Raw genomic sequence first — 56635 nt, 5'->3', positions numbered from 1 at the left:
TATTCCTGCCCCTTGAGTTTCTGTTCCTAGACAGTCAGAAACCTAGACAGGAAGCGGCGTGCGGCCGTTAAGGCGCTCCGAAACACCCACAGATGAAGCAGGAGAGCCAAAATCTCCGTCGAATTGGTTCAGGGTCGGGTTCAGGAGTCGCAGGCGGGCAGGCGGGCAGCGGGCAGCGGGCAGCGGGCAGCGGGCAGCGGGCAGCGGGCAGCGGGAGGCGGGTTCGGGGATGCAGTGAACGGATGCCGATTTGCACCGGCCTCCACCATCCCGTATCGTGGGCGAAAGCCAAAGACCGCCGGTTATTGTCGTGTAGAAATGCACTGGCAATCGAAGGTTCATTCACGTGAACGGCCCGCGCAGGATTCGAAGTCAGACTGCATTCTTCCGGAATGCGTTCCCAGCTCCGGCGCCTGCGCCGGAGCTTTTTTCATGTCTGCTCCCCGGGCTACCGGCACATGAAACCAAGAGGAGCGCCATGGCGAACAAGGAAGCAACGGTCGCCGAGCTTACGGAGAAATTCCAGAGCTCGACCGCCGTTCTGCTCACCGAGTACCGCGGTCTCACTGTTGCGCAGCTCAAGTCGCTGCGCGTTTCCATCAGTGCGGACGCCACGTACGCCGTGGTGAAGAACACGCTGACCAAGATTGCGGCGAACAACGCCGGCATCACGTCGTTTGACGACGAGCTTGTCGGTCCGTCCGCAATCGCATTCGTTCACGGAGACCCTGTCGCCGTTGCGAAGACCCTGCGTGCCTTCACCAAGGCAAACCCTCTCCTGGTAGTGAAGGGTGGTTACTTCGACGGTAACCCGCTCACCGCCGCAGAGGTAGGCAAGCTCGCCGACCTCGAGTCCCGCGAAGTGCTGCTGGCCAAGCTGGCCGGCGCATTCAAGGCCTCGCTGTTCGGAGCCGCATATCTGTTCAACGCACCGCTGTCGAAGGCTGTTCGCACCATCGACGCGCTGCGTGAGAAGCAGGAGTCCGCGAACTAGGCATCTGCCTGGCATCGCGGTGAGTAACTAAGAAACTATAGGGAGAAAAATCATGGCAAAGCTTTCCACCGAGGAATTGCTCGAACAGTTCAAGGGACTCACCCTCATCGAACTCTCCGAGTTCGTCAAGGCGTTCGAGGAGACCTTCGAGGTCACCGCCGCTGCACCGGTCGCCGCTGCCGGCGCTGCCGGTCCCGCCGCCCCCGTTGAAGAGGTCGAAGAGCAGTCCGCTTTCGACGTCATCCTCGAGGCTGTCGGCGACAAGAAGATCCAGGTCATCAAGGTTGTGCGCGAGCTCACCAGCCTGGGCCTCGGCGAGGCCAAGGCCGTCGTCGATGGCGCGCCGAAGGCCGTCCTCGAAGGCGTTTCCAAGGAAGCCGCTGAAAAGGGCAAGGCTGCTCTCGAAGCTGCCGGCGCCACCGCCGTCCTCAAGTAGTCGGGGCCCCGCGAGGGGTTCTCTGCTTCTCGTAGAGGCGTGACGGCGCAAGCCGTCCACACACAGAAGGCGTCGCATCCATCGGATGCGGCGCCTTCTGTCGTTATGCCCGTTCCGTCAGGCCCGACGCACGGTGTCAGCCCCCGTGGGTGAGCCGTGGGCCGCTGGTGCTCGAGCGGATGACCAGGTTCGTGGGCAGCCGGGTCAGGTGATCCTCGTCGCCGTGCTGAGTGGGGTTCTCCAATTCCGTCAGGAGGGCCTGCACCGCGAGCCGGCCCTGTGTGCGCGGGTGCTGCTCGAGGGTGGTCAGACGGAACATATCGGCATACGGATGTCCGTCGATCCCGATCACGGACAGGTCGGCCGGCACCTGGATGCCCAGTTCCCTGGCGGCGACGATCAAACCGATCGCGATCTCGTCGCTCGCGGCGAAGACCGCGGTGGGGCGGGTGCGCGGGTCGCCGAACACGGCGAGGCCCACCTCGTAGCCGCCCGGCATCGTGAACTCGCAGGCGTAGAACAGGCCCGAGCGTTCGGTGGGCAGGCCTGCGGCGCTCATGGCGGCGTAGAAACCGGTGAGCCGGTTGCTGTGCACCTGGAAGTCCATCTCGTCTTCTTTGCTGCCGCCGATGTGCACGATGTCCGTGTGCCCCAGGCTGAGCAGGTGCTCGGTGGCGAGCCGGGCCGCGGCAACGTCGTCGATGGCGATCGTGTCCACGCCGCGGATGGGTCCGCCGATTCCGACCAGCGGGCGGCCCAGACGGTGCAGCAGGGTGACCTCCTCATCGCTGAGCGCCACACCGACCGAGATCACTCCGTCGAAGCGTTTGCGCGCGAGGAAGTACTCGAAGACCCTCTCCCGTTCAGGTGAGGGTGCCGGCAGGTTGTAGAGGGTCATGTCGTACCCCTTGTCCAGCAGCGCCTGTTCCATGCTCTCCAGAACCTCGGAGAAAAACCAGCGGCTGATGAACGGGATGATCACGCCGATGCTCTTGGTTCGGCCGGTGACGAGGCTGGCCGCGTTGGGTGAAGCGACGTAACCAATCTCCCTGGCTGCAGCGATGACCTTGATCCGGGTCTGCTCCGACACATAGCCACGACCGCTCAGGGCACGGGAGGCTGTGGCCTTCGCGACGCCGGCGAGGCGTGCGACATCCGCTATTGCGCTCATTCCAGCCTCCGCCCTTGGACCCGTTTCCAACACTGTACAGCTCTGGCAGGCTCGCTGGAACCGGTTCCATTATATCCGCCGGAATGCGACACGTCCCGCGGGACGAACTTTCGAAGGTGTCGTGGCGGGAGTGCGATCTTTGCCATTCCGTGACAAATCTGGTCTTGCGATTCGGCCCGGCGTACCGTACCTTGTGGTGTGGAACCGGTTCCTTATCTGATCGTTTTCGGCACAGAAGCTGTTCCTGCAGCACCTGGGTGTTTGTCCGGGGATATCCCCGGCGCATCTTCATCAAACTCAACGAGGAGGAAAAATGCGGTCATTCCACCGCCGAATCACAGCACCCATCGCCATTGCGGCGATCGCCGGTCTGACCTTGGCCGGCTGTTCCGGTGGCCCCGGCAGCACGAACACCGACTCCGGAGCTGAAGGCGACGGCGTCGTCTCCGTCTACGGCACCATCGGTGACACCGAGGCCAAGCTCCTCGAGAAGTCCTGGGCTGCCTGGGAAGAAGAGAACAACATCGACATCCAGTACGAGGCGTCGAAGGAGTTCGAGGCTCAGATCGCCATCCGCGCCCAGGGTGGCAGTGCTCCCGACATCGCGATCTTCCCGCAGCCCGGACTGATGGCCGACCTTGCCAGCCGCGACTTCCTCAAGCCTGCCCCGAAAGCCGTCGAAGACAACGTCGACGAGTTCTGGTCCAAGGACTGGAAGGCCTACGGCACCGTCGGGGACACGTTCTACGGCGCGCCACTGATGGCCAGCGTCAAGGGCTTCATCTGGTACTCCCCGGCTAAGTTCACCGAGTGGGGTGTCGAAGTTCCCGAGACCTGGGACGAACTCCTCGCCGTGACGAAGACCATCCAGGAGAAGACCGGCAGCGCTCCGTGGTGCGCCGGATTCGGCTCGGGCGACGCCACCGGCTGGCCGGGCACGGACTGGGTCGAAGACCTCGTCCTGCGTCAGGCCGGAGCGGAGACCTACGACAAGTGGGTTGCCAACGAGATCCCGTTCACGGACCCCGCAATCAAGGCCGCCTTCGACTCCGTCGGAGAGATCCTGCTGAACCCTGCCAACGTCAACGCCACGTTCGGTGATGTTCGCTCGATCAACAGCACCCCGTTCGGTGACGTGGCCACGCCGCTCGCCGCAGGAACCTGCGCGCTGCACCACCAGGCATCCTTCTTCGACGGCTTCATCACGGATGCCGGCGGAGAGGTCGGTCCCGACGGTGACGTCTGGGCCTTCATCACCCCGGCCGAAGAGGCCGGCAGCCAGGCCGTGACCGGTGGTGGCGAGATCGTCGCCGCATTCGCGGATGACGCCGACACCCAGGCCGTTCAGACGTACCTCTCCAGCGACGACTGGGCTAATAGCCGGGTGAGCCTCGGTGGAGTCATCAGCGCCAACTCGGGTCTTGACCCGGCCAACGCGAAGAGCCCCATCCTGCAGGAAGCCATCAAGATCCTTCAGGACCCGGAGACCACCTTCCGCTTTGACGCCTCCGACCTGATGCCCGGCTCCGTGGGCGCCGGCACCTTCTGGAAGGGAATGGTCAACTGGATCAACGGAGCCCCGACCGACGAGGTTCTCACCAGCATCGAAGCCGGCTGGCCCTCCAGCTAGTTCAATTCGGAACCAGCTCATCTAACAGCACCACAACCGTGCGGGTCGTCCTCCTGAAAAGGGGCGACCCGCACTCCCCTGCTGGTGTACCGTGGCGGTAGTTTTCCGCCCCACCAGCAAACTGTGAGCCCGCAGTCGTACTCGAGAGGTTTCATATGTCGGCGTTCCTTGCCTGGCTGGCTGACTTGCCGCCCCTGGTCCAAGTCCCCATCATCATCCTCGCGTTCGTCGCCCTGGTGGCCGCGATCCTGTTCGTCGTCGAGATAGCCCCGCGCAAGGGCACCGGCTACACCGTCATCCGTCTCGCCGTCTGCGTCGCCGCCCCGCTGCTCATCCTGCTCGCCGCGGGATCATACTGGTGGGCCATCGCCGCGGCCGCCGTGCTCGGCGGAGTCTTCTTCATCGTCGACTACCGCTCACGCTCCGGCGCCGGCTACCTCTTCCAGCTCTTCGGCTTCCTCGCTCCGGCCATCCTGCTCCTCATCGTCGGACTCATCATCCCGACCATCCAGACCACGGTGCAGGCGTTCATGAACTCCCGCGGAACCGAGTTCATCGGCCTCGACAACTTCGTCTGGGTGTTCACCCAGCCGGAGGCCATCCGCACGGTGCTCAACACGATCGTCTGGGTGCTCATCACTCCGCTCGTGTCTACGATCGCCGGCCTGGCCTATGCGGTCTTCATCGACAAGAGCCGCGGCGAGAAGTACTTCAAGATCATGGTCTTCATGCCCATGGCCATCTCTTTCGTCGGGGCGTCCATCATCTGGCGCTTCGTCTACACGGCCCGGCCGGCCGACCAGAACCAGATCGGCCTGCTCAACCAGGTTGTGGTGTGGTTCGGCGGCCAGCCCGTCGACTTCCTCGCCAACGCACCCTGGAACACGGTCTTCCTGATCGTCGTGCTGATCTGGGTGCAGACCGGCTTCGCCATGGTCGTGCTCTCCGCCGCCATCAAGGGCGTGCCTGCCGAGCAGATGGAGGCCGCCGAACTCGACGGCACCAACGCCTGGCAGAAGTTCACCAACGTCACGGTGCCCGGCATCCGCGGCGCCCTCGTCGTCGTGTTGACGACGATCTCCATCGCCTCCCTCAAGGTCTTCGACATCGTCCGGACCATGACCGCAGGCGCCAACGACACCAGCGTCATCGCGAACGAGATGTACACGCAGTTCAAGAACTTCGAGCAGGGCCGGTCCGCCGCCTTCGCCGTGATCCTGTTCCTGCTCGTGCTCCCGATCGTCGTCTACAACGCCCGCCAGATTCAGAAGCAGAGGGAAATCCGATGAGCGCGATTCTTCCGGTTGAGCTCCCCGTCGACAAGAACACCAAGAGCCAAACTCGCCGAGGCGAGCGCCGTCAGGAGTTCGCGGCGGCCAAGCGCACCAAGAAGCGGTTGACCAGCCGAGGCGCCACGATCGCGGCGCTCGTGATCGCCGTGCTCTGGACCGTTCCGACCTTCGGGCTCTTCGTCTCCTCCTTCCGCCCGGCGCAGGAAGTACGCACCACCGGCTGGTGGACGCTCTTCTCGAACTGGGGTCTGACCATCGACAACTACAGCGATGTGCTCCAGGCCGGCAACAGTCAGCTGAATCTGGCCGGTGCGTTCATCAACTCGATCGCGATCACCCTGCCGGCCACACTGCTGCCGCTGATCATCGCCAGCCTCGCGGCCTACGCATTCGCCTGGATCGACTTCCGCGGCAAGAACGTGCTGTTCATCGCGGTTTTCGCGCTGCAGATCGTTCCGCTGCAGATGGCCCTCGTGCCGCTCTTGCAGTTCTTCTCGCGGGGTGAGGTCTTCGGCTTCCCGGTGGTCTCCTCGATCAGCGACGCCGGCGGCTACTCGCAGGTGTGGATCGCGCACACGATGTTCGCCCTGCCGCTCGCCATCTACCTGCTGCACAACTTCGTGTCGGAGATTCCCGCCGACGTCATCGAGGCGGCGCGGGTCGACGGCGCCGGTCACGGGCAGATCTTCTTCCGCATCGTGCTGCCGCTGACCATGCCGGCGATCGCATCCTTCGCCATCTTCCAGTTCCTCTGGGTCTGGAACGACCTGCTCGTGGCGCTGATCTTCGCCGACGGTGCGGTGGCGCCGATGACCAAGCTGCTGGCCGAGATCACCGGTACCCGCGGCCAGGACTGGCACCTGCTCACGGCCGGCGCGTTCATCTCGATCCTGGTTCCGCTGATCGTGTTCTTCTCCCTGCAGCGCTACTTCGTGCGCGGCCTGCTGGCCGGTTCGACGAAGGGCTAGCCGCATCAGCGACTGTGCCCGTTCCGCCGCTGGCGCCCACCCGGGCCGCCGGTGTTCGGAACGGGCACATTTGTGTGCCGCGCGGGAGTTTAGAGTGAATTCATGAGTGGAATGCACGGTGGCGGCGGCGGTCGACGGGGGCGGGTAAGCGGCGCGGATGTCGTGGCGCAGCGGGCCGAGAACGCCGAGGCCCCGCGCATCCCGAATTTGCTTCGCCGGATCATCGGCCTGTTCGCGCCGCACCGCGCGAAGCTCACGGTCACCGTGGTTCTCGTATTCATCAGCGCGGCGCTCTCCGTCGTGCCGCCCCTGCTCGTGCAGCGGGCCTTCGACGAGGGGCTCTTCCCGCCCGGCGGCAGCCCGGACGTGCAGCGTCTCGCCGTGCTCGTGGGGGTGATGATCGCCATCTATTTGGGGACGCAGTTGCTCGGCGTCTGGCAGGCCTGGCTCACCGCCACGGTCGGCAACTCGGTGATGGGTGCCCTGCGGGTGCGGCTGTTCACCCACTTGCAGGCGATGGAACTGAGCTTCTTCACGCGAACGAAGACGGGCGTCATCCAATCCAGGCTGCAGAACGATGTCGGCGGCGTCGCGAGCGTGCTCACCAACACCATCTCCAGTCTGCTCGGCAACGCCGTGACCGTGATCGCGGCGCTCGTCGCGATGCTCCTGCTGAGCTGGCAGCTGGCGATCGTCGCCATCATCCTGATGCCCGTACTCGTCTTTGCCCAGCGCCGGGTCGGCCAGGTGCGGGCCCGCATCGCGTCCAGGACGCAGGAGTCGCTCTCGGACATGACGGCGATCACGCAGGAGACGCTGAGCGTATCCGGCATCCTGCTCTCGAAAAGCTTCACCCGCCAGAAGACCGAGATCCATCGGTATGCCGACGAGAATGCCAACCAGGTCGAGTTGCAGATCAGCCAGCAGATGAGCGGCCAGTGGTTCTTCGCCACGGTGAGCATCTTCCTCTCCAGCATCCCGGCGATCGTCTACCTCGTGGCCGGTCTGCTGATGGGCAGTGGAACGACCGACATCACGGCGGGCACGATCGTAGCCTTCACGACCGTGCAGTCACGGCTGCTGTTCCCGCTGCTCGGCCTGATGCGCGTTGCCCTCGACCTGCAGACCTCAAGCGCCCTGTTCGCCCGCATCTTCCAGTACCTCGACCTCCGGCCCGCGATCCGCGACGCCCCCGACGCCGCCCCCGTGCCGGCCCGCGGCGAGGCCGTCGGCCGGGTCGCCTTCGACGGGGTCACCTTCGCCTACCCGGATGCCGGCGCGGAATCGCGCCCCACCCTGGACGACGTCTCCTTCACGATCGAGCCGGGCCAGTTCGCGGCCTTCGTCGGCCCGTCCGGGGCAGGCAAGACCACCGTGTCCTATCTCATCCCGCGCTTCTACGAGGCCTCGGCCGGGCGGGTACTCTTCTCCGGCGTCGAGGTGCAGGGCCTCCAGCAGCAGTCCCTCGTCTCCCACATCGGCATCGTCAGCCAGGAGACCTACCTCTTCCACGCGACCATCGCCGAGAACCTCCGCTACGCGAAACCGGAGGCGACGGATGCCGAGCTCGAGGCCGCGGCCCGGTCGGCGAGTATCCACGACACGATCGCATCCTTCCCCGCCGGCTACGACACCCTGGTGGGGGAGCGCGGCTACCGGCTCTCCGGCGGCGAGAAGCAGCGCATCGCCATCGCGCGGGTGCTGCTCAAGGACCCCGAGGTGCTGATCCTCGACGAGGCCACCAGCGCCCTGGACGCCATCTCCGAGCGCGTCGTTCAGGCGGCCCTGGACACCGCTTCCCGCGGGCGTACGACCATCGCCATCGCGCACCGGCTGTCGACCATCGTGTCCGCCGACGTCATCTTCGTCGTCGACGCCGGCCGGATCGTAGAGAGGGGCACCCACGCCGAACTGCTCAAAGACGATGGCGTCTACGCGCGGCTGTACTCGGAGCAGGTCACGTCGCCGACGCCCACGGCCCCCACTCCGCTCACGCCGATAGAGTTGACCCGGCTCGAATCCGTGACGAAGAACCCTCGATGAAGGACTCTCGATGAAAATTGCCGACACCGTTCTCGACCTCATCGGTGACACCCCCCTGGTCAGGCTGCACAAGGTGACGGCTGACGTCAGCGCCACCGTGCTGGTCAAGCTGGAGTACCTGAACCCGGGCGGCTCCGCGAAGGACCGCATCGCGGTGCGCATCATCGATGCCGCCGAACGGGACGGCCTCCTGCTTCCCGGCGGCACCATCGTCGAGCCGACCTCGGGCAACACGGGCGTCGGCCTCGCTCTCGTTGCCCAGCAACGCGGCTACAAGTGCGTGTTCGTGCTGCCGGACAAGGTGGGCGAGGACAAGCGCAACGTGCTCACGGCCTACGGCGCGGAGATTGTGGTGACCCCGACATCCGTCGCCCCCGACCACCCTGACTCCTATTACAGCGTGTCCGACCGGCTGGCCCGGGAGATCCCGGGGGCTTTCAAGCCCAACCAGTACTTCAACCCAAACGGCCCGCTCAGCCACTACGAGACGACCGGGCCCGAGATCTGGCGCGACACCGACGGCACGATCACCCACTTCGTCGCGGGCGTCGGCACCGGCGGCACCATCACCGGTACCGGACGGTACCTGCGCGAGGTCTCGGGAGAGAGCGTGCGCATCATCGGCGCCGATCCGGAGGGCTCGGTGTACTCCGGTGGCACCGGCCGGCCGTATCTGGTCGAGGGCGTGGGCGAGGACTTCTGGCCGGGCGCCTACGACCCGGAGGTCGTGCACGAGGTGATCGCCGTCTCCGACGCCGACTCCTTCGCGATGACCCGCCGGCTCGCCCTCGAAGAGGGCATTCTGGTCGGAGGTTCGAGCGGCATGGCCGTCGTCGCCGCCCTGCGCGCGGCGAAAACCCTCGGCGCCGACGACACCATCGTCGTGCTGCTGCCCGACGGCGGGCGCGGCTACCTGGGCAAGATCTTCAATGACGGCTGGATGCGCAGCTACGGTTTCAGCAACGCGCCCGCCGGGCACACGGTCGGCGACCTGCTCTCGTCCAAGACCGGCGCCCTGCCGCCGTTCGTCTACGTGCACCCCAGCGCCACGGTGCACGACGCCATCGGAGTCATGACCGAGGCCAGCGTCTCCCAGGTGCTGGTGCTCACCGAAAAGCCCCCGGTGGTGATGGGCGAGGTCGTCGGCGCGGTCGACGAACGCCGGCTGATGGAACTCGTCTTCTCCGGCGAAGCGAAACTGGCCGACCGCGTCGGCGAGTTCGTCGGCGACTCCCTCCCGCTGATCGGGGTGAACGAGCCCGTCGCGGCCGCGCGCGCCGCCTTCGCCGGCCACGATGCGCTCCTCGTCACCGACGGCGGCAAACCCCTCGGCGTCATCACCCGCCACGACCTGCTCACCTACCTGAGCGCCTGAACAGCATGACTAAGGACGAATCAATGGCTCGCACACCAAACTTCGACACCATCGCCATCCACGCGGGGCAGGAATTCGACCCGACGACCGGCGCCGTGATCCCGCCCATCTACCAGACGTCCACGTATGTGCAGGAGAGCATCGGCCACCTGCGCGGCGGCTACGAGTACAGCCGCGGCGGCAACCCGACCCGCACCGTGCTCGAGACCCTGCTGGCCGCGCTGGAGGGCGGAAAGCACGGCCTCTCCTTCGCCAGCGGGCTCGCCGCGGAGGACACCATCCTGCGCGCGCTGCTCGCACCGGGCGACCACATCGTGCTCGGCAACGATGTCTATGGCGGCACGCACCGGCTGATCAACCGGGTGCACGGTGCCTGGGGCATCCTCAACTCCACCGTGGAGATGAGCGACCTCGCCGCCGTCGAACAGGCCATCATCCCGGGCGAGACGAAGATCCTCTGGGTGGAGACGCCCAGCAATCCACTGATGAAGGTCTGCGACATCGCCGCTCTGGCCCGGATCGGCCACCGCTTCGGCGTGACCGTGATCGTGGACAATACGTTCGCCTCGCCCGCGCTGCAGCAGCCCCTGGCCTTGGGGGCCGACGTCGTCGTGCATTCCACCACGAAGTACCTCGGTGGCCACTCCGACGTGCTCGGCGGCGCCCTGATCATCAACGACGACGAGCTCGCCGAGAAGGCCCAGTTCCTGCAGTTCGCCGCCGGCCCCGTCTCGGCCCCGATGGATGCCTGGCTCACCGTGCGCGGAATCAAGACCCTCTCGGTGCGGATGGACCGCCACTGCAGCAACGCCCAGGCGATCGCCGAGCACCTGCAGGGCCACCCGGCGATCGACCGGGTCTACTACCCCGGCCTGCCGACGCACGCGGGCCACGAGCTGGCGAAGAAGCAGATGAGCGGCTTCGGTGGCATGCTGTCGATCTCCTTCGTGGGCGGCGCGGCCGCGGCGCGTTCCTTCGCCGAGGCCACGCAGCTGTTCCAGCTGGCCGAATCGCTCGGTGGCGTGGAATCGCTGGTCAACTACCCCTCCGAGATGACCCACGCGTCGGTTCGCGGCACGGAACTCGAAGTAGCGGACAACATCATCCGTCTGTCCGTGGGCATCGAAGGCGTCGCCGACCTCATCGACGACATCGATCGGGCGCTCGCGGTCGTCTAGGCGGATAAATCCGTACAGCCGCGGCGGCCCTGGCTGCCGTGGCTGATGCGGCTGATGCGGCATCGCCGCTCAGGGAGATTACCTCCGCTTCGAACGAATTCGACGGAGATTTTGCCAGGATCAGCAGGAAACACGCCCAGAAGACGGTTTTACACCACAATCTCCGTCGAATTGGTTCGGAACAGGACACCGCGCTCCGATTGGGACTCACTCCTCGAGCCTGACGGTTTTTGCACGGAGTGTGTCTTTTCTTTGCCATTTCCGCCGTACCCCCGGTGCGGCAGCACGGTCAGATGACCACTTCCTCTCAGGCTCTGTTCCTGCAACCGGCTGTTCCTGCAACCGGCTGTGCCGGCGACGGATGCCGCGCCGGCCCGAGCCGGCAGCCTCGGCCTGGTACAGGGCACGGCCCCGTATATCGCGGCGGTGCTCGGCACCGGCATTCTCGCACTGCCGGGCTTGGCCGGCACTGCGGCCGGGCCGGCGTCGCTGGTCGCGGTGTTCGTCTCTCTTCTGTCGATCCCGGTGGCCAGCACGTTCGCCGCCCCGGCGGCCCGCTATCCGGACCCCGGCGGCGTCGCCAGCTATGTGCGCCGGGCCCTCGGCCCGACCTGGGCGCGGACGACCGGGTACTCGTTCTTCTTCGGCGTCGGCACCGCGATCAGCCTGTTCGTGTGGGCCTTCGCGGGCTAGGAGGTCGGCACGCACATCGCGGCGGAGTTCACGAACCCCGGAGGGGTCACCCCCCTCGCCACGGCGGTCGCCCTCGTCCTGGTCGGCATCGCCTACCTGGCCCTGCAGTGCGTGACCGTCGCCGTTCTGGGCCGGGCCGCGGGGCGGGGGCAGGTTGCGCCGCTCGACCTGGTCGCAACGAACGCGCCCGGCGTCGGTCCGGTTTTCGTCGCCGTGATTGCCGCTGTCGCGGCCGTCGGAGTGCTCAACGTCTACCTCGGGGCGTTCATCCTGATCCACACGAGTTCGATGGTGGCCATCATGTGCTCGGCATGATCGCGGCCGTGCGTCTGCTCGACCGCCACACGCTGGGCTGGTGGCTGGCCGTCGTGTCGGTCGTGCTCACGGTCGGCCTCCTCATTCTCGCCGGTCTCAATCTGCTCGTTCCCGCGGTACTGGCCAGTGTGGCCGTGGCCGTGCGGCTAGTGAAGCGGTGGCAGCTGTCGCGCCGTGCTACCGGGAGTGGTGTACAACCCGGGTGAGCCCGGCGGGGACCAGTACGGTTCCGGTCACGACTGCATCAGTCAGGAGCTCGGTGCCGACGGCCGGGCATGGCCGGTCGGCATCCGTGTGGTTGATCAGAAATAGGAAATCGCCGGTGTCGTTCGACCGGGTGACCCTCTCGACGCCGTCGATGCCGGGGGCGGCATCGACACCTGCCGTGTCGAGCACGTCGAGCATTAGGGAATCGAGGTCGGCGCCGGTGAGCCGGGTCGAAATGTACCAGGCCGAGCCGGCCCCGAAAGCATTGCGGGTGATGGCCGGTCCGCCCTTGGCCGGGCCGTCCAGATACCGGGCCAGCACCTCGGCCGTGGAGACCGCGATGTCGTCGGCCCACAGGGTGCCGGTGCGGGAGTCGCTGAGGGTAACCGTTTCGTTCTCGTGCAGCGGCAGGAATTCGGGGATGCACAGGCCGAGCACCTCGCGCAGGGCGCCGGGAGCGGCGCCGAGGTAGACCGTGTCGTTATCGTCGACGATGCCGGAGAAGTACGACACGACCAGGTGGCCGCCTGCCCGAACGTACGCGGTGAGGTTGGCGGAGGCCGTCGGGCCAACCAGGTAAAGGCTTGGGGCGATCACGAGGTCGTAGCTGCCGAGGTCGGCGGTCGGGTGAGCGAAGTCCACCGTCACATTGCGGTCCCACAGCGCTGTATAGAAGGCCTCGACGCGCTCGCGGTGGCCCAGCTCGACGCTGGGGCGCCACTCCAAGTCCTGCGCCCAGAACGATTCGGTGTCCCAGAGCAACGCGACCCGAGCGCGCACGCGGGAGGTGCGCACGGGCTCCAACGCGCCGAGGGTCTGGCCCAACGCCAGGACCTCGCGCCACAGCCGGGTCTCGGCGCCGGCGTGCGGCAGCATGGCGGAGTGGAACTTCTCCACGCCAAAGCGTGAGGCCCGGAACTGGAAGAACAGAATGCCGTCCGCACCACGCGCGAGGTGGGAGAGCGAATTTCGGGCTAGTTCACCCGCCCGCTTGGCGATGTTGCGCGGCTGCCAGTTCACAGCCCCGGTTGAGTGTTCCATCAGGATCCACGGCGCTCCGCCAGCCAGCGACCGAGTGAGGTCGGCATCCATCGCCAGGAGCACGTGGTTGTCGGCGCGCTCGGCGACCAGATAGTGATCATTCGAGACGATGTCCACCTCCCTGCTCCACCGCCAATAGTCGGCAGAGAGGCAATTAGTTGCCATGAAGTTGGTGGTCACGGGAATGTCGGGCGTGAACCGGCGGATGACGTCGCGCTCGCCGATGTAGCACTCCAGCAGAGCGTCGGAGGTGAACCGGTGGAAGTCGAGGCGTTGGGCCTGGTTGCTCACCGAGGCCGACTGGCGCGGGGCGTCGATTTCGTCCCATTCGCCATAGACCTGTCCCCAGAACGTGGTGCCCCACAGCTCGTTGAGTACTTCGAGGGTGCCGTAGCGCTTCCGCAGCCACACCCGGAAGGCCGCGACGGAGTGGTCGTCATAGGAATCGCTGATCGGGGCGCCGTACTCGTTGTGCACGTGCCAGAGCACGAGCGCGGGGTGGTTCGCGTACCGGCGGGCGAGTTGTTCCGTGATCGCCGCCGCTGCCCGGCGGTAGTCGGGGCTCGACGGGCTGACCAGGCCACGCGAGCCGTTGCCCAGCGTGATTCCGTCGCGGGTGACGGGCCGGGAATCCGGGTATTTCTTCCAGAACCAGGCCGGTGGCGCGGCCGTGGGGGTGGCCAGGTCGACGTCGATTCCGGCCTCGTGCAGCAGCCCGATGATGTCGTCGAGCAGACCGAAGTCGTATTCCCCCTCCCGCGGTTCGAGCAGCCCCCAGGAGAAGATCCCGACGCTGACGAGGTTGATGCCGGCCTGCTGCATCAGCGCCACGTCCTCGAGCCAGGTCTCCCGCGGCCACTGCTCCGGGTTGTAATCGCCGCCGTAGCGCAGTCGGTTCGTGCCCTTCAGCCAGCGGTTCGTCGCTGACGGGAGCGTGGGTACTGCGGTCTCGATCGGCATTGGTCTGGATCTCCTTTTTACTGTGTGCGCTCCCAGTTTTAGCACAGGAACTTCTGGGATGCGTAAATTTATCTGCGTGTTGACAACGAATATGATTGTGTGCGTGACTAGTACCGCTCACAGTCAGAGTCGAGTTTTGACGCGATGATGCCGCGGGCGCCAACTCACAGCACCAGCTTTCTTCAAGGAGGACGAATGCGCACGTCGATACGAATCGGGACGGTGGCCCTGGCCACCGCCGCAACACTGCTCATGGCAGGTTGTTCAACGGATGCCGCGGGCGGTGACTCCGGGCCCGTCGAGCTCAACTACTGGGCCTGGGCCCCGAACCTCGACCAGGTCGTCGACACCTGGAACGCCGAGAATCCGGACATCCAGGTTACGGTTCAGAAGCAGGACGGCGGCGACCCGGCCATCACCAAACTTCTCACGGCCATCAAGGCCGGCAGCGGAGCTCCCGACCTGATCCAGGCGGAGTACCAGAAGATCCCGACCCTGGTCTCCTCCGACGCCCTCGCCGACATCTCCGAGCTGGGCGCCAATGACGTGGAGGACGAATTCGCCGTCGGCGTCTGGGACTCCGTCACGCTCGGCTCCGACGCCGTCTACGCCATCCCGCAGGACACCGGGCCGATGATGTTCTATTACCGCGCCGACATCCTCAAGCAGCTCGGCCTGGCCGTTCCCACCACGTGGGACGAATACGCCCAAGTGGCGCGCGCCGTGCACGCCTCCGACCCGGCCAAGTACCTGGGCACCTTCTCGTCGAATGACGCCGGCTGGTTCACCGGCATGGCGCAGCAGGCCGGTGCCTCCTGGTGGGGCATCGATGGCGAGTCCTGGAGCGTCAACATCGACGAGACCCCCACCAAGACGGTCGCCGGCTACTGGGGCGGCCTCGTGGAAGAGGGAGTCATCGACAACAAGCCGATGTACACGCCCGAGTGGAACGCCGGCCTCAACAGCGGCGAACAGGTCGGCTGGCTGAGCGCCATCTGGGCACCCGGCGTCCTGGCGGGCAACGCCGCGGACACCGCCGGTCTCTGGATGGCCGCACCCATGCCACAGTGGGACGCCTCGGCGCCCGCCACGGGCAACTGGGGTGGCTCCTCGACCGCGGTTACCACGCAGTCGAAACACCAGGAAGCCGCCACCGAGTTCGCCACCTGGCTGAACACCGACCCCGACGCAGTGCAGGCGCTCGTCACCGCGACGGGCATCTACCCCGCCAACGTCGATGCCGCCGCCTCCGCGCTCACGGCGCCGCCGGAGTTCTTCAATAACCAGCCCGACTTCTATGAGGTGGCCGCCGAGGTCGCCCAGACCGTGACCCCGTTCAGCTACGGACCAAACGTCAACGTCGCCTATAGCGCGTACAACGACGAATTCGCCAAGGCTGCCGACGCGAGGAAGAAGAGTGCATTCCTCGACGCCATCGCGGCAATGCAGACGATCACCACGGCCGACATGAAGAAGAGCGGCTTCACCGTCAAGTAACACCCAGCACCATCCGGGCCGCCCGCCGCGCGGGCGGCCCGTTCACACCGAACACCGTGACCGCGTCGATTGAGGACAATCCGTGACAGTGATAGAGGCCCCCGTGGCCACCAGGAGCAGCACACCGCCTCCGCAGCAGCGTAGGGAGAAGGGCAAGTTCCGCTCGAGGGTGCTCGTGCCCTACGCGATGCTGGCGCCGGGCATCATCCTGTTCGTGGTCTTCATGGCCGCACCCATCGTCTACACACTCTTTCTCAGTTTCCAGAAGACCAAGGTCTCCGGACTGGGTCTGGGCGCCGGCGCACGCTCGACCGTCTTCGCGGGCATCGACAACTACGCCGCCACCCTCACGAACGCCGAATTCGGTGCCAGTGTGGGGCGCGTCCTGCTCTACGGCCTCATCCTGATCCCCGTGATGCTGGGTCTGGCCCTGCTGTTCGCCCTGTTGCTCGACTCCCGGCGAACGCGGGCCACCGGGTTCTCCCGCACCGCGATCTTCCTGCCGTTCGCCGTGCCGGCCGTGATCAGCTCCCTCCTCTGGGGATTCCTGTACCTACCCGCCGTGAGCCCGTTCTACTTTCTCTTCGAACGGTTCGGCTGGGACGTCCCGTCGCTGCTCTCCTCGTCGGGCGTCATCTTCGCGATCGCCAACATCGCCCTGTGGGGCGGCGTCGGCTTCAACATGATCGTGATGTACACCTCGCTGAAGTCGGTGCCCACCGACATCTACGAGGCTGCGAAGCTCGACGGCTGCACCGAGGTGCAGATCGCACGGCGCATCAAGATCCCGATCATTGCCCCCGCCATCGTGATGACCGCCCTGTTCTCGATGGTGGCCACGCTGCAGGTCTTCGCCGAGCCGACCACCCTGCGACCACTCACGAACTCCCTGTCCACCAGCTGGTCACCGCTGATGCTGGTCTACCGGGACGCCTTCACCCGTGACGACATCTACTCGGCGGCCGCAACCTCGATCGTCATCGCCGTCGTGACCTTCGCCTTCTCATTCCTGTTCCTGCGCGTTGTGCAGAAACGCGCATTCGGTCAGGAGGACTGACCATGACCACCTCATCCACCGTGACCCGTCCAGGCCGCGCCCTGCTCAAGGCAGAGCGCGTCGCCGCCCGCACCTTCCGCCAGAAGGCCAGCCCGGTCTCTACGGGCATCCTTCTCGTCGGCGCCATCTACTGCCTCTTCCCCGTCTTCTGGGTGTTGATGGCCTCGAGCAAGGACGCCTCCGAGCTTTTCTCCACGTTCACGCTGATGCCGAGTTCGCACCTCTGGGACAACATCGTGGAGCTGAGCCGGTACCGCGACGGCCTCTACTGGCGCTGGGTGCTCAACACGGCGATCTACGCCGGCGTCGGCGCCCTCGCCTCCACCTGGGTCTCGGCGATCTCCGGCTACGTTCTGGCCAAGTTCGAGTTCCCCGGCAAGCGCGCGGTCTTCGCGGTGCTGCTGATGGGAGTGCTCGTGCCCGGCGTCATCCTCGCCATCCCGCAATACTTCCTGCTGGCCGAGGTCGGCCTGACCAACACGATCTGGTCCGTGCTGCTGCCGCAGATCATCAGCCCCTACGGCATCTATCTGGCGCGCATCTACGCGGCGGCGTCGGTGCCCACCGAGGTTGTCGAGGCATCCCGCACCGAGGGAGCCGGTGAGCTCTACATCTTCAATCGCATCGCCCTGCCGATGATGGGCCCCGGGCTCGTGACGATCTTCCTCTTCCAGTTTGTTGCGGTCTGGAACAACTTCATGCTGCCCTACATCATGCTCGGCAATGACAGGCTCTTCCCGGTCACGGTCGGCCTGAGCGGCCTGCTCAATCAGGGTGCGACCGCGCCGTCCATGTACACGCTCGTAATCACGGGTGCCTTACTGTCGATCATCCCTCTGGTAATACTGTTCCTTGTGCTGCAGCGCTACTGGAAGGTCGACCTTGCTGCGGGCGCGGTCAAAGCCTGAGGATGGATAGAATTCTGACGTGACCCCGCCCCCTTCGAAGCGCCGGCCGACCATCGATGATGTGTCCGCAGCCGCCGGCGTATCCCGGGGAACGGTTTCTCGGGTGCTGAACGGCGGTCACTGGGTGGGTCCGGATGCTCTGGCGGCAGTGAACGCGGCCATCAAGAAGACGGGCTACCGGGTCAACCCGCATGCACGCAGCCTCGCCACCAGCCGCGCCAACTCGGTGGCCTTCCTTCTCACCGAGTCCCACGAGCGGTTGTTCGAAGACCCGAACTTCGCTGTACTGATGAGCGGGGCGTCGCGGGCGCTCTCCGTGCACGACATCTCGTTGGTCTTGATCATGGCGGGCAATGAGGACGAACAGCGCCGGGCCACGGAGTTCGTCACGGCGGGCCACGTCGATGGTGTGTTGCTGGTTTCCTCGCATAGTGGTCGCCGCGGACTGTCCGAGATCATCGCGGCCGGCGTGCCGGCGATTGCCTGTGGGGTGCCGTTGGGCTTCGAAAACAAGATGGGGTATGTGGCCGCCGACGACTACGAAGGCGCTCGGGAAATGGTGCGCTACCTGACCAGCCTCGGCCGCACTCGCATCGCTACCATCACCGGGCCAGAAGATACCTCCGGAGGCATGCGTCGCTTCGAAGCGTATGTCGATGAACGCGCCGATGTATTCGACGAGACGTATGTGGCCCATGGCGACTACAGCCGGTCGAGCGGCGCGGCGGCAATGACGGCTCTCCTGACACGGCACCCCGATCTGGACGCGGTGTTCGCCGCCAACGACGTGATGGCAGCCGGGGCACTCGATGTGCTTCTTGCGTCGGGCCGCCGAGTGCCGGAAGACGTCGCAGTCGGGGGCTTTGATGACGGTCCCATCGCGGCCACGACGCACCCTCCGCTCACGACCATGCGGCAGCCGTTCGACCGCATCAGCGAAGAAATGGTGCGCTTGCTCCTGCAGGTTATCGGGGGCGAACGCCCCGCTGCCATGGTTCTGCCGACTGATCTGGTGGTGCGCGAGAGCGCCTGATCAACCGAGGCGCAATGTGCGCCAGGGGGCGTCACCGGAGTGCATACTTGATTTGCGTTCACAATTGTGACCGTGCACATGCCAACAAGGTCTTCCTGTGACTATCGATCTGCCCAAGGGGCGTGCCCCGAGCATCCGTGATGTGGCGCGCCTCGCGGGGGTCTCGCATCAGACCGTTTCGCGCGTGCTCAACGACCACCCCAGCATCCGTGATTCCACCAAGGCGAAGGTGTTGCAGGTCATGGAAGACCTGCAGTACCGGCCGAACCGGGCGGCCCGCGCACTGTCGCGCGGGCGTTCGCGCACCATCGGCCTGCTCTCGGCGGAGAGTGCCTACGGGCCGGCGAGCAGCATCGCCGCCATCCAGGACGCCGCCCAGGAAGCCGGCTATTACGTCAACACCGCGAACCTCACATCCGTCGACACGGAGTCGATCGAGGCGGCGCTGGAGCACCTGATGAACCAGTCCGTGGAGGGCATCGTCGTGATCGCGCCGCAGGTGCGGGTCTTCGACGCCCTGGAACAGCTGTCCATCGACGTGCCGTTCGTCACCCTGCAGTCCACCGGCCGCCTCGACAATTCCCTGTCCGTCGACCAGATGACCGGTGCCAGACAGGCCACGCGGCACCTGATCGACCTCGGCCATCGGAGTATCTACCACCTTGCCGGACCCCAGGACTGGATTGAGGCCGAGGCCCGAATGCGCGGCTTCCTCGACGAGATGTGGGAAATGGATGTGCCGACCATGGCGCCGATTCTGGGCGACTGGACCGCCGACTTCGGATACCGTGCCGGACGAGAACTGCTCCGGAGGCGGGACTTCACGGCCATCTTCGCGTCGAATGATCTGATGGCGCTCGGGTTCATGCACGCCTGCCGCGAGGCGGGCCTCGACCTGCCGCGCGACATGAGTATCGTCGGCTACGACGATATTCCCGAAGCGGCACACTTCTGGCCACCGCTCACGACAGTGCGCCAAGACTTTGCCGAACTCGGGCGGCGGTGCATCGCCCTTCTGCTCAGCAACCTCAGCGGCGGGGTACCGATCGAGCGGAGCGACCCGATCATTCCCGAGCTCATCGTGCGCGGCTCGACCGCACCGCCCGCGTTCTGAGTTCGGCACATGCGCGACCTCGCCTCGATCACCCGTGAAGGGTTCGCTCTCCCCCGCGACTCTCTCCGGAGTTCCTTGAGCGCATTGTCGAGCAGTTCCCTGTTTCCGCACAGCACTAAAGAAGTGGTAAGCCGCCCCGCCGGGACCGTCCGTGAGCCGGCTGGGCTCGGCGGAATGTCCTGACTTCAGACCCCGCTCAGGGGAGCAACAGCCTGTTACGCAAGCGTGACAAAACGAAACTTGACACCGGGACTATCACCGGGTCTATAGTGTCAATGTGATCGGTCACATGGACTCGATTTCCCGCACTTTTTTCCAAACGCATGACATTGAGGTCAAGCTTGTGAGCACACTTTTCCACCTGCCCGGCAGCTCCGCTGCCGCCCTGCTGAGCGGGAGCGGGATGATCTTTCGCGCGTCCATTCCGTTGTCGGTATGGGATACCTGTAGTGGCCCCCGGGCGTGAGGAGTCCAACGATGTCCACTGACCACGTAATCCTTGAGATGCGGTCCATCACCAAGGAGTTTCCCGGGGTCAAGGCCCTGTCGGACGTCTCCATCACGGTGAATCGCGGCGAGATCCACGCGATCTGCGGCGAGAACGGTGCCGGCAAGTCCACCCTGATGAAAGTGCTCTCCGGGGTCTACCCCTCCGGCACATACACGGGCGACATCATCTACCAGGGTCAGAACGTGCACTTCAAGGACATCCGCTCGAGCGAAGAAGCGGGCATCGTCATCATCCACCAGGAACTTGCGCTCATCCCGGAACTCTCCATCACCGAGAACATCTTCCTCGGCAACGAGCCGACCAAGTGGGGTGCAATCGACTGGATCACCGCCAAGAAGACGGCGCTCGAGTTGCTGGCGCGCGTCGGGCTGCGGGACGACCCCGACACCCTGATCAAGAACATCGGCGTCGGCAAGCAGCAGCTGGTCGAGATCGCCAAGGCCCTCAACAAGTCGGTCAAGGTGCTCATCCTCGATGAGCCGACCGCGGCCCTGAACGAGTCGGACTCCATGCATCTGCTGGACCTGATCCGCGGGCTGAAGGGCAGGGGAATCAGCTCGATCATGATCTCCCACAAGCTCAACGAGATCGAACAGGTCGCAGACTCGATCACGATCATCCGCGACGGCAAGACGATCGAAACCCTGAATGTCGTGGCCGACGGAGTCAACGAAGACCGGATCATCCGGGGCATGGTCGGGCGCAGCCTGGAGAGCCGTTTCCCGGACCGCACACCGCACATCGGCGAGGTCTTCTTCGAGGTGCGTGACTGGACCGTGCAGCACCCGCAGGTCGCCGAGCGCATGGTCGTGAAGGGTTCCAGCCTGAACGTGCGCAAGGGTGAGATCGTGGGCATCGCCGGCCTGATGGGCGCCGGGCGCACCGAACTGGCGATGAGCATCTTCGGGCGCTCCTACGGCAATTTCCTTTCCGGCCACCTCTACAAGGACGGAAAGGAAATCGTCCTGAAAAGCGTGGCCGACGCGATCGACCACGGCCTTGCCTACGTGAGCGAGGACCGCAAGGCACTCGGCCTGAACCTGCTCGACGACATCAAGCGTTCCGTCGTCTCGGCCAAGCTCTCGAAGATCTCGGCCGGGCAGGTCGTGAACGACTCCAAAGAATTCGGAATCGCCGAGCAATACCGCAAAAGCCTGCGGATCAAGACACCCAGCGTCAATGCGGGCGTCTCCAAACTCTCCGGCGGCAACCAGCAGAAGGTCGTTCTGGCCAAGTGGATGTTCACGGACCCTGACCTGCTGATCCTGGACGAGCCGACCCGTGGCATCGACGTCGGCGCGAAATACGAGATTTACGGCATCATCCAGCAGCTCGCCGAACAGGGCAAGGGAGTCATCCTGATCTCTTCTGAGCTCCCAGAGCTCCTCGGCCTCGCCGACCGGATCTACACGGTCTTCGAGGGTGCGATCACCGACTGCATCCCGGCGGAGTCCGCCGATCCCGAAACCCTGATGAAAAGTATGACCTCCGCACGGAAGAAGGTTCAGAGCATATGAGTGAAGACACGAGTACCCGCAGAGGCGCTCTTGGTGATCTGAAGAAGATCTTCGGCAGCGGCAGCTCGAACCTGCGGCAGTTCGGCATCCTCTTCAGCCTGATCGCCATCATTCTGCTCTTCCAGTACCTGACCGACGGACTGACGCTGTCGTCCGGCAACTTGATCAACCTGGTCAGCCAGTACTCCTATATCCTCATCCTCGCCATCGGCATGGTCATGGTGATCATCGCCGGCCACATCGACCTGTCGGTCGGATCCGTTGCCGCTTTCGTCGGCATCGTGGTGGCCACCGCGATGCGGGACTGGAACTTCCCGTGGCCGCTGGCCATCCTGCTCGGGCTGTTTGTGGGAATGCTGATCGGCGCCTGGCAAGGTGCGTGGGTTGCCTACGTCGGGGTTCCCGCCTTCATCGTCACCCTGGCCGGCATGCTCATCTTCCGCGGCGGCAACCAGGTCATCGGTAACGCCAACACGGTCCCCGTTCCTGACGGCTTCACGATCATCGGCTCCGGCTACCTTCCTGAGGTCGGCCCGAACACGGGCTACAACAACCTGACCCTGCTTCTGGGGCTCATCATCGTGGTCGCGGTCGTCTACTCCGAATGGCGTGCCCGCCGGGTTCAGAAGATCATGGGTTCGACGCCCGCACCGCTGTGGGTGAGCATCGTGAAAGTCGCCCTTCTCTGTGCCGTCATCGTCTACGCATCCGTCCTCTTCGCCGGTGGCCGCGTCGGCACAAGCTTCCCGGTCTCCGGAATCATCCTCGGAGTGCTCGTTCTCTTCTACGCATTCGTCACTCGTAACACGATCTTCGGCCGTCACGTCTACGCGGTCGGCGGCAACAAGCTCGCCGCCGAACTCTCGGGGGTCAAGTCCCGTCGGGTGAACTTCCTCGTCATGATGAACATGTCGATCCTCTCGGCCCTGGCCGGCATGATCTTCGTCGCCCGCTCGGTGGCCTCCGGCCCGCAGGACGGCCTCAGCTGGGAGCTCGACGCGATCGCCGCCGTGTTCATCGGTGGCGCGGCCGTGTCCGGCGGAATCGGAACCGTCGTCGGCTCCATCATCGGTGGTCTCGTCATGGCGGTGCTGAACAACGGCCTGCAGCTGCTGGGCGTCGGCTCCGACTGGGTTCAGATCATCAAGGGCATGGTGCTCCTGGTGGCCGTGGGTGTTGACGTGTGGAACAAGAGCCAGGGTCGTCCCTCGATCATCGGCCTCCTGACCCGGAAGAAGAAGACTGCCGAATTCCCGGCGGAACCACCCCTGGTCGTGCCCGACACGGGAACCCCGGAGAGCGCGCGGCCGCAAGCCACGCGGCCCAACTAGCCCAGATTTTCCCCTTCACCAAACCACAACGAACAGAAAGAAATCGACAATGCGAAAGATTCTTGCGACAACTGCGATCGCCGCAGTGGCCTTGATGGCACTCTCAGGTTGCTCCACCCGCACGGACACCGCCGGCGAAGACGGCGCTGCTGCCGGCTTCGCCCAGGATTCGGTCATCGGCGTCGCCCTCCCCTCAAAGACCTCTGAGAACTGGGTCCTCGCCGGCGGGCTCTTCGAAGACGGCCTCAAGGAGGCCGGCTACAAGGGCGACGTGCAATACGCCGGTGCCTCGACCACGGTCAAGGACCAGCAGGACCAGATCTCGGCCATGGTCACCAACGGTGCCAAGGTCATCATCATCGGTGCCGCTGACGGTGGCCAGCTCGCCACCCAGGTGCAGTCGGCCCGCGACGCCGGCGCCATCGTGATCGCCTACGACCGCCTCATCCTGAACACCGAGGCCGTGGACTACTACGTCGCCTACGACAACTTCAATGTCGGCGAACTCCAGGGCCAGGCGCTCCTGGACGGACTGGCCACGAAGAAGCCGGAAGGCCCGTACAACATCGAGCTGTTCTCCGGTTCCTCGGATGACGCCAACTCCGCCGTCTTCTTCGGCGGCGCGATGAGCGTGCTGCAGCCGAAGATCGACGACGGAACCCTCGTTGTCGCCTCCGGCCAGACCGACATCAAGCAGACGGCGACCGCCGGCTGGAAGGCTGAGAACGCTCAGAGCCGCATGGACGCGCTGCTTACCAGCACGTACGGCGACAAGACGCTCGATGGCGTTCTTTCCCCGAACGACACCCTCGCTCGTGCGATCATCACCTCGGTGAAGGCCGCCGGCAAGGACATCCCGGTCGTCACCGGGCAGGACTCCGAGGTCGAGTCGGTCAAGTCGATCATGGCCGGCGAGCAGTACTCCACCATCAACAAGGACACCCGCGTGCTCGTTGACAAGGCCATCGAGATGGTCAACGTTCTCCAGAAGGGCGACACCCCCGAGGTCAACGACACCGAGTCCTACGACAACGGCAAGATCGTCGTCCCGGCCTACCTGCTGCCCCCGGTCATCGTGACCAAGGAAAACGCGTCCGAGGCATACGCGAACGACCCGAACCTCGCCCCGCTGACCGAGTAACAACCCGGCAGTACATCTGCATCACAGCATCACAGCATCTCGACACCAGGGCCGGCTCCTCACGGGGGCCGGCCCTCTCGCGTGTCCGGCTCGCTGCCGCCGCCCGCAGGGTGAGGTGAGACCAAACTCCCCGACATCGTCAGCGCCCGCTTCGACGGGCTCGTCACCTATGCCGCGCTCCGGGAACGCGGCCTCAACTCACACGCCGTCGACGCCCTGATCCGCCGCGGTGAACTCGTGCGCACGCGCCGCGGCATCTACGTTTCGGGGGAGTTGCGGCGTTCCGCCGATCCCGATCAGCGCTACCGCCCGTTTGTGCTTTCGACGGTCGCGGCCGCGGGTCGGCCGCTCGTGCTGTCGCACGCGTCCGCGGCGAGCACGAGCTTTCTCGTGAGCGTCGCCATGATCGACCATGCCCTGCAGCTTCGACCGCTGGGATTGGGCGACCGCGTTCGCGGCGCGCCTCAGGGCGAGCGACACGCCGACAGGGTTTCCACAGGCTCGAGTTCTGCCCCTGCGCTGCCTGTGGATAACTTTGCCGCATTCCGCGTGATTTGGCTCGAATCGCATCCGTGGGGCTGTGCACAACCGGTGGAATGTCGGTGGATAACTACATACTTGTAACTACTGTATGTAGTGGCCATTCCCTTCGAGCATCACTAGATGTAGTATTGAAGTTCAACACACAGCACGCCTTGAACTTCAGATTTCACATGAAAACCGATTTTGAGCACTGATGTTTGAACCGATTTTGAATACTGATCCCTGAACGACGAGAAAGGCCCTCCATGGCAATCACGGTCTACACCAAGCCCTCCTGCGTGCAGTGCACTGCGACTTACCGCGCCCTGGACAACAAGGGCATCGAATACGAAATCCTCGACCTCTCGCTCGACGAGAACGCCCTGGAAGCCGTCAAGGCCCTGGGCTACCTGCAGGCTCCCGTCGTTATCACCGACGAAGATCACTGGTCGGGCTTCCGCCCCGACAAGATCAACGAACTCGCGCAGCGCCTCGCGTAGCACCGCGGCGCCAGGGGGTGGCGTCGCAACAGTCCGTAAAAAAGCGTCGTTTGGCGTGCCGACTTCTCAGCAACAGGAGGTGTTCCATAACCGATATCGTGTATTTCTCCAGCACCTCGGGCAACACGCACCGCTTCATTGAGAAGTTGGGTCGCCCGGCCGCTCGCATCCCGATCTACGCGCGCGATGAGCCGCTCCAGGTCAGCGAACCTTACGTGCTGGTCGTGCCGACGTATGGCGGCGGCGACAGCAAGGGAGCGGTGCCCAAACAGGTCATCACGTTCCTGAACGACGAGCAGAACCGCTCGCTCATCCGCGGCGTCATCGGCGCGGGCAACACGAATTTCGGCACCGGCTACTGCCTCGCCGGGGACATCATCTCCCAGAAGTGCAAGGTGCCCCACATGTTTCGCTTTGAAGTATTTGGAACTCCGGATGATGTGCGCATCGTCCACGACGGATTGGAATCATTTTGGAAGCAACAGCCGTGAAGACCATGGCTCACCCGGCTCCCGGCCTGGCGATGGATTATCACTCCCTCAACGCCATGCTCAACCTGTACGGCCCGAACGGGGAAATCCAGTTCGAGAAGGACCGCGAGGCTGCGCGGGAGTTCTTCCTGCAGCACGTCAACCAGAACACGGTGTTCTTCCACACGTTGCGCGAACGCCTCGACTACCTCGTCGAGAAGGAATACTACGAGCAGGCCGTGCTCGACCAGTACTCGTTCGAGTTCATCACCGACCTCAACAAGCTGGCGTACTCGAAGAAATTCCGCTTCCAGACCTTTCTCGGCGCGTTCAAGTACTACACCTCTTACACGCTGAAGACGTTTGACGGAAAACGGTACCTCGAGCGTTTCGAAGACCGAGTCGTGATGACCGCGCTGGGCCTCGCTCAGGGTGACGAGCAGCTCGCGATCTCCCTCGTTGAGGAGATCATCGCCGGGCGTTTCCAACCGGCCACCCCCACCTTCCTGAACTCCGGGAAGGCGCAGCGCGGGGAGCTCGTCTCCTGCTTCCTGCTCCGTATCGAAGACAACATGGAGTCGATCTCCCGCGGCATCAACTCGTCGCTGCAGCTGTCGAAGCGCGGCGGCGGCGTCGCGTTGCTGCTCAGCAACATCCGTGAGTCCGGTGCACCGATCAAGCAGATCGAGAACCAGTCCAGCGGCATCATCCCGGTGATGAAGCTGCTTGAAGACTCCTTCAGCTACGCCAACCAGCTCGGTGCCCGTCAGGGTGCCGGCGCGGTCTACCTGCACGCGCACCACCCCGACATCATGCGCTTCCTCGACACCAAGCGTGAGAACGCCGACGAGAAGGTGCGCATCAAGACGCTGTCCCTCGGCGTGGTCGTGCCCGACATCACGTTCGAGCTGGCGAAGAAAGACGAGGACATGTACCTGTTTTCGCCCTACGACGTCGAGCGCGTCTACGGGGTGCCGTTCGCCGACATCTCCGTCAGCGAGAAGTACCACGAGATGGTTGACGACCCGCGCATCAAGAAGTCCAAGATGAAAGCCCGCGACTTCTTCCAGACCCTCGCCGAGATCCAGTTCGAGTCCGGCTACCCGTACATCATGTTCGAGGACACCGTCAACGCGGCGAACCCGATCAAGGGTCGCGTCAACATGTCGAACCTCTGCTCGGAGATCCTCCAGGTCAACACCCCGACCACCTACAACGAGGACCTGTCGTACGACCAGATCGGCAAGGACATCTCCTGCAACCTCGGGTCGATGAACATCGCCCTGTCCATGGACTCGCCCGACTTCGGCAAGACCGTCGAGACCGCCATCCGCGGCCTCAGCTCGGTGTCGGAGCAGAGCCACATCTCCTCCGTTCGCTCGATCGAAGACGGCAATGACAAGTCGCACGCCATCGGCCTGGGCCAGATGAACCTGCACGGTTACCTCGCCCGGGAGCGTATCTACTACGGCAGCGAAGAGGGCATCGACTTCACCAACATCTACTTCTACACGGTGCTGTTCCACGCCCTCCGCGCCTCGAACAAGTTGGCCATCGAGCGCGGCAATGCGTTCGTCGGCTTCGAGGAATCCACCTACGCCTCCGGCACGTTCTTCGACAAGTACACCGACCAGATCTGGGAGCCGGCCACCGCGCGCGGCGCCGAGCTGTTCGCGCAGGCCGACGTGCACATTCCCACGCAGGCAGAGTGGGCCGAGCTCAAGGCAGCCGTTGTGGAGCACGGCATCTACAACCAGAACCTGCAGGCCGTGCCGCCGACCGGGTCGATCTCCTACATCAACAACTCGACCGCATCGATCCACCCGATCGCGTCGAAGATCGAGATCCGCAAGGAAGGCAAGCTCGGCCGCGTCTACTACCCGGCGCCGTTCATGACGAACGACAACACCGGGTTCTACCAGGATGCCTACGAGATCGGCTACGAGAAGGTCATCGACACCTACGCCGCTGCCACGCAGCACGTCGACCAGGGCCTGTCGCTGACGCTGTTCTTCAAGGACACCGCCACCACCCGCGACATCAACCGCGCGCAGATCTACGCGTGGAAAAAGGGCATCAAGACCATCTACTACATCCGTCTGCGCCAGATGGCCCTCGAGGGCACCGAGGTCGAGGGTTGTGTTTCCTGCGCTCTCTGAGTGAGTTTGCCCCGAGCTCCCCGAACCCGAGCTCTCCGAACGCTGAATCGCCTATGCACCGCCGACTAAGGAACAACCAATGATTGACAAGCTCAAGCTCGTCTCCCACGTTGACGCGATCAACTGGAACAAGATCGAAGACGAAAAAGACGTCGAGGTCTGGAACCGCCTCACGAACAACTTCTGGCTGCCGGAGAAGGTCCCGCTGTCAAACGACGTGCAGTCCTGGGCCACGCTCACCCCGGCGGAGCAGCAGCTCACCCTGCGCGTGTTTACGGGGCTGACCCTGCTCGACACGATCCAGGGCACTGTGGGTGCCGTGTCGCTGATTCCGGATGCGATCACGCCCCACGAAGAGGCCGTCTACACGAACATCGCGTTCATGGAGTCCGTGCACGCCAAGAGCTACTCCTCGATCTTCTCGACCCTCGCGTCGACGAAGGAGATCGACGAGGCGTTCCGCTGGTCGACGGAGAACGTCAACCTGCAGCGCAAGGCCGAGATCGTGATGAAGTACTACCAGGGCGACGACCCGCTCAAGCGCAAGGTCGCCTCGGTTCTGCTCGAGTCGTTCCTGTTCTACTCGGGCTTTTACCTGCCGATGTACTTCTCGAGCCGCGCCCGCCTCACCAACACGGCCGACCTCATCCGTTTGATCATCCGGGACGAAGCTGTACACGGTTACTACATCGGTTACAAGTTCCAGAAGGGGCTCGAGGCATCGTCGCAGGAGCGCCGCGATGAGATCAAGGATTACACCTTCAATCTCATGTTCGAGCTTTACGAGAACGAGATCCAGTACACGCAGGACCTCTACGACGAGCACGGCCTGACCGAGGACGTCAAGAAATTCCTGCACTACAACGCCAACAAGGCGCTGATGAACCTCGGCTACGAGGCCATGTTCCCGAAGACCGTCACCGACGTGAACCCGGCCATCCTGGCCGCGCTCTCGCCGAACGCCGACGAGAACCACGACTTCTTCTCCGGGTCGGGCTCCTCCTACGTCATCGGCAAGGCCGTCAACACGGAAGACGCCGACTGGGACTTCTAGTCCCGGGTGTGTGACCGCACCACCGACATCGACCGTTCCGGTCGAGATCGCCTGCTTCGCCGGGCGAACTCGACCGGAACGGTCTGTTTCGGTGGCCTACTCGGTGACTCATTCGGAGGCCGCCGCCGGCGCGGGGTCGTCGCCCCGGGACCAGGCGATCGCGACCAGCCGACGCAGAACACCGAGGTCGATGTCGTCGAGCTTCTTCACGTAGACGCACCCCGCCCCCTCCGTGTACGCGCCGAGCCGCGGGAGGAGCGCGGCGCCCTCGGGGAGGTCTTTGAGCCCGTAGATCGACAGTTGCGCCTTGCGCGGAGAGAACCCCGTCTTCGGCCAGTCGCCGCGGGTGCGCGGGTGCGCGGGTTCGCGGGCGACACGTAGCGGCAGCTGCCGTAGCCCACGGTCGATGGACCCCACGGGACAGGGTCGGCGCCCGTCACCTCGCGGAAGAGCGCGTCGAGGGCCTTGCCGTCCGCGCGGCGGCGGGCGGGCGTCGCGGCATCCAGGAAGTCCTCGACGGAGGCATCCGTCGGCTGCGTCTCGATTTCGGCCATGGCGCCATTATGGCGCGGGCACCCCTGCCGGCTCAGTCCCGAACGAATTCGACGGAGATTTTGCCAGAAACGATCCAAAATATTGTGAAACCTCACATTTTTCCGAAAATCTCCGTCGAATTGGTTCCACACCGGGGGTAGGTATCAGTGGCGTCTGCACCCGGGCAGACGGATGGCCGGAAGCGGTGCGCTTCCGGGCATCCGTTTAATGCGGCTGCTAGTTTCCGGCGTGAATGTCCGCGTCGGCACCGGCCCCCGCGTCGGCACCGGCACCGGCGTCAGCCTCGGCAGCCACGTGTGCCTGGACCCGCTCGGCGATCTTCTGGACCACGCTGCCGTAGTCGCCGCTGAGGGCGGATTCTTCGAGCTTCTGCGCTGCGGCCTCCTGCTCGGCGGCGGGCGCGTTCTTCAGCTCGGCCAGGTCGGCCTGCAGGTCGGCCGGCAGGTTGTCGAGGAGCGCGGGGTTGTCCGCCAGCTTGAGGGCCAGTTCCGTCACCGAGGATCCGGCGTCCGCGGTCGGGTCGGTGTCCGCGGTGCCCGGCGCGGTGCCGAGGTCACTGCCCAGGGCGGCCTCCACGGCGGCGGTCAACGGGTGCTCCGGGTTGTCCCGCACGGCCTCGGCGATCTTCGTGATCTCCTCGCCGTAGCCGCCGGCCAGCGCGGTGGTGCGCACGGTGTCGACGGCGGCGGCCCGGTCGGTCGCCCCGGAGGCGTCCATGAGCGCGGTCAGGTCATCCTGCAGGTTCGCCGGCAGGGTGTCGAACAGCTCGGCGTGCTCGGAGAGGGTGGTGGCCACCTTCTGGGCCTTCACATTGCCGCTCTGCCCGTGGGAAAGGTCTGCGCGAAGTTCGGCCGAAAGCGACGCCAGGAATTCGCCGTTCGCCGTGGCGCCGGCATCCCCGCGCGTGCCGGCACTCGAGCTGAAACTCGTTGTGGGCTCGGCGCTCTGAGGGGCGGCGGTGGCGCCCTGCGCGCCGACGCCGAGAAGGGCTCCGGCGGTCAGCACGGAGGCGGCGCCGAGGGCGACGCGCTTGGTGCGGGAGGTGTCGGCTGCCGGGGAGATCGAGTGCTTGTTCAAAGTGGATCCTTTCGATTGCGGCGGCCGGTCGGCGAAAAACCGATCGACCGTTCGTAGTCATCGGAGGAGTTTAGGTACCGGGAGTGGGGGGCCGGTCCGTGCGGGCTGGGAATCGGGTTGGCTGCCCAGCCGTTCCGGGCGGGTGTGTCACCGGGCCCCGTCACCGTCCGGTGCGCGCACATTCGGGCCAGGGATACCGCCTGATCAGGGATTGAGAGTGCCAGGTCACGGGTGTTCGCCCGGCCGGACGACCGGACCCGGCGGAGCCCCGGGACCTCGGGGCGATTACGCTCTGCGCGGAGAAACCGGCGGAGAAACCAGCGCGGAAACGCGAACCGTCGGGACCGCTCAGGGCGTCGGCAACAGCCCGTGCTTGCGGCAGGGCTGGCCGCCGACGAGGTTCAGGCACGAGTTGAACGCCGTGGGATAGCCCACGGCCTCCGACGCCCCGAACCACTGGTTGTAGAACCGCCAGAAGTTCAGGTTGCCGTGCGTCGAGCATCCGTCACCGTCGGTGCCCGGGCGTGCCAGCGCGGCGGAATTGGGCTGGTACGGCGTGTAGTTGTAGAGGTTCGCGGTGGCCTGGTTCTCGATGGTGAGGGAGGACGCCCCGCAACTCGCATCCGGATTGAAACCCACGCGCACGGTTCCGATCTTGTAGGCGCGCTCGGGCTCCTGGGTGTATTGCCGGAACTGCCAGGCGGCACGGTAGACCTGGTTGAAGAAGCCGAAGTACGCTGTGTCGCAGTCGGCCGTGTCGGGGCAGCCGTAGCCGGTGGCGCGCAGATAACCGGATGCGCTCGGCCGGGTAAGCAGGGACTGCTCCTTCTGCAGCAGCACGAGCAGCACCTTCGGGCTGATGGAGCAGGCCGCGGACACCTTCGCGATGATGCGGGCGGCCGACTCGTTGCGGCCCCCGGGGTAGGCGGTGCAGTGCCCCTCGCCGTGGGCCGGCTGGGAGATCGTGTTCTCCTCGTAGTCGGCCAGGCACGGTGAGCCGTCACGGGGGATGCAGGAGCGCTCCCCCAGGAACGACTGGATCTCGCCCTCGTCCAGGGAGTCGGCGTTGTAGAAGTTGTAGTCGCTGATGATCGCACCGGGGGCGAAACCGGTAGGCGCGGCTGCTTCGTCGGTGGTGTGCACCGACGCGGCCAGCGCCAGGCCAGCGCCAAGCACGGCCAGAGTGACGACCACCGCCAGTGCGGTCTGTCGTCGACGCGGCGTGCCCAGGTACGTCATAGGGGAGACCTTACCGGGGCGCTGCGGGAAGGGGCTGGGAGCAGGCGGCCGACACGCAGCAGCGCGCGCGTCGCGACCCGGGCCCCCGGAGTAGCTTGGGGTCATGCCTGACACACAGCCAGAACAGACTCCCGTTTCCAGCGACAGCATCGTCGTCGGACACGACGGATCGGGTCACGCCGATCACGCCGTGACCGTGGCGCTCGACCTCGCCGAGCAGCTGCACGCACCGGTCGTGCTGGTGCGCGCGTGGTCCATCGACACGGCGCCGCGCCCGGCCAACTGGGAATTCGGCTATGTCGCGTCGATCGAGGACTATGCCGACGCGGTGCGCATTGAGCTCGGCGAGGCCGTGATGGCCGAGGTGGCCAAGCACCCCGACGTGAAGGTCACCTACCGGGCTGTCTACGCCAGTCCGTTGAATTCCCTGATCGACGTGTCCCGAGGCGCACGGATGCTCGTGGTCGGCTCCCGCGGCCGCGGCGGCCTCAGCGGCATGCTGCTGGGTTCCGTGAGCGAACAGTGCGTGCGGCACGCCAAGTGCCCGGTGCTGGTCGTGCGCCCGAACACCTGAGCCGACCGCCGGCGGCGGTCGGCTCCAGTCAGCTCTGGTCGGCGTCGATCCGGTTGCCGACCGCGAACCAGGCGACCGCCCCGAAGACCGGCGCGCAGACGACGGCCAGCACCCAGCTCGCCCGCGCCGCCTGCCGCAGGTGGATGGCCCGGCTGATCTGTGTCAGGGCGGCGGCGATCAGCGCCGCGCTGCCCAGAACGGCGAGGCCGCCGAGTCCGAGTGCTGCCGTCTGCACCATGCCTGCACTATCGATCATTACGACCTCCCCTGTTGAACCCCCCTGAGACGCCCGTTTTCCCCAATCACAGCGTCCCGTGCCTAAACCATACCAAACGGTATCTTCTGTGGGGTCGATTGAGGTCGATTGAGGCAGATTGGTGCCGATTGAGGCAGAGACGATACAACGGATGCGCGGGGCCGTGTGCGACCCCGGTTCGGGCAGTCGCTACGCTGGAAACCGGAATAACCGAGGAGTGGAATGGCGCAGCAACAACGGGCGATCGGAACGCGGGCCGCGATCATCCGAGGTGCGGCGGTCGCCTTCCGGGAGCACGGGTACGGCAGCACGACCCTGGCCGGACTGGAAGTCGCCGCCGGAGTGAGCAAGGGCGCACTCTATTTTCATTTCGCGTCCAAGGAGGCGCTCGCGCTCGCCGTGATCGAGGCGCAGCACGAGGCCTCGATCGGCTTGGGCCAGAGGCTGCTGGACGGCACGACGCCCGGGTTGCAAGCCCTCATCCTGATGACTTTTGAGCTGGCGGCGCAGGTGCGGGACGAGCCGGTGGTGAGTGCCGGCATCCGTCTCACCATGGAGGCCTCCAATTTCTCGGTGCCGGTGGTCGGTCCGTTCCATGACTGGATCGATGTCTGCGGGAAGGTGCTGCGACGCGCGATCGATGAAGGAGACGTTTCGGCCGATCTGAATGTAGAGGCCGCCGCGCACTTCATCAGCCCCGCCTTCACGGGCGTGCAGACCGTCTCCCAGGTGCTCACCGGGCGGGCGGACCTCTTCCAGCGGGTGGAGGAGATGTGGGCGCTGGTGCTGCCGGGCCTGCTCCCGGCCGGGCTTCCGGACGAGCGGCGGGCGAATCTGACCGCCCTGCCGGCCCAGGTACGGGCGAGCTGCGCCGCGGGCCCGGGCGCTGCGGGCGGGGTAGTGGATCGGGCCTAGGACCCAGCCGAAGCGGTCGACCCTCCGGCGGACGCGCGTGCCCGGCGGGAGCGCCACCACGCCCAGACCGTAGTCAGGATGCGCTTGAGGGCCACCGCGATGCGGTGCGCGGTGGGGAATTCCGTGCCCAGGATCGCGATTCCGAGGAAGACGACCAGCCAGCCGGGCCCCGGCAGGGGCACCAGGAGGAGCCCGATGACGGCCACCGTGGAGCCGAGCACGCCGACCACAGTGCGGTAGAGCCAGCGCAGCCGCGGATGCTGGTCCACCCAGGCGCGGCTCCGGCGCAGGAAGCGCCGGATCGGGTGCGCGGAAGTGCGTTCGCTGGCGATATCGCGCTGCAGGATGACGGTCATTCGCTCAGGTTAAGCGGGGTCGCTGGGAACCTGCTGCGCGGGCATCCGTCGCCGCTGTCGCCCCCATCGCCGCGGCGTGGCACGGGCCTCGGGGGTACTGTGTGTGGCATCTGGAGCAACATCCGGGTAACCACATCCGGGTGACTGCATTCGGGTAACCACATCCGGGTGACCACATTCGGGTGACCACATTCGGGTGACTACATTCGGGCAACACGGAGGAGACGAATCATGGCCGCACTTGCAAAACGCGAGCGTTTCGAAATGCCGGAGCCGGTGCGGCGCTTTTTCGACGGCGACTGGGACACTCCGGCCCTGCGGGTGGAGGAATTCCGCGACGGCGGCAGCCTGGTTGTGAGGGCGGAATTGCCCGGAATCGACCCGGAAAAGGATGTCGATGTGTCGGTCAGCGACGGCGTGCTGCACATCCAGGCCGAGCGGCAGGAAAAGACCGAGCACAAGGACAAGGACGGTTACCGGACCGAGTTCCGGTACGGCTCATTCACGCGCGACATTGCGCTGCCCCGCGGAGCCAAGGAAGAGGATGTGACGGCGTCCTACCGGGACGGCGTGCTCGAGGTGCGCGTGCCGGTGCCCGAGGGTGCCGAGGAGCCGAAGAAGGTGCCGATCGCGCGAAGCTGAGCCGGTCGGGCGCCCGCGCGCTCGGCGAGAGTCGCCGATTGTGCCGAGAGTCCCCGTTGCACGGGCGATTCTCGGCACACGAGGCGACTCTCGACGATGCGGGGACCCTCCAGCCCCGAATGGGGGACGCAAAGCGCCACTTCTCTTGACTCGCGTCGCCTTAACCGGTTTAGTTAGCTGTACCAAACCGGTTCAGGCTGAACCAGGAGAGAAGAAATGACGTACAACGCTGTTCGCTCACAGTCCCCCCGCCCGCGATCTCTGAAAGCCGTGGCCCTCACCGCCGCGGTCTCGCTGCTCCTGCTCGGAGCCGGCACCGCCGCGGCCGCCGCGGCATCGCCATCCGGTGCAGCCGGCGCATCCGGTGCACCGGCCGGAGTCGCCGCCACCCGGCCCGCCGCCGCGGCGTCCGCGCCGCTGACCAACCTGTCCCACCTCACGTTCCTGCTCGACACCGTGCCGCTGGCCACGGTGGAGGGGCACACCACCTACGAAATCGACGCGGAGCCCACCGCCCAGGCGCCGTGGACCTACGCCGATAAGCAGGCCGACGGCAGTTACGGCCGGGTCGGCGGCGGGTCGCTCGACCCCTCGACCGGGCACTGGAGCCAGGGCGCGTACAACGCCGACGACATCGCCCGCACCGCGGTCGTCTACCTGCGCCACTGGCAGCAGACCGGTGATGAGACCAGTCGCGAGCACGCCGTGCAGACGCTGCGCTCCCTCACCTACCTGCAGACCACGACCGGTCCGAACGCCGGAAACGTCGTGCTCTGGCAGCAGCCCGACGGCACCCTCACCCCCAGCGCCACCCCGGTGGAACTGCCCGACCCGAGCGACTCGGCCGAGTCCTACTGGGTGGCCCGCACCGTGTGGGCCCTCGGCGAGGGCTACGCCGCGTTCCAGGCTGCCGACCCCGACTTCGCCGCGTTCCTGCAGGACCGCCTGCACCTCTCGCTCGACTCCCTCGAGCGTCAGTCGCTCGCAAAATACGGCACCTTCGACGTGGCCGACGGCGTGAACGTGCCGGCCTGGCTCATCGCGGGCGGGGCGGATGCCTCCGCCGAGGCCGCGCTCGGCCTCGCCGCCTACGTCACGGCCGTCCCGGACGACGACACCGCGCGCACCGCGCTGACCCGGCTCGCCGAGGGTGTCGCCGGGATGTCCTCCGGCTCCGCCACCGAGTGGCCGTTCGGCGCGATCATGCCGTGGAACAAGTCGCAGACCCTCTGGCACGCCTGGGGCGGACTGGCCCCGGCTGCCGTCGCCACCGCGTCCACGGTGCTCGGACGCTCTGACCTGCTCGGCGCCGCCGTCAAGGACGCCGCCCAGTTCACCCCGCAGCTGCTGGCCGCCGGCGGACCGGACAACGCCTGGAGCCCCACCCCCGGTGAGGCCCAGATCGCCTACGGCGTCGACTCCCGCGTGCAGGGGCTCGTCGCCACCGCCGCGGCCGCGAGCGCCCCGGGGCTGCTCGACCTCGCCGCAGTGACCGCCGCCTGGTTCTTCGGCGCCAACCCGAACGGCGCTCCGGCCTACAACCCGGCAACCGGCACCGCGATCGACGGCATCGAAACCGACGGCCGGATCAACCCCAACTCCGGCGCGGAATCCACCATCCATGCCCTGATGACCATGCTCACCCTGGACGCGAATCCGTCGCTGAAGGTCAAGGCCCTCGGCATCGACGAAACCGTCTCCACCGTCGGGCTCAGTGTCGTCGAGGCCGAGTCCGGCACCATCACGGGCGGCGGGTCAGTGGTCACGCCGCCGTCGTCCTGGACCGGCGAGGCCAACCTCTCCGGCGGCGCCTACGTGGCGCTGGGCGCGGGCGACTCGCTGAGCATCCCGGTTCCCGCTGCCGACCAGGCTCGCAATGTCTTCCCGATCGTGAATCAGGCCGAGGCGGACTCCGGGGCCACAACCTGGGCGTCGGCGACGTCGACGCTGGGCAGCACGAGCAACGGCGGCGCGGGTGCTCAGGGCATCACGGATGCCCCCGGACGCCTGTTCCCGCTCACGCTCGAGCTGGCTCTGCCGGGGGCGGACACCGCGGTCGTCGGCATGGCCGACGGGGCGGCATCCGTTGACGCGCTGCTGATCCAGCCGCTGATCTCGACGATCACGGTGACCGGGTCGGCGGGGGAGTCCACGGTGTACGTCAGCGCGGCGACCGAGACCAGCGTGCGCACGGTCGGCGTGCCACGTGGCTACCGGCTGGCGCAGGAGGCGTTCGATGCGACCGGCCAGTTCGTCGCATCCGTCGACAAGAAGGCGCCGAAGAAGGGAACCGTGACGGTCGCCGCCGGCGGGTTCACGGTGGCGAAGCTGGTGCGCAAGTAGGGGCCGGCGCCCTCGGGCTTGCCTGCGCGTACCCGTGCCCGCGCGACGAGAGTCGCCGTTGATGCCGAGAGTCCCCGTTGCAGGGGCGACTGTCGGCAGAAACGGCGACTCTCGGCGGTGGCGGTGGCGGTGGCGGTGGCGGTGGCGGTGGTGGGGGGGCAGGGGCAGGTGGCAGGGGCAGGGGCTAGGGGAGCGGCAGTGGCTCGGGGTCGACACCGAGGGTCGTGAGCATGGCCTCGACCTGATGCCGGACCTGGTCCCGGATGCGACGCACCTCTGGGGTCGGCTGACCGGCCGGGTCGGCCAGCTCCCAGTCCTGGTAGAGCTTGCCCGGATAGACCGGGCAGGCGTCGCCGCAGCCCATGGTGACGACGACGTCGGCGGCCTGCACGACGTCATCCGTCAGCGGTTTCGGGAACTCCTCGTCCAGGTTGAGGCCGAGTTCGGTCATCACCGCCATCACCGTGGGGTTCAGTTCCTTGGCCGGCGCTGAACCGGCCGAACGCACGTGCACCCGACCGCCAGACAGGGCCTGGGTCAGCACCGCCGCCATCTGGGACCGCCCCGCGTTCTGCTCGCAGACGAACAGGACCTCGGGGACGTCCTTCGCGATCGCGCCCTTTGCCTGGGCCAGAGCGGTCAGGCGGTCGGTGGCGTAGCGCCCCGTGTTGGTCACGAGGAATGCCGTGACCGTCGACGTGCGCAGGAGCGACGTGTACGACTCGAGCACGTACCGTTCGATCGTCTCGGCGCCGAACACGCCCGAGAACCGGTCGGTGAGATGCGCGGCCAGCCGTCGCAACGACTCCTCGGGGAAGGCCAGTCCGGGCAGTGACCGACGCGCGCTCAGATCGCTCATGGCGGGTCGGACCTAGACCTGGGCGGGGAGGATTTCGGCGAGCAGGCCCTGGATGCGGGCCTTGATCTCGTCGCGGATCGGACGCACGGACTCGATGCCCTGGCCGGCCGGGTCGGCGAGTTCCCAGTCCTCGTAGCGCTTGCCGGGGAAGATCGGGCAGGTGTCGCCGCAGCCCATGGTGATGACGACGTCCGACTCCTTCACGGCCTCGGTGGTGAGGACCTTCGGCACATTGTTGGCGATGTCGATGCCTTCCTCGGCCATGGCCTCGATCGCGACGGGGTTGATCTGGTCCTTGGGCGCGGAGCCGGCAGAGAGCACCTCGACACGGCCCTCGGACAGGGCCGTCATGTAGCCGGCGGCCATCTGAGAGCGGCCCGCGTTGTGCACACAGACGAAGAGAACGGTGGGCTTAGCGGTCATGATCGGTGGTTCCTTCTTGATTTTCGGGGGGTGGACGGCGGGGCGGTGTACAGAGATCAGACCCGGTCGGGAAGCGGGTCGGCGGTGACGTCGGTGACGTCGGTGACGTCGGTGTCGGCGGTGACGTCGGTGTCGGCGGTGACGTCGGTGTCGGCGGTGACGTCGGTGTCGGCTGCGGCGGTTGCCTGCGCCGCGGCCCCTGAGAACAGCCGCGGCCGCAGCCACAGCGCCACATAGACGAGGGCGACGAGCGCCGGCACCTCGATCAAGGGGCCCACGATGCCCGCCAGGGCCTGGCCGCTGGTGGCGCCGAAGGTGCCGATGGCCACCGCGATCGCCAGCTCGAAGTTGTTGCCCGCGGCGGTGAACGCCAGGGTCGTGGTGCGCTCGTAGGAGAGCCCGGTGAGCTTGCCGGTGGCGAATCCGGCGGCGAACATGACAGCGAAGTAGACCAGCAGCGGCAGGGCGATCAGGGCCACGTCGAACGGGCGGTCGATCACCTGGCGGCCCTGCAGGGCGAAGAGCAGCGCGATCGTGAACAGCAGCCCGTAGAGGGCGAACGGGCTGATTTTCGGCAGGAACCGGCTCTCGTACCAGTCGCGGCTGCGGGTGGCCTCGCCGACCCGGCGGGACAGGTAGCCGGCCAGCAGGGGAATGCCGAGGAAGACGAGCACGCTGACGGTGATCGCCCAGATCGAGAACTCCGCGCTCGTGGTAGACAGGCCGAGCCAGGCGGGGAGCACCTGGAGGTAGAACCAGCCCAGCGCGGCGAACGCGATGACCTGGAAGACGGAGTTGAGGGCCACCAGGAAGGCGGCGGCCTCGCGGTCGCCGCAGGCCAGATCGTTCCAGATCAGCACCATGGCGATGCAGCGGGCAAGGCCCACGATAATCAGGCCGGTGCGGTATTCGGGCAGGTCCGGCAGGAAGATCCAGGCAAGGGCGAACATCAGGGCGGGCCCCAGCAGCCAGTTCAGCACCAGCGAGGAGACCAGGAGGCGGCGGTCGCGGGCGACTGCGCGGGCATCCGTGTAGCGAACCTTGGCCAGCACCGGGTACATCATCACGAGCAGCCCGATCGCGATGGGCACGCTGACCGAGCCGATCGTGAACGCAGCGAGCAGGTCGCCGACGCCGGGTGCGACGACCGCCAATAGCAGGCCCAGGGCCATTGCCGCGAGGATCCAGACCGGCAGGAGACGGTCGACGGCCCCGAGCCGCGCCGGGGCGATGGCGTTTTGCGCGGCAGCCGGCTGCACGGTGGGCGGGGCGGTGGGGCGGGAGGTGGTCGATTCGGGGAAGGGCATGTGGCTCCGTGAGCAGGTAAGACAAAAATCGGCGGGTGGGACATAAAATCAGAGGTGTCGATAGGGAGTCTTCCCCAATGCATCGATGGATGTCAATTTATGGGAGATACTGTTCAGATGTCGTTCACCGAGACCCGTGCCGTGCCTGAGGCGTCGACCGCTGCGGTCGCCGTGGATCTCGTGACGGATGGCGCGGTTGCTTCGGATGTCGCAGATGGCACGACGGATGCCGCTGGCGCGGCCGCTGCCTGCTGCGCCCCTGCCGCGCGCGAAGCGATCGGCGCCGATGAGGCGGAGCGGCTCGCCCGGTTGCTGAAGGCCGTGGCCGACCCGGCCCGATTGCGTCTGGTCTCGCTGGTGGCCGCGCACGACGATATGGAGGCCTGCGTCTGCGACCTCACCGAACCCCTCGGGCTCAGTCAGCCCACCGTGTCACACCACCTCAAAGTGCTGGTGGATGCCGGTATCCTGACCCGCGACAAGCGTGGCACCTGGGCGTACTACCGGCTCGTGCCGGGCGCGCTCGGCACGCTGGCGGATCGGGTGCTCGGGCTCTGAATTTGCGGCTCTGCGGGTGCGGCTGTGCGTTTGCGGAGCAGAGTTTGCGGCTCCGAGGTTGCTGTGCTGAGTTTGCGGTGCTGCGCGTGCGGGCTAAGCTAAATGGTTGAGCTTTCGGGCGATCGCGCGTGGCGTCGATCCTGGGCTGCCGGCCGGAACATCCGTGACCGAACTGCGCAAGCCCATTGCTTTATCAGGATACCGAGATATCCTCAGCACTTGTGCGCGAAGCCCCACGCCGTGCGGCGCACTTGGACACTTCCTCTGAGGGAGCGTCGTTCCCCGTGGGATTGCTCTGCGCTGTGAGCGCATTCTCCGTCTGAGTGAGGTTCCGGCCCCCTCACCCGAACCGCGTAACCGCGCCGACGAGAGTTCTCACCATGCCCATTTTTCTCCTGTTCCCTGCCCGCCGCGTTTCGGCGGAAGGTGCCTATGCAGACGCCTAGGCTCAACAGGTTGCCCAGGCTCACCAGATTCACCCTGATCCCGCGTCAGGCCGCCGCCGGCGCATTCGCGATGCTTTTCGCCGGACTGCTCACGGTGGTCCTCGGCATTCCCGCACAGGCCTCGGAACTCGATGTCTACGGCTGGCTGCCGCCGGCCGCCGTGGAAGAATCGGTGCGGGCCTCCGCGGATGGCTCAGCGCATGCCGCCGAGTCCGATCCCGCCGCGCGTGCTGCCGCCGCCCCTGATGCCTCCGCCGCCGAAGCGTCGCTACAGAGCCTGATGCCGAGTGCGGCGGCCACCGCCACCGTGCAGCGCGACGGTTTCACGGTCACTGATGCGCCGAAGCCCGAACCCATGCCTACCGCCCCTGCTGCGGTTCCTAGTGCTAACGATGCGGCTGCTCCGGCCGCCGCTGGTGCAGCCGTGCAGTGGCCCTTCCCGGGCTCGGTTCGCCTCTCCGATCCCTATGGCCCGCGCGATGCACCCTGCGGGGACTGCTCGACGTTCCATAAGGGGCTCGATATGCTTCCCGGCGAGGGTGCACCTGCCCAGGCGGTTGCGGACGGCGTCGTGCGTGAAGTCTCCGCCACGGACAACGGCGGCTTCGGCGTCTACGCGATCGTCGACCACACCGTCGATGGACAGCTTGTCAGCAGCGTCTATGCGCACTTCCAGGCCGGCTCGCTGCAGGTCTCCGCGGGACAGTCCGTGGGCGTGGGCACGCACCTGGGCAACGTGGGCAGCACCGGTGAGAGCACCGGCCCGCACCTGCATTTCGAGATCCTGATCGACGGGATCACCCCGACGGATCCGTACGCCTGGCTGTCGCAGCGCGCCGGCCCGATGTAGTCGCGAGGGGCGCGCAAGTTCCTCGGGGTGCGCCGTTTGCGCGGTTTGCGCGGTCTGCGCGGGGGTCGCTGCGTGCCGGCTGGAGCCCGTGCGGGGGTGGAAGGCCCGGCTCAGGCCAGCAAGTGCCCGGCTCAAGCCGCCTCTCCGGTTCAGTTCTGCGGCATTGTCCTGCTTGGCCCGCAGCATCCGCCCCGAACGCATTCGACGGAGATTTTGCCGATTCACCCCCGAATCGTCGAAACCGGCCTACGGGCAGCAAAATCTCCGTCGAATTGGTTCCCACCCGGGCTCCTGGGTGCCGAAGTGGGTGGCGGTAGCGGTAGCGGTGGCGGTGGCGGTGGCGGTGGGTTGCGGGCTCGTGCGGCAGCGGCTCAGGCCGGCGTTGCCGGGAGGTCGAAGTAGAGATGGGCGTGAGCGCGGCATCCGTCGTTGAAGGCGGCACCGCACGCAGGGCACGCGGTGGTTGCCCGGTAGTCGGCGATCGAGAGTGTGCCGCGGCAGACTCCGCAGAGGATGGCGTGCTCGGCCCAGAGGTCGGCCGGCCAGAGCCGGGCGGCATGGGTTTCACCGGCGGAGTGGCACTGGTAGCACGGGTAGAAGCGCCCGCAGCAGAAGAATCTGATCGCCACGACGTCGAGCGCGGAACGGTAGTGCACGCAGCGGGTCTGGGCGTCGACGGTCTGTCCGTGGATCTGCATGGTGGTCCTTCGTGCGAGAGACGATCGCGACTGCACGTGGGGGCGGGGCGGCGCCGGGGGTGAGGCCGGGGCGTCGGGAGTGAGGCCGGGGCGCCTCGCGGTGCCCCGAACCCCAGGCGCTACCCGGCGGTGGCCTGCGCTGTTACGAAGGCCTCGAAGGCGGCCGGGTCGTCGAGGGCGCCGGGGTAGGAGACGCCGTTGACGAGCACGGTGGGCGTGCCCTTGACCTGCTCGATGTCGGCGTTGGGAAGAGGGCCGTCGAGGGCGCGTTTAGTGGCGGTGCCGACCCAGGCGGCGAAGGTGTTCTCCGTGATGCAGGTGGCGACCTTCTCGTCGGTGACGCCCGCACTCGTGGCCAGGCTGACCAGGTCTTCGTCGGTCAGGCCCTCGGTGTTCTCCGCGGGCTGGTTCGCGAACAGGGCCGCGTTCAGGGCGAGCACGTTCTCGGGCTCATAGTTGGCGACGCACGCGACGGCGGCCGCGGCCCGGGTCGGGTACTTGCTACCGGCCGAAACCGGATCGAGGATTGAGATCGGGTGCAGCTCGAGCGTGGCGGTGCCCGCGGCGACCCAGCCGGCGATCTGCTCGCCGTTCGTGGTTTCGAACTGGCCGCAGAAGGGGCAGAGATAGTCCGCGTAGACCACGATGTTGGCGGTGTCGCCGAGGGTTGTCGGGTCGGTTGCGATGGGGTTCTCGTCGGCGGCCACGGAGACGGTCTCAACCGGGACGATGTTGGTGCCGTCGCCGCCGAGCAGCACGCCGTCGCTGGCCATGTTGAGCGGGCCCGGCGCCGCAGGTCCCTGGCTGCCGACCACGACGAGGGCCACGACCACGGCAGCCGCGATCAGGCCGGCGCCGATGCCGCCGCGCAGAAGCCAGCGGTTGCGCTTCTCCTTTTTCTGCTGCTCCTCGCGGAGCTGGCGGGCGCTTTCACGCGCCATCTCGCGGCGATCCTTCTTGGGGGGGACAGGTTTGCCGTAGACATTACTCATGAACTAATGCACCGTTTCGTTGCGACTGGCAGGTAGCTCCAAGGTTAGAGGGTCCGTCTCCGGGGGAGGTGCAGCGGGGCTGTGAGGGGGCTGTGAGCGCCGTGCGGAGAACCGAGTCGTCGCCCGCGCGGTCGATCAGCGGTGGTTGGGGCTAATTCAGGAGAAAACGGATGCCGGCGGCTGGGCGCCGCGGGAATCGGGGGCCCGGATCGCGGCACCCGTCGATTCTCCTGAGTTAGCCACACCGCTGCGCCCGGTTCCCGTGGCCGGCCACCCCGAGTACGCGGGTGACCTGGCTGACACGCCGATCCCCGTTTTCCTGGGCGGCCCGGCTGTGCGTACGATCGAGGTCGCGAACCCGCTGGACGGTCCGGCCGAGACCGTCACGGTCCCCGACCGGTCGAGTCCGGCGGCCGGGCGGAGCCCCTCACGGTGCACAACGGTTCGCCGACACCGTTCCGAGCTCGGCGGCCGGGCGCCGGCACCGCGGCATCCGTTTTCGGAACGGCGACACTCACCCTGATGACCAGTGGAAATGCTGACTACCGCGACCCCGGACTCGTTTTCCCCGAGGGGTTCCTTTTCGGTTTGCCACCGCGAGCAGCCAGATCGAGGGTGCCTTCAACGAGGACGGCCGCGGCCCGTCGATCTGGGACACCCTCAGCCGCACCCCCGGCAAGGATCTGAACGGCGACACCGGCGACGTAGCCTCCGACCACTGCCACTGCCACTGCCACTGCCACTGCCACCGCCTCGACGAAGACCTCGATCTGATGGTGTCGCTCGGTCTGCACGCCTACCGGTCCTCGATTGCGTGGTCCCGCATCCAGCCGATCTGCCGCGGTCCGGCGAACGAGAAGGGGCTGGCGTTCTCTGGGCGTCTCGTCGACGGGCTGCTGGCCCGGGGCATCCGCCCGATCGCGACTCTGTACCACCGGGACCTGCCGCAGGCGCTCAAAGACGAGGGCCCGGAGTAGGTCCCAGCTTCCGGCAGTGGACCGGTGCACGATCGGGCGGATTCCTGCAACTTCCGCGGCGTTCTGTGAATGGGGGAATAGGCGCCGGTGTGGTTGCCTTGACAGTGAGGGCGGTTCCGTGTTCCGCTGCTGGTGCTGACGCCCGTGATGCGGTGCCGCTAACGAAATCAGACCAGCACGCAGAGCCCCATCGATACCGAGGATCAATACTTTCGTGAGCACCGCCGCCATCACCGTCATCACCGCCGCCGACCTGAGGTCGGCCGCGAAGCATCCCGGCGACGCTCTCTCCCGCGGCCAGCGCCTGGTCTACATCCTCGTGCTCGGCGCCCTCACGGCGCTCGGCCCGTTCACGATCGACCTGTACCTGCCGGCCTTCCCGACCCTGGAGCGTGAGTTCGGCGTATCGGCGGCCGCCATCCAGCTGACCCTCACCGGCACCATGATCGGGTTCGGGTTCGGCCAGCTTGTGGTCGGCCCGTGGAGTGACAAGGTCGGGCGCCGACTGCCGCTGATGCTCGCGACCGGCTTCCACATTCTGGCGAGTGTCGGCGCCGCCCTCTCCCAGGACATCGTCTGGCTCGGGGTCTTCCGTCTGCTGCAGGGCTTCGGCGCCGCGGCCGGCGCGGTCGTCGCCCTGGCGATGGTGCGCGACCTGTTCGGCGGCAAGCCGCTCGTGAAGATGCTTTCCCGCCTCGCGCTGATCAGCGGCCTGGCCCCCGTGCTGGCCCCGGTCATCGGCTCGCAGCTGCTGCTGGTGATGAGCTGGCGCGGCATCTTCTGGGTGCTCGCCGCCTACGGTGCGGTCGTGATCCTGGCCGTCGCGTTCTGGATCGTCGAGACGCTGCCGGATGCCGAGCGCCACACCAAGGGGCACAGTTCCCTCGGTCAGCGCTACCGTGCGGTGCTCAGCGACCGGATCTTCGTCGGCGTCGCGATCATCGGGGCGATGACCTTTACAGGTTTGTTCTCCTACCTCTCGGCGTCGTCGTTCCTGTTCCAGCAGGTCTACGATTTCAGCCCGCAGCAGTACGGCGTGCTCTTCGCCGTCAACTCGCTCGGCATCGTGATGGGTGTGCAGCTCAGCTCCCGACTCATGCACCGCTTCAACATCGGCCCGCAGTGGATCATCTCGGTGTCCACCGTGGTGCTCCTGATCACGGCCGCGGCCATCGTGCTGCTCGACCTCGCCGGCGCGGGACTCTGGGGCACCCTGGTGCCGCTGTGGTTCTTCATCGCGGCTTGCGGTTTCACCCTCCCCAGCGTGCAGGTCATCGCCCTGAACGCGCACGCGCATGAGGCCGGAACCGCCGCGTCGCTGCTCGGCGCCGCGAACTTCGGCGTCGCCGGACTGATCTCCCCGATCGTCGGCGTGCTCGGCGTCGGGACAGCGGTTCCGATGGGCGCCGTGATGGGCGTCACCGCCATCGTGTCGATCTTCGCCCTGTGGCTCATCGTGCGCCCCCGGTCGGTGCCCGCGCTGGAGCACTGAGGCCAGATGGGCGCCGGGTAACGGCATCCTTCAGCCTCCGGTCAGTGGTCACTGGTCAGTCGTCAGCGGTCAGTCGTCAGTTGCCGCCGGTGGCTAACTCAGGAGATTTCCGATGGTGTGGCCGAGGTGGCGACGGATGCCGCGTGATTCCGGCATCCGTCGCCACCGGCTTCGCAGATCTCCTGAGTAAGCCCCCGGAGATGCGCGGCAAATGGCCAGGGCGGGAAGCCGCACGCCCGCACCGATCTAGCATGGACAGATGATGAGCGAGCGCGCCCCCGAGACCGCAGCCACCTCCGCCACCCGACGCATCGCCCGCCGGTGGCCTCTGGTCAGCGGGTCCGCAGCGCTGTTGCTGGCCGTGGGGCTCGGCGCCCTGATCGTGCTGCGCGGCAACGGCCGCCCGCTGGAGATCGACGCCGAGTGGATGGATGAGATCCTCGAGCACCGGGCGCCCGTCTGGGAGTATCTCTCGCTCACGATGAACTACCTCGGTGCCGGAATCGCCGGCGTGATCGTGATCCCGGTGCTGATTCTGGTGGCGCTGCTGCTGCTCAAACGGCCGTGGGCGGCCGGCTACTTTGTGGTTGCCACGATCGTGAGCTCGGGACTGGTGCAGGTACTCAAATCACTGTTCGGTCGGGATAGGCCGGAAGACATGCTGGTCATGTCAGATTTCGGATCCTTTCCGTCCGGCCATGTCGCCAATGCGGCGACCATGGCGGTTTGTCTCGGCATCCTCTTCCCGCGCGTCTGGGTTTGGCTGGCCGGCACCCTCTACACGGTTCTGATGATGGTCAGCCGCACCTATCTGGGCGCACACTGGCTCACGGATACGATCGGCGGGCTGCTGCTCGGTGCGTCCGTCGCCGTGCTGCTGTGGGCCCCGGTCGCCGCGAAGCTCCAGGGAGAGCGCGAGTTGGCGGCGCAGCATCCGTCGCCCTTGCGAATTCGACGGAGAAATTCCACATAGAGCCCTTAATCGGGGCAAAATCGCGCGTTTTGGGCAAAATCTCCGTCGAATTGGTTCGGGCAGAGCGCACGGACGCACGGGCGCATCGGCAGCCGCATCGGTAACGGATGCCCCGGGGTAGCGTCGACGCATGAGAATCCTCCTTGTCGGGGCGGGCGGCGTAGGAGACGCGTTCGCGAAGATCATCGCCAGGCGCACGTTCTTCGAGCACGTCATCGTGTGCGACTACGACCTGGCCCGGGCGGAACGCACCATCGTCGCAATCGGCCTGAAGCACGGGCACGCGGCGGCAGCCCGGTTCTCCGCCGAGCAGATCGACGCCGGCGACCCGGACATGGTCGCCGCCGTCGCGCTCAGGCACGGCGCCACCCACGTGATGAACGCGGTCGAGCCGAAGTTCGTGCCCACGGTGTTCGCCGGGGCGCTCGCCGCCGGCTGTGACTACCTCGACATGGCCGTGAGCCTGTCCGAACCGCACCCCACGGACCCCTACCGCCAGACCGGGGTCATGCTCGGCGACGACCAGTTCGCGCAGGCCGCCGACTGGGAGACCGCCGGCCGCCTTGCCCTGGTGGGCATGGGCGTCGAGCCGGGGCTCTCGGATGTCTTCGCCCGCTACGCCTCGGACCACCTGTTTCGGCAGATCGAGGAGCTCGGCACGCGCGACGGTGCCAACCTGGTCGTGCACGACGACGCCGGTAACGAGATCTTCGCGCCATCATTCAGCATCTGGACCACGATCGAGGAGTGCCTGAACCCGCCGTTGATCTTCGAGAAGGACCGCGGCTGGTTCACCACCGAGCCGTTCAGTGAACCGGAGATGTTCGACTTTCCGGAGGGCATCGGCCGGGTCGAATGCGTGAACGTGGAGCACGAGGAGGTGGTGCTGATGCCGCGCTGGCTCGACGCGAATCGGGTCACCTTCAAGTACGGCCTCGGTGAGGAATTCATCGGCGTGTTGAAGACCCTGCACCTGCTCGGCCTCGACCGGGTCGACCCGGTGCGGGTGCGCAGCGCGTCCGGCCCGGCGCTGGTCGCCCCACGCGATGTGGTGGCCGCCTGCCTGCCTGACCCGGCCACGATCGGCCCGCGGATGACCGGCAAAACCTGCGCGGGAGTGTGGGTCACCGGCACGGGTCCGGGCGGCCTGCCGCGCGAGGTCTACCTCTACCACGTCGCCGAAAACGAGTGGACGATGCGCGAATACGACACCCAGTGCGTGGTTTGGCAGACCGCCCTGAACCCGGTGATCGCCCTGGAACTGCTGGCCGCTGGCACCTGGACCGGCATCGGCGTGCTCGGCCCGGAGGCCTTCGATGCGAAGGTGTTCCTCGACCTGATGAGCGCGCCCGAAACCGAGGGCGGCTACGGCCAGCCCTGGGGGATGGAGGACCGGCTGGCGTCCTGAGACGCACTCGACCTTCCGACGTGCCAGGCGGATGCCCGAGCGCATAGCTGCGGCCGCGGCGCGGGTGGTGCGCCGCTACGCGCGTGGCGTGCCATCCGCGCAACGGCGTACCATCCTCGCGACGCGAATCCCGGCAGGGGGGATCGGGATTGCCGCCCGACCGAGCCGGATGCGAGATGATGCTGTGACTGAGCGCGAAACATCCGTCGGAACGAAAGCGGTGCGGGAATGATCAATGGTGATGTCTCCTTCTGGTGGAACCAGCTCGGCCGGCCGGCCAACCGCGACCCGCTGCCCGGGCCGACGACGGCCGATGTGTGCATCGTGGGTGCCGGCTATACCGGGCTGTGGACGGCCTATTACCTGAAGAAGGCGGCCCCGGCGCTTCGGATCGTGATTGTGGAGCAGCGCTTCGCCGGCTACGGAGCGTCAGGGAGGAACGGAGGCTGGCTGACCAACTCGGTCACCGGCGGCCGCGAGCAGTACGTGAAGTCGCACGACCGGGACGCGGCGGCCCGGTTCCAGACCGGCATGAACGAGACCGTGGACGAGGTGATCCGGGTCGCCGAGGCCGAGGGCGTCGACGCCGACATCGTCAAGGGCGGCGAGTTCACCGTGGCCTACGACCAGCCGCAGCAACGAAGGCTGGAGGCATCCGCTCGGTCGGAGCAGGCCTGGGACATGACGGATGTCGAACTCCTCTCCCCGGCGGCTGCGCGCGCCCGTATCGACGTGACCGGTGCCACCGGGGCGATGTGGCACCCGCACTGCGCGCGCATCAACCCCGCCAAACTCGCGGCCGGGCTTGCCCGGGTGGTGGAGGGCCTCGGCGTGGAGATCTTCGAGAATACCCGGGTCAGCGAGATCACGCCGCACCGGGCGATCACCGACCGCGGCGCCGTGGAGGCGGAGTTCGTGGTGCGCGCGACGGAGGGGTTCACGGCGGGCCTGAAGGGACTGCACCGGGCGTGGCTGCCGATGAACTCGTCGCTGATCGCGACCGCGCCGCTCAGCTCGGACGTCTGGCAGAGCATCGGCTGGGCGGGCCGGGAGACCCTCGGTGACATGGCGCACGCCTATATGTACGCGCAGCGCACCATTGACGACCGCATCGCGATCGGCGGTAGGGGCGTGCCGTACCGGTTCGGGTCGCAGACGGATTCCGACGGGCGGACTCCGGCGAGCACGGTGGAGGCGCTGCGAGGCATCCTGACCCGGTTCTTCCCAGTGACGGCTGGCGCGCAGATCGACCACGCCTGGTCGGGGGTGCTCGGCGTGCCGCGCGACTGGGCGGCGACCGTGGGGCTGGACCCGGCGACCGGGCTGGCCTGGGCCGGTGGCTATGTGGGCACCGGGGTGGCGACGACGAACCTCGCCGGGCGCACGCTGACCGACCTGATCCTCGGCAACGACACAGGCCGCACCCGGCTGCCGTGGGTGAACCACCGGGTGCGTAACTGGGAGCCGGAGCCGCTGCGCTGGCTCGCCGTGCACGCGCTCTACCGCGCCTACTCGTTGGCCGACCATGCCGAGCTGACCCGGCGGCGGACGACATCGCCGATCGCGTCGGTCGCGGACGTGGTCTCGGGTCGAGGACACTAGCGCGGGCGCTCGTGCCGCGCGGCTGTCCCGGTGCGGCCCGGTGCGTGCCCGGTGCGTGAACCGATTCGACGGAGATTTTGCCGATAACAGCTGGTTTGGGGCCGAAAACCTGTCTTCCGGGCAAAATCTCCGTCGAATTAGCACGGTGGCCGGCTGCCGGGAACCGGGCCTGGTGTGGTCTACTCAACGCATGAGCGTTGAGCCGGGGGTTTCGCAGCAAGCCGTGCGGCAGGCGGAGGCCGCCGCGGATGCAGCCGCCGAGGCTGCCGGGGTGACCGTGCGGCAGGCTGAACCCCGCGACCTGGCCGCGGTGATCGGCCTGTTCGAGCGCACCTGGGGCGTGGGCCACAGCCCCGACAGGTCGATGCTCCTGGCGCTCGACTTCGCCGGCAACACCGTGATGGTGGCGACCAAGGCCGGCAAACCGGTCGGCGCGACGCTCGGCTTCCTCGGCTGGACCGACGGCATCCACCTGCACTCGCACATGGCAGCGGTCGTGCCGTGGCAGCGCGGCAGTGGGGTCGGCTACGCGCTCAAACTGTTCCAGCGGGCACTCTGTCTGCAGCACGGCGTCGCAGACATGCGCTGGACTTTCGACCCGCTGATCCGCCGCAACGCGCACTTCAACCTGGTCAAGCTGGGCGCCGAGGTGGTGCGCTTCCTGCCGGATTTCTACGGCCGGCTCGACGACGTCATCACCGGCAGCGACCGGAGTGACCGGTTCGAGGTGCGGTGGCGACTCGATTCTCCGCGCACCCTCCGGGCACTGGCCGGCGAACTCCCCCCAGTCTGGTCGGGCAGCGACTCGCTGTCTCTTGACGTGGACTTCGAGCGGCTGCGCGCCGACGACCCGGCCGAGGCCGTCCGGCGCCGGGACGAGTCCCGGACACTGTTCCAGAACAACCTGTCTCGCGGGATGCGCCCCGAGCTCACTGAGAACAACGATTACATCTTCACACCGGATGTCCCCGATCGCCGGCCGGCCCCCGACTGAGCCTCGTCGGCCCTGCCCGCCCTGCCCGCCCTGCGCGCCGTGCGAATTCGACGGAGATTTTGCCCGTAAACCCGGTTTTCCGACCCAAAACATCCGTTTCGGCCAAAATCTCCGTCGAATTGGTTCGGGAGCGCAGCCCCCGCGCCAGACAAGGCGGCGCACTCCGCGCCAGCCGTCACCCCGGGCCAGCCGTCACTCCGTCCCAGATCGAGATGGCGATCTTGCCTCGGGTGTGTTCCTCGCCGAAGTGGTGCAGGGCGTCGGCGGTCCGGCTCAGTGGGTAGGTCGTCTCGATCCGGGGAGCGACCTTGGCCGAGTCGATCAGCTCGCGAATCACATCGAGATCGGTGGCGCTGGCCGACGCCACGAGCGGGCGGAGGCTCTGGCGCGAAAAGACTCCCAGGGCCGATGCGGCGAGGATGCGCCCGATCGGGCCGAGCAGACGACCGCCTGCAGCGGAGGACAGCACCAGCGTTCCGCGTGGGGTGAGCGCGCGGCGGCAGTCGGACAGGGAGCGATTGCCGATGAGATCGAAAATCACCTCGTACTGCCGACCCTTGGCCGTGAAATCCTCGGAGGTGTAGTCGATCACGTGGTCGGCGCCCAGGCCGCGGGCCAGCTCGGCGTTCCGAGTGCTGCAGACGGCCGTCACCTCAGCCCCGAAGGCTTTCGCAAGCTGCACGGCGAACGATCCGACCCCGCCGGATGCGCCGTTGACCAGAATCCGATCGCGCGGCTGCAGGTTCGCGGCATCCCGGAGTCCCTGCAGCGCCGTGGTCGCGGCGATTGGCACCGTCGCCGCCTGCTCGAAGGTGAGCGTGGCAGGCTTGCGGGCAACCACCTTCTCGGTCGCCACCGTGAATTCCGCGAAGCTGCCCGCATTGACCTCCGCGTAGACCTCATCATTCACGGCGACGCGTCGCACGGCGCTGCCGACGGCCACGACCACTCCCGCGGCATCTCGTCCCCGGACCGCGATGCGGGGTGCCCGCAAACCGAACGCGAGCCGCACGAGATAGGGCTCGCCGTGCATCAGCAGCCAGTCGGCCGCATTCACGGATGCCGCGTGGACGCGGATCAGCACTTCGTCGGCACGGGGCACCGGCATGGGGACATCGGTGTACTCGAGGGTCTCGGGCCCGCCGTAGGCCCGCTGGATGATCGCTTTCATGGCACCCTTTCTGGTGTAACACTATAGTGTGTGATACACAGTACAGTGCGACTTACAAAACCGAAACCCGACAACACCAAATCCCCACACACCAACCCTCGGAAAGGATCCGATCCCATGATGCTGCTCACTCCACTCCCGCGGCCCGTGCTGCTCTCCACGCTCTGGATCGTTCTGCTGTTCAACTACCTCTACTGCGACGTGCTCGGGCTCTACGACCCGGCACACCTCGTCGACCTCGAGACCGGCACCCTCGGCGGCGGGCCCTTCACACCCGGCAAGCTGGTCGCGGCCGGGGTGCTGATGCAGATCCCCATCGCGATGGTTCTTCTCGCTCGCGTGGTGCGCCACGGACTGAACCGCTGGATCAATGTGGGCGCCGCATCTGTTATGGCCGCGGTTCAGGTCTCCACGCTGTTCCTCGGCACACCGCCCACGCCGGTCTACCTGTTCTTCTCCGCGATCGAGATCACGCTGCTGCTGGCCATTGTCGTCCTCGCGGCATCCTGGACCCGCTCCAGAGAGCGGGCGGCGCACGACCGGGCCCTTGCGGGTGTGTGACGCACACTAATGTGTACAAGTGCTCAACGAAGAAGAACTCGCCACCCACCGGCAGGAGTTGCGGCGCGGCACCATCGTGCTCGCCTGCCTGGTGCTGCTAACGCAGCCCAACTACGGCTACGCCCTGCTTACGGCCCTCGAATCCCAGGGGTTCGCGGTGGATGCCAACACCCTGTACCCACTGCTGCGGCGCCTGGAGAAGCAGGGTCTCCTCACGAGCGAGTGGAACACCGACGAGTCCCGACCGCGCAAGTTCTACGTCACGAGTGAGGAGGGGGTGGGTCTCGCCGCCACCCTCACCACCGACTGGAACGAATTGAACATGGCATTCCGATCCCTCACGGAGACATCATGACCACCCCGTTCACCCCGTCCACCCTCACCGACCGCTTCGTCACCGAAGCGCTGCGCGGCCTGCCTGCGCGGCAGCGTGCTGACATTGAAGCCGAACTGCGCACCCTGATCGCCGACGCAATCGAGGATCGCCTGGAGGCGGGAACGGATGCCGTGGCCGCCGAACACACCGTGCTCGCCGAGCTGGGCGCACCGCGCCGGCTGGCCGCCCGGTACTCGGAGAAGCCCACCTACCTCGTGGGACCGGATCTCTACTTCGACTACGTGCGCGTGCTCACGGTGCTGCTCTCGACCGTGGTGCCGATCTGGTTCCTGTTCAGAGGCATCGTCACTTTTGTCGCCGGCTCGTCGGCTGGTGAAACGGTGGGCGTCGCCGTCACCGGTGCAATCGAGACGGCCATGTCGATCGCGTTCTTCACGACGGTGATCTTCGCGATCATCGAGCGCACATCGGCGATGCGGTCAAGGCGCACAGTGGTCTGGGATCCGGCATCCCTGCCCGAGGTCCTGGACAAGCGCGGCTATTTCACGGAGCTCGTCGGCGGAATCAGCTTTCTCGTGATCATCGCCAGCGTGCTGATCTGGCTGCAGACGGTGGGTGCGGTCGAGGGGCGGGACAGCGCACTCATCGGTCCGATTGCGACGGAATTGTGGACATCCGGGGCGTTCTATATCGCGCTTTTCTATGCCGCTGTCAGCATCAGTTTTCACCTGTTCGCGTATTACACGGGATGGTCGGTGTCGAATGCGATGGCGACCATCGTGCTGGACGTTCTCTTCGTCGTTCCAGCGGTCTGGCTCACGGCGAGCGGCCGGCTGCTCAACCCGGACTATTTCGATGCCGTCGGCTGGCCGCAGGGCGTCGGGGTCGTCACGGCCATCGTGGTGGTCGTCGTGCTGCTGTTCTCCGCCCTGGACTCCATTGATGCAATCGTGCGCGCGACCCGGAAACGGCGCACTCGCTGAGCCGTGATTCGCAGAGTGCGAAGAGCGGATGCCGCGCTACTCCCCGCGCCGGGTGAAGCGTCGCTCGAACCAGTAGAGCAGTTCGGGGCGCACCCGGTTCAGGTCCTGCAGGGTCATCGGTTCGGGCACCCGCACCATGGGTACGCCGAGCTGATCGACCACCGTGTCCATGGCGCCGCGCGAGTAGTACTGCCCGCGCATGCGCACCAGCAGTCGGCCGTCGGTGCCGGTGACGAAAAGCTGCGGCTGCGTGTCGAGCGCCCCGCTCCGGTAGAGGTCGAGCAGCACGACGCTGCCGATCTCGTCCGCGGAGAAGTCCTTGACCAGGCCCATGAAGCCGCGCTCCGAGATGCCCTCGGCATCGACACGGATGATGGTGCGAGTGTAGGCGAGATAGGCAAGGCCGCAGATGCTCAGGAGCACAACCTGGGCGATGGCAACCGGACGCCAGGTGCCGTTGGGGATGCTGAGCCAGAAGAGCACGGCTGAGATGGGTGCGGCAAGGGCCAGGACGGAAAGCCCCGACTGCACCAGCAACCGGCCGTGGGGCCGCAATGCGTGCGTGTGCATACGCACACCCCCGTTGAATCTCACCCTTGGTTCCCCCTCGCCGGTGTACACAGATTATCTCGGATTTTGCGTGAGTGCGGCAGTCACCGATAGGGGGGGTGCCGTGTCGAAACCGGAACAGACGACGGATGCCCGTGAACCGTATAGTGAGCGGGTGCCATCCTTGTCTCTCCGAAGAAGCGGTCCGCGCGTGCCGCGCGCCCGGCTGCATCCGGCGCAAGTCGTGGTCGCCGGATTCGCCGCCGCCATCCTGATCGGCACGGTGCTGCTGATGATCCCGATCGCGACGCCCGGCCCCGGCGGCACCCCGCTCCTGATCGCGGCTTTCACGGCCACGTCGGCCGTTTGCGTGACCGGGCTGACCGTCGTCGATACCGCGACGTTCTGGACGCCGTTCGGCCAGGTCATCATCCTGGCCCTGATCCAGGTCGGCGGCTTCGGGATCATGACGTTCGCCTCGGTCATCGGGCTCGCCGTGATCCGCAAGATGTCCCTTCGGTCCCGCATGACGGCGGCCGCCGAGGTCAAGAGCTTCGGGCTCGAGGATGTCCGCGGGCTGGTTCTCGGCGTCGTGCGCATCTCCCTGATCGTGGAGTCCATCGTGGCGGTGCTGCTGAGCCTGCGGTTTTGGATCGGGTACGGCGAAGCGCCGGGCCGGGCCATCTGGCTCGGCGTGTTCCACTCCGTGTCCTCGTTCAACAACGCGGGCTTCGCCCTGTTCAGCGACAACCTCATCTCCTATGCGACGGACCCGTTCATCTGCCTGCCCATCGCCGCCGCCGTGATCCTCGGCGGCCTGGGCTTCCCGGTGATCATGCAGCTGCGCAAGCACTTCCGGAACCCGCTGAAGTGGTCGATGAACACCCGCATCGTGCTGGCCGGAACGATCACACTTCTGGTCGCGGGCACTGTCTACATCACCGGCGTGGAGTGGAACAACCCGGGCACGCTCGGACCGCTGGACTGGCCGAGCAAACTCCTGGTGGGATTCTTCCAATCGGTGCAGACGCGCACAGCCGGGTTCAACAGCCTCGACATCGGGGCGATGGATTCCGCGAGCCTGCTCGGCATGGACGTGCTCATGCTGATCGGCGGAGGCCCGGCCGGCACCGCCGGCGGCATCAAGATCACCACCTTCGCTGTGCTGTTCTTCATCCTGCTGACCGAAATCCGTGGCGAGGTGGCCGTGAACGTCTTCGGCAAGCGCCTCTCCCGGGCCGTGCACCGTCAGGCGATCACCATCGTGCTCCTGGCGGTTGCGGTGATCACGGTCTCCACGGTCGCCCTGATGCTGATCACCGATATCGGCCTCGATGCCCTTCTGTTCGAAGCGATCTCCGCGTTCGGCACGGTGGGGCTCTCCACCGGGATCACCGCGGGTCTGCCCCCGGCCGGTCATATCATCCTGATGCTGCTCATGTTCATCGGTCGTCTGGGTCCCATCGCCTTCGCCTCGGCGCTCGCCCTGCGGGACCGCCCCACCGGGTATGAATTACCGAAAGAGAGGCCCATCATTGGCTAAATTTTCCCTGTTCGGGCACCAGCAGCCTGCGCGTATGGCCGAAGAGGATGCGATCGTCGTGATCGGCCTGGGTCGGTTCGGCAGCGCCCTTGCACTCGAGCTGATGGCCAGCGGCAGCGAGGTGCTCGGCATCGACGGAGACGAGGAGATCGTGCAGGCGCACAACGGCCTGCTCACCCACGTCATGCGCGCCGACTCGACCAAAGAGGAGACGCTCCGCCAACTCTCGGTGCCGGACTTCAGCAGCGCGGTCGTCGCGATCGGCGGCGATATCCAGGCGAACATCCTCACCGCGAGCCTGTTGCTCAAGCTGGGCATCCCGAATATCTGGGCCAAGGCGGTCAGCGACCCACACGGTGAGATCCTGCGCCAGATCGGCGTCAAGCACGTCATCTACCCCGAGAAGGACATGGGCAAAAGGGTGGCCCACCTCGTGCGCGGGGTGATGCAGGACTACATCGAGATCGACGAGAACTTCGCCCTCGTGAAGACGAACCCGCCGCAGGAGATCATCGGCGTGCCGCTCGGAAAATCGAGCGTGCGCACCATCCACGGGATCACCGTCACGGCATTCAACCGCCCCGGCAAGGGCTGGAGCTACACGACCCTTGACACGACGTTGGAGGCCGACGACGTCATTCTGATCGCCGGCGACGTGCGCAAGGTGGAGTCCTTCAGCCGCCTCAGGTAGCTGATGCCGTTGGCCTTCCCGGTCGGCGAGGAGCTGGGTGCGGCGGGGCTGGGTTGGGTTGGGCTGGGTGCGGCGCGGCGCGGCTGGGTGCGGCTGGGCCGGGCTGGGTGCGGCTGGGCCGGGCGCCGCGCGGCTGGGTGCGGCTGG

General features: G+C 66.4%; 55 protein-coding genes and 1 pseudogene. 42 read left to right on the top strand and 14 right to left on the bottom strand.

All coding sequences use genetic code 11. The features are described from left to right. Positions 1–478 precede the first annotated feature (478 nt). Both rplJ and rplL read left to right on the top strand, forming a co-directional pair. Positions 479–994 carry a 50S ribosomal protein L10 gene (gene rplJ / locus E3N86_RS04120; protein ID WP_104100771.1) on the top strand — a complete coding sequence of 172 codons (516 nt, stop codon included), beginning with the start codon at positions 479–481 and terminating at the stop codon, positions 992–994. Positions 995–1046: 52 nt separating this feature from the next. Then, positions 1047–1430 carry a 50S ribosomal protein L7/L12 gene (gene rplL, locus E3N86_RS04115; RefSeq protein WP_104100772.1) on the top strand — a complete coding sequence of 128 codons (384 nt, stop codon included), beginning with the start codon at positions 1047–1049 and terminating at the stop codon, positions 1428–1430. 136 nt (positions 1431–1566) lie between these two features. Here the strand turns inward: rplL and E3N86_RS04110 are convergent, their stop codons facing one another. Next, a complete protein-coding gene (locus tag E3N86_RS04110) occupies positions 1567–2601 on the bottom strand; it encodes a LacI family DNA-binding transcriptional regulator (RefSeq protein WP_104100773.1) in 1035 nt (344 codons plus the stop codon). A 313-nt stretch (positions 2602–2914) separates the two neighbouring features. Here E3N86_RS04110 and E3N86_RS04105 point away from each other — a divergent pair, with 313 nt between their 5' ends. From E3N86_RS04105 to E3N86_RS17275, 9 genes are all read left to right on the top strand, one after another. Continuing rightward, entirely contained in the window at positions 2915–4231 is a 1317-nt protein-coding gene (locus E3N86_RS04105) for an ABC transporter substrate-binding protein (RefSeq protein ID WP_104100774.1), read from the top strand. A 155-nt stretch (positions 4232–4386) separates the two neighbouring features. Next, on the top strand, positions 4387–5520 hold the full coding sequence (locus tag E3N86_RS04100; RefSeq protein ID WP_134342291.1) for a carbohydrate ABC transporter permease: 1134 nt from the start codon (positions 4387–4389) through the stop codon (positions 5518–5520). Continuing rightward, positions 5517–6491, top strand: a complete 975-nt coding sequence (locus E3N86_RS04095) for a carbohydrate ABC transporter permease (protein ID WP_104100776.1) — start codon at positions 5517–5519, stop codon at positions 6489–6491. Before E3N86_RS04100 ends, E3N86_RS04095 begins: the two co-directional genes overlap by 4 nt. Positions 6492–6593: 102 nt before the next feature. Continuing rightward, complete coding sequence (locus E3N86_RS04090) at positions 6594–8534, top strand: ABC transporter ATP-binding protein (protein ID WP_134371982.1); 1941 nt, start codon at positions 6594–6596, stop codon at positions 8532–8534. 10 nt (positions 8535–8544) lie between these two features. After that, entirely contained in the window at positions 8545–9909 is a 1365-nt protein-coding gene (locus tag E3N86_RS04085) for a cystathionine beta-synthase (protein ID WP_134511379.1), read from the top strand. 23 nt (positions 9910–9932) lie between these two features. Continuing rightward, on the top strand, positions 9933–11087 hold the full coding sequence (locus E3N86_RS04080; RefSeq protein WP_134511378.1) for a cystathionine gamma-synthase: 1155 nt from the start codon (positions 9933–9935) through the stop codon (positions 11085–11087). A gap of 348 nt (positions 11088–11435) precedes the next feature. Next, positions 11436–11780: a hypothetical protein gene (locus E3N86_RS17285; protein WP_241985936.1), complete on the top strand. Its 345-nt coding sequence runs from the start codon at positions 11436–11438 to the stop codon at positions 11778–11780. A gap of 111 nt (positions 11781–11891) precedes the next feature. Next, the gene (locus E3N86_RS17280; RefSeq protein ID WP_241981689.1) at positions 11892–12095 is read left to right on the top strand and encodes a hypothetical protein; all 204 of its coding nucleotides are present in this window, start codon (positions 11892–11894) and stop codon (positions 12093–12095) included. Continuing rightward, positions 12083–12301 carry a hypothetical protein gene (locus E3N86_RS17275; protein WP_134415387.1) on the top strand — a complete coding sequence of 73 codons (219 nt, stop codon included), beginning with the start codon at positions 12083–12085 and terminating at the stop codon, positions 12299–12301. The genes E3N86_RS17280 and E3N86_RS17275 overlap by 13 nt, the downstream gene beginning before the upstream one ends. On the opposite strand, the gene E3N86_RS04070 is transcribed toward E3N86_RS17275, so the two are convergent. Next, positions 12273–14303 carry a beta-galactosidase gene (locus E3N86_RS04070; protein ID WP_134511377.1) on the bottom strand — a complete coding sequence of 677 codons (2031 nt, stop codon included), beginning with the start codon at positions 14301–14303 and terminating at the stop codon, positions 12273–12275. The genes E3N86_RS17275 and E3N86_RS04070 overlap by 29 nt on opposite strands. A 195-nt stretch (positions 14304–14498) precedes the next feature. On the opposite strand from E3N86_RS04070, the gene E3N86_RS04065 reads away from it, so the two are divergent. The 13 genes from E3N86_RS04065 (at position 14499) to nrdF (ending at position 29117) form a co-directional block, all read left to right on the top strand. After that, a complete protein-coding gene (locus E3N86_RS04065; RefSeq protein ID WP_134511376.1) occupies positions 14499–15800 on the top strand; it encodes an ABC transporter substrate-binding protein in 1302 nt (433 codons plus the stop codon). A gap of 82 nt (positions 15801–15882) precedes the next feature. Continuing rightward, on the top strand, positions 15883–16857 hold the full coding sequence (locus tag E3N86_RS04060) for a carbohydrate ABC transporter permease (RefSeq protein ID WP_370287886.1): 975 nt from the start codon (positions 15883–15885) through the stop codon (positions 16855–16857). A gap of 2 nt (positions 16858–16859) precedes the next feature. Continuing rightward, complete coding sequence (locus tag E3N86_RS04055; protein WP_134511375.1) at positions 16860–17765, top strand: carbohydrate ABC transporter permease; 906 nt, start codon at positions 16860–16862, stop codon at positions 17763–17765. 19 nt (positions 17766–17784) lie between these two features. Continuing rightward, a complete protein-coding gene (locus tag E3N86_RS04050; RefSeq protein WP_134371970.1) occupies positions 17785–18798 on the top strand; it encodes a LacI family DNA-binding transcriptional regulator in 1014 nt (337 codons plus the stop codon). A gap of 97 nt (positions 18799–18895) precedes the next feature. Then, entirely contained in the window at positions 18896–19912 is a 1017-nt protein-coding gene (locus E3N86_RS04045; protein WP_104170404.1) for a LacI family DNA-binding transcriptional regulator, read from the top strand. 477 nt (positions 19913–20389) lie between these two features. After that, positions 20390–21940 (top strand): multiple monosaccharide ABC transporter ATP-binding protein, encoded by a 1551-nt coding sequence (mmsA, locus tag E3N86_RS04040; RefSeq protein ID WP_104099279.1) that lies wholly within the window; start codon positions 20390–20392, stop codon positions 21938–21940. Further along, a complete protein-coding gene (gene mmsB, locus E3N86_RS04035; protein WP_134511374.1) occupies positions 21937–23271 on the top strand; it encodes a multiple monosaccharide ABC transporter permease in 1335 nt (444 codons plus the stop codon). The genes mmsA and mmsB overlap by 4 nt, the downstream gene beginning before the upstream one ends. Before the next feature lie 49 nt (positions 23272–23320). Continuing rightward, positions 23321–24412 (top strand): sugar-binding protein, encoded by a 1092-nt coding sequence (locus tag E3N86_RS04030; RefSeq protein WP_104099277.1) that lies wholly within the window; start codon positions 23321–23323, stop codon positions 24410–24412. A 135-nt stretch (positions 24413–24547) separates the two neighbouring features. Continuing rightward, positions 24548–25036, top strand: a complete 489-nt coding sequence (locus E3N86_RS17765) for a type IV toxin-antitoxin system AbiEi family antitoxin domain-containing protein (RefSeq protein ID WP_134511382.1) — start codon at positions 24548–24550, stop codon at positions 25034–25036. Positions 25037–25200: 164 nt separating this feature from the next. Continuing rightward, entirely contained in the window at positions 25201–25434 is a 234-nt protein-coding gene (nrdH, locus tag E3N86_RS04020) for a glutaredoxin-like protein NrdH (RefSeq protein ID WP_104099275.1), read from the top strand. Positions 25435–25520: 86 nt separating this feature from the next. Beyond that, a complete protein-coding gene (nrdI, locus tag E3N86_RS04015; protein WP_134511381.1) occupies positions 25521–25925 on the top strand; it encodes a class Ib ribonucleoside-diphosphate reductase assembly flavoprotein NrdI in 405 nt (134 codons plus the stop codon). A 5-nt stretch (positions 25926–25930) separates the two neighbouring features. After that, positions 25931–28063, top strand: a complete 2133-nt coding sequence (nrdE, locus tag E3N86_RS04010; protein WP_134511380.1) for a class 1b ribonucleoside-diphosphate reductase subunit alpha — start codon at positions 25931–25933, stop codon at positions 28061–28063. A 79-nt stretch (positions 28064–28142) separates the two neighbouring features. Further along, positions 28143–29117, top strand: a complete 975-nt coding sequence (gene nrdF / locus E3N86_RS04005; protein WP_104099273.1) for a class 1b ribonucleoside-diphosphate reductase subunit beta — start codon at positions 28143–28145, stop codon at positions 29115–29117. 108 nt (positions 29118–29225) lie between these two features. Here the strand turns inward: nrdF and E3N86_RS04000 are convergent, their stop codons facing one another. From E3N86_RS04000 to E3N86_RS03990, 3 genes are all read right to left on the bottom strand, one after another. Continuing rightward, positions 29226–29534 (bottom strand): DUF1801 domain-containing protein, encoded by a 309-nt coding sequence (locus E3N86_RS04000; RefSeq protein WP_241985934.1) that lies wholly within the window; start codon positions 29532–29534, stop codon positions 29226–29228. Between the two features lie 354 nt (positions 29535–29888). Beyond that, positions 29889–30749 (bottom strand): hypothetical protein, encoded by an 861-nt coding sequence (locus tag E3N86_RS03995; RefSeq protein ID WP_134511373.1) that lies wholly within the window; start codon positions 30747–30749, stop codon positions 29889–29891. 348 nt (positions 30750–31097) lie between these two features. Further along, positions 31098–31988, bottom strand: a complete 891-nt coding sequence (locus E3N86_RS03990) for a hypothetical protein (protein WP_174842994.1) — start codon at positions 31986–31988, stop codon at positions 31098–31100. A gap of 103 nt (positions 31989–32091) precedes the next feature. Here E3N86_RS03990 and E3N86_RS03985 point away from each other — a divergent pair, with 103 nt between their 5' ends. Next, positions 32092–32562 carry a universal stress protein gene (locus E3N86_RS03985; RefSeq protein WP_134511372.1) on the top strand — a complete coding sequence of 157 codons (471 nt, stop codon included), beginning with the start codon at positions 32092–32094 and terminating at the stop codon, positions 32560–32562. Between the two features lie 28 nt (positions 32563–32590). On the opposite strand, the gene E3N86_RS03980 is transcribed toward E3N86_RS03985, so the two are convergent. Beyond that, positions 32591–32818: a PLDc N-terminal domain-containing protein gene (locus E3N86_RS03980; protein ID WP_134401149.1), complete on the bottom strand. Its 228-nt coding sequence runs from the start codon at positions 32816–32818 to the stop codon at positions 32591–32593. A gap of 222 nt (positions 32819–33040) precedes the next feature. Here E3N86_RS03980 and E3N86_RS03975 point away from each other — a divergent pair, with 222 nt between their 5' ends. After that, on the top strand, positions 33041–33733 hold the full coding sequence (locus E3N86_RS03975; protein WP_134373941.1) for a ScbR family autoregulator-binding transcription factor: 693 nt from the start codon (positions 33041–33043) through the stop codon (positions 33731–33733). Here E3N86_RS03975 and E3N86_RS03970 read toward each other — a convergent pair. Continuing rightward, positions 33730–34089: a TIGR02611 family protein gene (locus E3N86_RS03970; protein WP_134373943.1), complete on the bottom strand. Its 360-nt coding sequence runs from the start codon at positions 34087–34089 to the stop codon at positions 33730–33732. The genes E3N86_RS03975 and E3N86_RS03970 overlap by 4 nt on opposite strands. A 231-nt stretch (positions 34090–34320) precedes the next feature. Here E3N86_RS03970 and E3N86_RS03965 point away from each other — a divergent pair, with 231 nt between their 5' ends. Together E3N86_RS03965 and E3N86_RS03960 are read left to right on the top strand one after the other, a co-directional pair. Next, the gene (locus tag E3N86_RS03965; protein WP_134511371.1) at positions 34321–34731 is read left to right on the top strand and encodes an Hsp20/alpha crystallin family protein; all 411 of its coding nucleotides are present in this window, start codon (positions 34321–34323) and stop codon (positions 34729–34731) included. Between the two features lie 216 nt (positions 34732–34947). Further along, the gene (locus E3N86_RS03960) at positions 34948–37074 is read left to right on the top strand and encodes a hypothetical protein (protein WP_134511370.1); all 2127 of its coding nucleotides are present in this window, start codon (positions 34948–34950) and stop codon (positions 37072–37074) included. Positions 37075–37258: 184 nt separating this feature from the next. Here E3N86_RS03960 and E3N86_RS03955 read toward each other — a convergent pair whose 3' ends face one another. From E3N86_RS03955 to arsB, 3 genes are read right to left on the bottom strand one after another with little or no spacing between them, the layout of a single operon-like run. Beyond that, on the bottom strand, positions 37259–37933 hold the full coding sequence (locus tag E3N86_RS03955) for a three-helix bundle dimerization domain-containing protein (protein ID WP_134511369.1): 675 nt from the start codon (positions 37931–37933) through the stop codon (positions 37259–37261). A gap of 12 nt (positions 37934–37945) precedes the next feature. Then, complete coding sequence (locus E3N86_RS03950) at positions 37946–38356, bottom strand: arsenate reductase ArsC (RefSeq protein WP_104099282.1); 411 nt, start codon at positions 38354–38356, stop codon at positions 37946–37948. Positions 38357–38412: 56 nt separating this feature from the next. Beyond that, a complete protein-coding gene (gene arsB / locus E3N86_RS03945) occupies positions 38413–39663 on the bottom strand; it encodes an ACR3 family arsenite efflux transporter (RefSeq protein ID WP_134511368.1) in 1251 nt (416 codons plus the stop codon). Between the two features lie 180 nt (positions 39664–39843). On the opposite strand from arsB, the gene E3N86_RS03940 reads away from it, so the two are divergent. Beyond that, complete coding sequence (locus E3N86_RS03940) at positions 39844–40221, top strand: metalloregulator ArsR/SmtB family transcription factor (RefSeq protein WP_233191100.1); 378 nt, start codon at positions 39844–39846, stop codon at positions 40219–40221. Between the two features lie 456 nt (positions 40222–40677). Continuing rightward, on the top strand, positions 40678–41517 hold the full coding sequence (locus E3N86_RS03935) for a M23 family metallopeptidase (protein ID WP_241985933.1): 840 nt from the start codon (positions 40678–40680) through the stop codon (positions 41515–41517). A gap of 371 nt (positions 41518–41888) precedes the next feature. On the opposite strand, the gene E3N86_RS03925 is transcribed toward E3N86_RS03935, so the two are convergent. Continuing rightward, complete coding sequence (locus E3N86_RS03925) at positions 41889–42215, bottom strand: CHY zinc finger protein (protein WP_134373955.1); 327 nt, start codon at positions 42213–42215, stop codon at positions 41889–41891. Positions 42216–42334: 119 nt separating this feature from the next. Next, positions 42335–43156 carry a thioredoxin domain-containing protein gene (locus E3N86_RS03920; protein WP_166784997.1) on the bottom strand — a complete coding sequence of 274 codons (822 nt, stop codon included), beginning with the start codon at positions 43154–43156 and terminating at the stop codon, positions 42335–42337. 196 nt (positions 43157–43352) lie between these two features. Between E3N86_RS03920 and E3N86_RS03915 the strand changes: the two genes are divergently transcribed. The 7 genes and pseudogenes from E3N86_RS03915 (at position 43353) to E3N86_RS03885 (ending at position 50653) form a co-directional block, all read left to right on the top strand. Beyond that, positions 43353–43730 (top strand): hypothetical protein, encoded by a 378-nt coding sequence (locus E3N86_RS03915; RefSeq protein ID WP_134511365.1) that lies wholly within the window; start codon positions 43353–43355, stop codon positions 43728–43730. Next, a pseudogene (locus E3N86_RS03910) lies at positions 43730–44175 on the top strand (family 1 glycosylhydrolase); the annotation flags it as partial. The gene E3N86_RS03915 and the pseudogene E3N86_RS03910, both read left to right, overlap by 1 nt. Positions 44176–44398: 223 nt before the next feature. Further along, the gene (locus E3N86_RS03905; RefSeq protein ID WP_241980772.1) at positions 44399–45676 is read left to right on the top strand and encodes a multidrug effflux MFS transporter; all 1278 of its coding nucleotides are present in this window, start codon (positions 44399–44401) and stop codon (positions 45674–45676) included. Between the two features lie 259 nt (positions 45677–45935). Next, positions 45936–46649 (top strand): phosphatase PAP2 family protein, encoded by a 714-nt coding sequence (locus tag E3N86_RS03900; RefSeq protein WP_241980773.1) that lies wholly within the window; start codon positions 45936–45938, stop codon positions 46647–46649. A gap of 130 nt (positions 46650–46779) precedes the next feature. Continuing rightward, the gene (locus E3N86_RS03895) at positions 46780–48057 is read left to right on the top strand and encodes a saccharopine dehydrogenase family protein (protein WP_104099227.1); all 1278 of its coding nucleotides are present in this window, start codon (positions 46780–46782) and stop codon (positions 48055–48057) included. Between the two features lie 228 nt (positions 48058–48285). After that, complete coding sequence (locus tag E3N86_RS03890; RefSeq protein WP_134511364.1) at positions 48286–49659, top strand: FAD-binding oxidoreductase; 1374 nt, start codon at positions 48286–48288, stop codon at positions 49657–49659. Positions 49660–49849: 190 nt separating this feature from the next. Further along, positions 49850–50653: a GNAT family N-acetyltransferase gene (locus E3N86_RS03885; protein WP_104099225.1), complete on the top strand. Its 804-nt coding sequence runs from the start codon at positions 49850–49852 to the stop codon at positions 50651–50653. 175 nt (positions 50654–50828) lie between these two features. Here E3N86_RS03885 and E3N86_RS03880 read toward each other — a convergent pair whose 3' ends face one another. Next, positions 50829–51824, bottom strand: a complete 996-nt coding sequence (locus E3N86_RS03880; protein ID WP_134511363.1) for an NAD(P)-dependent alcohol dehydrogenase — start codon at positions 51822–51824, stop codon at positions 50829–50831. Between the two features lie 117 nt (positions 51825–51941). Between E3N86_RS03880 and E3N86_RS03875 the strand changes: the two genes are divergently transcribed. From E3N86_RS03875 to E3N86_RS03865, 3 genes are read left to right on the top strand one after another with little or no spacing between them, the layout of a single operon-like run. Then, positions 51942–52385: a DUF6326 family protein gene (locus tag E3N86_RS03875; RefSeq protein WP_174721905.1), complete on the top strand. Its 444-nt coding sequence runs from the start codon at positions 51942–51944 to the stop codon at positions 52383–52385. Positions 52386–52404: 19 nt separating this feature from the next. Beyond that, complete coding sequence (locus E3N86_RS03870) at positions 52405–52740, top strand: PadR family transcriptional regulator (RefSeq protein WP_134373967.1); 336 nt, start codon at positions 52405–52407, stop codon at positions 52738–52740. Further along, positions 52737–53705: a permease prefix domain 1-containing protein gene (locus E3N86_RS03865; RefSeq protein ID WP_134511362.1), complete on the top strand. Its 969-nt coding sequence runs from the start codon at positions 52737–52739 to the stop codon at positions 53703–53705. The genes E3N86_RS03870 and E3N86_RS03865 overlap by 4 nt, the downstream gene beginning before the upstream one ends. A gap of 36 nt (positions 53706–53741) precedes the next feature. Here E3N86_RS03865 and E3N86_RS03860 read toward each other — a convergent pair whose 3' ends face one another. Further along, a complete protein-coding gene (locus E3N86_RS03860; protein ID WP_166784996.1) occupies positions 53742–54275 on the bottom strand; it encodes a hypothetical protein in 534 nt (177 codons plus the stop codon). A 190-nt stretch (positions 54276–54465) separates the two neighbouring features. Between E3N86_RS03860 and E3N86_RS03855 the strand changes: the two genes are divergently transcribed. Together E3N86_RS03855 and E3N86_RS03850 are read left to right on the top strand one after the other, a co-directional pair. Then, positions 54466–55797, top strand: coding sequence for a TrkH family potassium uptake protein (locus tag E3N86_RS03855; protein WP_241980774.1), 1332 nt, complete (start codon positions 54466–54468; stop codon positions 55795–55797). 34 nt (positions 55798–55831) lie between these two features. Then, positions 55832–56488, top strand: coding sequence for a TrkA family potassium uptake protein (locus tag E3N86_RS03850; RefSeq protein ID WP_134511361.1), 657 nt, complete (start codon positions 55832–55834; stop codon positions 56486–56488). Positions 56489–56635 lie beyond the last annotated feature (147 nt).

The sequence above is a fragment of the Cryobacterium sp. Hz7 genome (assembly GCF_004402815.1).
In the GTDB taxonomy this organism is placed as follows: Bacteria; Actinomycetota; Actinomycetes; order Actinomycetales; family Microbacteriaceae; genus Cryobacterium; species Cryobacterium sandaracinum.
This window is presented reverse-complemented; position numbering and strand designations above follow the sequence as displayed.

Bases quoted from the DNA above. Each gene is read 5' to 3' on its own strand.
- E3N86_RS03925 (WP_134373955.1), bottom strand. From the start codon at position 42,215: ATGCAGATCCACGGACAGACCGTCGACGCCCAGACCCGCTGCGTGCAC.
- E3N86_RS03865 (WP_134511362.1), top strand. From the start codon at position 52,737: ATGACCACCCCGTTCACCCCGTCCACCCTCACCGACCGCTTCGTCACC.
- mmsB (WP_134511374.1), top strand. From the start codon at position 21,937: ATGAGTGAAGACACGAGTACCCGCAGAGGCGCTCTTGGTGATCTGAAG.
- E3N86_RS04070 (WP_134511377.1), bottom strand. From the start codon at position 14,303: ATGCCGATCGAGACCGCAGTACCCACGCTCCCGTCAGCGACGAACCGC.
- E3N86_RS03885 (WP_104099225.1), top strand. From the start codon at position 49,850: ATGAGCGTTGAGCCGGGGGTTTCGCAGCAAGCCGTGCGGCAGGCGGAG.
- nrdE (WP_134511380.1), top strand. From the start codon at position 25,931: ATGGCTCACCCGGCTCCCGGCCTGGCGATGGATTATCACTCCCTCAAC.
- E3N86_RS03900 (WP_241980773.1), top strand. From the start codon at position 45,936: ATGATGAGCGAGCGCGCCCCCGAGACCGCAGCCACCTCCGCCACCCGA.
- E3N86_RS03950 (WP_104099282.1), bottom strand. From the start codon at position 38,356: ATGACCGCTAAGCCCACCGTTCTCTTCGTCTGTGTGCACAACGCGGGC.
- E3N86_RS04065 (WP_134511376.1), top strand. From the start codon at position 14,499: ATGCGCACGTCGATACGAATCGGGACGGTGGCCCTGGCCACCGCCGCA.
- E3N86_RS03860 (WP_166784996.1), bottom strand. From the start codon at position 54,275: ATGCACACGCACGCATTGCGGCCCCACGGCCGGTTGCTGGTGCAGTCG.
- E3N86_RS04100 (WP_134342291.1), top strand. From the start codon at position 4,387: ATGTCGGCGTTCCTTGCCTGGCTGGCTGACTTGCCGCCCCTGGTCCAA.
- E3N86_RS04090 (WP_134371982.1), top strand. From the start codon at position 6,594: ATGAGTGGAATGCACGGTGGCGGCGGCGGTCGACGGGGGCGGGTAAGC.
- E3N86_RS03920 (WP_166784997.1), bottom strand. From the start codon at position 43,156: ATGGCGCGTGAAAGCGCCCGCCAGCTCCGCGAGGAGCAGCAGAAAAAG.
- E3N86_RS04085 (WP_134511379.1), top strand. From the start codon at position 8,545: ATGAAAATTGCCGACACCGTTCTCGACCTCATCGGTGACACCCCCCTG.
- rplJ (WP_104100771.1), top strand. From the start codon at position 479: ATGGCGAACAAGGAAGCAACGGTCGCCGAGCTTACGGAGAAATTCCAG.
- E3N86_RS03985 (WP_134511372.1), top strand. From the start codon at position 32,092: ATGCCTGACACACAGCCAGAACAGACTCCCGTTTCCAGCGACAGCATC.
- E3N86_RS03965 (WP_134511371.1), top strand. From the start codon at position 34,321: ATGGCCGCACTTGCAAAACGCGAGCGTTTCGAAATGCCGGAGCCGGTG.
- arsB (WP_134511368.1), bottom strand. From the start codon at position 39,663: ATGCCCTTCCCCGAATCGACCACCTCCCGCCCCACCGCCCCGCCCACC.
- E3N86_RS04055 (WP_134511375.1), top strand. From the start codon at position 16,860: ATGACCACCTCATCCACCGTGACCCGTCCAGGCCGCGCCCTGCTCAAG.
- E3N86_RS03975 (WP_134373941.1), top strand. From the start codon at position 33,041: ATGGCGCAGCAACAACGGGCGATCGGAACGCGGGCCGCGATCATCCGA.
- E3N86_RS03970 (WP_134373943.1), bottom strand. From the start codon at position 34,089: ATGACCGTCATCCTGCAGCGCGATATCGCCAGCGAACGCACTTCCGCG.
- E3N86_RS03880 (WP_134511363.1), bottom strand. From the start codon at position 51,824: ATGAAAGCGATCATCCAGCGGGCCTACGGCGGGCCCGAGACCCTCGAG.
- E3N86_RS04110 (WP_104100773.1), bottom strand. From the start codon at position 2,601: ATGAGCGCAATAGCGGATGTCGCACGCCTCGCCGGCGTCGCGAAGGCC.
- E3N86_RS04030 (WP_104099277.1), top strand. From the start codon at position 23,321: ATGCGAAAGATTCTTGCGACAACTGCGATCGCCGCAGTGGCCTTGATG.
- E3N86_RS03960 (WP_134511370.1), top strand. From the start codon at position 34,948: ATGACGTACAACGCTGTTCGCTCACAGTCCCCCCGCCCGCGATCTCTG.
- E3N86_RS04080 (WP_134511378.1), top strand. From the start codon at position 9,933: ATGGCTCGCACACCAAACTTCGACACCATCGCCATCCACGCGGGGCAG.
- E3N86_RS03955 (WP_134511369.1), bottom strand. From the start codon at position 37,933: ATGAGCGATCTGAGCGCGCGTCGGTCACTGCCCGGACTGGCCTTCCCC.
- E3N86_RS04095 (WP_104100776.1), top strand. From the start codon at position 5,517: ATGAGCGCGATTCTTCCGGTTGAGCTCCCCGTCGACAAGAACACCAAG.
- E3N86_RS04105 (WP_104100774.1), top strand. From the start codon at position 2,915: ATGCGGTCATTCCACCGCCGAATCACAGCACCCATCGCCATTGCGGCG.
- mmsA (WP_104099279.1), top strand. From the start codon at position 20,390: ATGTCCACTGACCACGTAATCCTTGAGATGCGGTCCATCACCAAGGAG.
- E3N86_RS03980 (WP_134401149.1), bottom strand. From the start codon at position 32,818: ATGATCGATAGTGCAGGCATGGTGCAGACGGCAGCACTCGGACTCGGC.
- E3N86_RS03850 (WP_134511361.1), top strand. From the start codon at position 55,832: ATGGCCGAAGAGGATGCGATCGTCGTGATCGGCCTGGGTCGGTTCGGC.
- E3N86_RS03890 (WP_134511364.1), top strand. From the start codon at position 48,286: ATGATCAATGGTGATGTCTCCTTCTGGTGGAACCAGCTCGGCCGGCCG.
- E3N86_RS03895 (WP_104099227.1), top strand. From the start codon at position 46,780: ATGAGAATCCTCCTTGTCGGGGCGGGCGGCGTAGGAGACGCGTTCGCG.
- nrdF (WP_104099273.1), top strand. From the start codon at position 28,143: ATGATTGACAAGCTCAAGCTCGTCTCCCACGTTGACGCGATCAACTGG.
- E3N86_RS03990 (WP_174842994.1), bottom strand. From the start codon at position 31,988: ATGACGTACCTGGGCACGCCGCGTCGACGACAGACCGCACTGGCGGTG.
- nrdH (WP_104099275.1), top strand. From the start codon at position 25,201: ATGGCAATCACGGTCTACACCAAGCCCTCCTGCGTGCAGTGCACTGCG.
- rplL (WP_104100772.1), top strand. From the start codon at position 1,047: ATGGCAAAGCTTTCCACCGAGGAATTGCTCGAACAGTTCAAGGGACTC.
- E3N86_RS03875 (WP_174721905.1), top strand. From the start codon at position 51,942: ATGATGCTGCTCACTCCACTCCCGCGGCCCGTGCTGCTCTCCACGCTC.